The organism is Aeromonas sp. 2MA4, from assembly GCF_029237305.1.
GTDB classification, from domain to species: domain Bacteria; phylum Pseudomonadota; class Gammaproteobacteria; order Enterobacterales; family Aeromonadaceae; genus Aeromonas; species Aeromonas salmonicida.
Map to the genome: position 1 here is coordinate 1 of NZ_JAACFY010000018.1, position 55,172 is coordinate 55,172.

59 protein-coding genes, 2 rRNA genes, 1 other RNA gene and 1 pseudogene (1 of these 63 running past the window's edge) are annotated in these 55,172 nt (G+C 58.5%); 38 read left to right on the forward strand and 25 right to left on the reverse strand.

Translation table 11 applies throughout. The annotated features are described in order from the left end of the window. The 4 genes from GWQ31_RS16835 to GWQ31_RS16850 all read left to right on the forward strand — a co-directional run. Positions 1 to 192: ribosomal RNA gene (locus GWQ31_RS16835) — 23S ribosomal RNA — on the forward strand; the annotation flags it as partial. Positions 193 to 315: 123 nt separating this feature from the next. Next, a 5S ribosomal RNA gene (rrf, locus tag GWQ31_RS16840) occupies positions 316 to 430 on the forward strand. 359 nt (positions 431 to 789) lie between these two features. Continuing rightward, a complete protein-coding gene (gene tmaR, locus GWQ31_RS16845) occupies positions 790 to 1,107 on the forward strand; it encodes a PTS system regulator TmaR (protein WP_005314445.1) in 318 nt (105 codons plus the stop codon). Positions 1,108 to 1,324: 217 nt separating this feature from the next. Then, a complete protein-coding gene (locus tag GWQ31_RS16850) occupies positions 1,325 to 4,408 on the forward strand; it encodes a transglycosylase domain-containing protein (protein ID WP_265462640.1) in 3,084 nt (1,027 codons plus the stop codon). A gap of 89 nt (positions 4,409 to 4,497) precedes the next feature. On the opposite strand, the gene yjgA is transcribed toward GWQ31_RS16850, so the two are convergent. Further along, entirely contained in the window at positions 4,498 to 5,022 is a 525-nt protein-coding gene (gene yjgA / locus GWQ31_RS16855; RefSeq protein ID WP_021140203.1) for a ribosome biogenesis factor YjgA, read from the reverse strand. A gap of 112 nt (positions 5,023 to 5,134) precedes the next feature. Here yjgA and pmbA point away from each other — a divergent pair, with 112 nt between their 5' ends. After that, entirely contained in the window at positions 5,135 to 6,478 is a 1,344-nt protein-coding gene (gene pmbA, locus GWQ31_RS16860) for a metalloprotease PmbA (RefSeq protein WP_275909869.1), read from the forward strand. 91 nt (positions 6,479 to 6,569) lie between these two features. Here pmbA and murA read toward each other — a convergent pair whose 3' ends face one another. From murA to mlaF, 7 genes are read right to left on the reverse strand one after another with little or no spacing between them, the layout of a single operon-like run. Next, positions 6,570 to 7,826, reverse strand: coding sequence for a UDP-N-acetylglucosamine 1-carboxyvinyltransferase (murA, locus tag GWQ31_RS16865; protein ID WP_021140204.1), 1,257 nt, complete (start codon positions 7,824 to 7,826; stop codon positions 6,570 to 6,572). A gap of 15 nt (positions 7,827 to 7,841) precedes the next feature. Next, complete coding sequence (gene ibaG, locus GWQ31_RS16870) at positions 7,842 to 8,099, reverse strand: BolA family iron metabolism protein IbaG (RefSeq protein ID WP_005306001.1); 258 nt, start codon at positions 8,097 to 8,099, stop codon at positions 7,842 to 7,844. Then, a complete protein-coding gene (locus GWQ31_RS16875; protein WP_096119776.1) occupies positions 8,099 to 8,371 on the reverse strand; it encodes an STAS domain-containing protein in 273 nt (90 codons plus the stop codon). The genes ibaG and GWQ31_RS16875 overlap by 1 nt, the downstream gene beginning before the upstream one ends. Further along, positions 8,368 to 9,000 (reverse strand): phospholipid-binding protein MlaC, encoded by a 633-nt coding sequence (gene mlaC, locus GWQ31_RS16880; RefSeq protein WP_021140206.1) that lies wholly within the window; start codon positions 8,998 to 9,000, stop codon positions 8,368 to 8,370. The genes GWQ31_RS16875 and mlaC overlap by 4 nt, the downstream gene beginning before the upstream one ends. Before the next feature lie 9 nt (positions 9,001 to 9,009). Next, complete coding sequence (mlaD, locus tag GWQ31_RS16885; RefSeq protein WP_005314428.1) at positions 9,010 to 9,501, reverse strand: outer membrane lipid asymmetry maintenance protein MlaD; 492 nt, start codon at positions 9,499 to 9,501, stop codon at positions 9,010 to 9,012. A 7-nt stretch (positions 9,502 to 9,508) separates the two neighbouring features. Continuing rightward, on the reverse strand, positions 9,509 to 10,288 hold the full coding sequence (gene mlaE / locus GWQ31_RS16890) for a lipid asymmetry maintenance ABC transporter permease subunit MlaE (RefSeq protein ID WP_005314426.1): 780 nt from the start codon (positions 10,286 to 10,288) through the stop codon (positions 9,509 to 9,511). Further along, on the reverse strand, positions 10,288 to 11,088 hold the full coding sequence (mlaF, locus tag GWQ31_RS16895; RefSeq protein WP_011898278.1) for a phospholipid ABC transporter ATP-binding protein MlaF: 801 nt from the start codon (positions 11,086 to 11,088) through the stop codon (positions 10,288 to 10,290). Before mlaF ends, mlaE begins: the two co-directional genes overlap by 1 nt. Positions 11,089 to 11,295: 207 nt before the next feature. Here mlaF and GWQ31_RS16900 point away from each other — a divergent pair, with 207 nt between their 5' ends. The 10 genes from GWQ31_RS16900 to npr all read left to right on the forward strand — a co-directional run bounded on the left by GWQ31_RS16900 (position 11,296) and on the right by npr (position 18,110). Further along, positions 11,296 to 12,291 (forward strand): KpsF/GutQ family sugar-phosphate isomerase, encoded by a 996-nt coding sequence (locus GWQ31_RS16900; RefSeq protein WP_034524103.1) that lies wholly within the window; start codon positions 11,296 to 11,298, stop codon positions 12,289 to 12,291. Next, on the forward strand, positions 12,291 to 12,845 hold the full coding sequence (gene kdsC / locus GWQ31_RS16905; RefSeq protein WP_275909870.1) for a 3-deoxy-manno-octulosonate-8-phosphatase KdsC: 555 nt from the start codon (positions 12,291 to 12,293) through the stop codon (positions 12,843 to 12,845). The genes GWQ31_RS16900 and kdsC overlap by 1 nt, the downstream gene beginning before the upstream one ends. Beyond that, the gene (lptC, locus tag GWQ31_RS16910; protein WP_005314417.1) at positions 12,842 to 13,402 is read left to right on the forward strand and encodes an LPS export ABC transporter periplasmic protein LptC; all 561 of its coding nucleotides are present in this window, start codon (positions 12,842 to 12,844) and stop codon (positions 13,400 to 13,402) included. The genes kdsC and lptC overlap by 4 nt, the downstream gene beginning before the upstream one ends. Next, positions 13,389 to 13,916, forward strand: coding sequence for a lipopolysaccharide transport periplasmic protein LptA (gene lptA / locus GWQ31_RS16915; protein ID WP_005314414.1), 528 nt, complete (start codon positions 13,389 to 13,391; stop codon positions 13,914 to 13,916). Before lptC ends, lptA begins: the two co-directional genes overlap by 14 nt. A gap of 3 nt (positions 13,917 to 13,919) precedes the next feature. Continuing rightward, positions 13,920 to 14,645: an LPS export ABC transporter ATP-binding protein gene (gene lptB, locus GWQ31_RS16920; RefSeq protein WP_005314412.1), complete on the forward strand. Its 726-nt coding sequence runs from the start codon at positions 13,920 to 13,922 to the stop codon at positions 14,643 to 14,645. Positions 14,646 to 14,710: 65 nt separating this feature from the next. Continuing rightward, complete coding sequence (locus GWQ31_RS16925) at positions 14,711 to 16,150, forward strand: RNA polymerase factor sigma-54 (RefSeq protein ID WP_059112774.1); 1,440 nt, start codon at positions 14,711 to 14,713, stop codon at positions 16,148 to 16,150. Between the two features lie 21 nt (positions 16,151 to 16,171). Then, the gene (gene hpf, locus GWQ31_RS16930; RefSeq protein WP_005305957.1) at positions 16,172 to 16,459 is read left to right on the forward strand and encodes a ribosome hibernation promoting factor; all 288 of its coding nucleotides are present in this window, start codon (positions 16,172 to 16,174) and stop codon (positions 16,457 to 16,459) included. Positions 16,460 to 16,461: 2 nt separating this feature from the next. Continuing rightward, complete coding sequence (gene ptsN, locus GWQ31_RS16935; protein ID WP_005314406.1) at positions 16,462 to 16,908, forward strand: PTS IIA-like nitrogen regulatory protein PtsN; 447 nt, start codon at positions 16,462 to 16,464, stop codon at positions 16,906 to 16,908. Positions 16,909 to 16,950: 42 nt separating this feature from the next. Beyond that, positions 16,951 to 17,817: an RNase adapter RapZ gene (gene rapZ / locus GWQ31_RS16940; RefSeq protein ID WP_005314405.1), complete on the forward strand. Its 867-nt coding sequence runs from the start codon at positions 16,951 to 16,953 to the stop codon at positions 17,815 to 17,817. Positions 17,818 to 17,837: 20 nt separating this feature from the next. Further along, positions 17,838 to 18,110, forward strand: a complete 273-nt coding sequence (gene npr, locus GWQ31_RS16945) for a PTS phosphocarrier protein NPr (RefSeq protein WP_005314403.1) — start codon at positions 17,838 to 17,840, stop codon at positions 18,108 to 18,110. Between the two features lie 18 nt (positions 18,111 to 18,128). Here the strand turns inward: npr and GWQ31_RS16950 are convergent, their stop codons facing one another. The 13 genes and pseudogenes from GWQ31_RS16950 to GWQ31_RS17010 all read right to left on the reverse strand — a co-directional run bounded on the left by GWQ31_RS16950 (position 18,129) and on the right by GWQ31_RS17010 (position 29,288). Further along, positions 18,129 to 20,033: a PRD domain-containing protein gene (locus tag GWQ31_RS16950; RefSeq protein ID WP_275909871.1), complete on the reverse strand. Its 1,905-nt coding sequence runs from the start codon at positions 20,031 to 20,033 to the stop codon at positions 18,129 to 18,131. A gap of 103 nt (positions 20,034 to 20,136) precedes the next feature. Beyond that, positions 20,137 to 20,877 (reverse strand): KDGP aldolase family protein, encoded by a 741-nt coding sequence (locus GWQ31_RS16955; RefSeq protein ID WP_099994506.1) that lies wholly within the window; start codon positions 20,875 to 20,877, stop codon positions 20,137 to 20,139. 34 nt (positions 20,878 to 20,911) lie between these two features. Next, a pseudogene (locus GWQ31_RS16960) lies at positions 20,912 to 20,986 on the reverse strand (2-dehydro-3-deoxyphosphooctonate aldolase); the annotation flags it as partial. Beyond that, positions 20,986 to 22,101 (reverse strand): DgaE family pyridoxal phosphate-dependent ammonia lyase, encoded by a 1,116-nt coding sequence (locus GWQ31_RS16965; RefSeq protein ID WP_219597974.1) that lies wholly within the window; start codon positions 22,099 to 22,101, stop codon positions 20,986 to 20,988. The pseudogene GWQ31_RS16960 and the gene GWQ31_RS16965, both read right to left, overlap by 1 nt. Beyond that, a complete protein-coding gene (locus tag GWQ31_RS16970) occupies positions 22,085 to 23,224 on the reverse strand; it encodes an amidohydrolase/deacetylase family metallohydrolase (RefSeq protein ID WP_275909872.1) in 1,140 nt (379 codons plus the stop codon). The genes GWQ31_RS16965 and GWQ31_RS16970 overlap by 17 nt, the downstream gene beginning before the upstream one ends. A 186-nt stretch (positions 23,225 to 23,410) precedes the next feature. Beyond that, entirely contained in the window at positions 23,411 to 24,061 is a 651-nt protein-coding gene (locus GWQ31_RS16975; RefSeq protein WP_021140216.1) for a DUF4310 family protein, read from the reverse strand. Between the two features lie 11 nt (positions 24,062 to 24,072). Next, the gene (locus tag GWQ31_RS16980; protein WP_005314394.1) at positions 24,073 to 24,849 is read right to left on the reverse strand and encodes a DUF4311 domain-containing protein; all 777 of its coding nucleotides are present in this window, start codon (positions 24,847 to 24,849) and stop codon (positions 24,073 to 24,075) included. Positions 24,850 to 24,889: 40 nt separating this feature from the next. Continuing rightward, entirely contained in the window at positions 24,890 to 25,186 is a 297-nt protein-coding gene (locus GWQ31_RS16985; RefSeq protein ID WP_111588917.1) for a DUF4312 family protein, read from the reverse strand. Next, entirely contained in the window at positions 25,186 to 25,551 is a 366-nt protein-coding gene (locus GWQ31_RS16990; RefSeq protein ID WP_021140219.1) for an SFCGS family glycine-rich protein, read from the reverse strand. Before GWQ31_RS16990 ends, GWQ31_RS16985 begins: the two co-directional genes overlap by 1 nt. 17 nt (positions 25,552 to 25,568) lie before the next feature. After that, complete coding sequence (locus GWQ31_RS16995) at positions 25,569 to 25,928, reverse strand: transcriptional regulator (RefSeq protein ID WP_275909873.1); 360 nt, start codon at positions 25,926 to 25,928, stop codon at positions 25,569 to 25,571. Between the two features lie 316 nt (positions 25,929 to 26,244). Continuing rightward, positions 26,245 to 27,375 (reverse strand): outer membrane-stress sensor serine endopeptidase DegS, encoded by a 1,131-nt coding sequence (gene degS / locus GWQ31_RS17000; protein WP_234593320.1) that lies wholly within the window; start codon positions 27,373 to 27,375, stop codon positions 26,245 to 26,247. Positions 27,376 to 27,464: 89 nt separating this feature from the next. Next, positions 27,465 to 28,826, reverse strand: coding sequence for a Do family serine endopeptidase (locus GWQ31_RS17005; protein WP_005314377.1), 1,362 nt, complete (start codon positions 28,824 to 28,826; stop codon positions 27,465 to 27,467). A gap of 81 nt (positions 28,827 to 28,907) precedes the next feature. Beyond that, positions 28,908 to 29,288 (reverse strand): YhcB family protein, encoded by a 381-nt coding sequence (locus GWQ31_RS17010; RefSeq protein WP_021140223.1) that lies wholly within the window; start codon positions 29,286 to 29,288, stop codon positions 28,908 to 28,910. A 140-nt stretch (positions 29,289 to 29,428) separates the two neighbouring features. Between GWQ31_RS17010 and zapE the strand changes: the two genes are divergently transcribed. From zapE to GWQ31_RS17050, 8 genes are all read left to right on the forward strand, one after another. After that, positions 29,429 to 30,523: a cell division protein ZapE gene (gene zapE / locus GWQ31_RS17015; protein WP_265420975.1), complete on the forward strand. Its 1,095-nt coding sequence runs from the start codon at positions 29,429 to 29,431 to the stop codon at positions 30,521 to 30,523. 266 nt (positions 30,524 to 30,789) lie between these two features. Then, complete coding sequence (gene rplM / locus GWQ31_RS17020) at positions 30,790 to 31,218, forward strand: 50S ribosomal protein L13 (RefSeq protein ID WP_005314367.1); 429 nt, start codon at positions 30,790 to 30,792, stop codon at positions 31,216 to 31,218. A gap of 15 nt (positions 31,219 to 31,233) precedes the next feature. Next, a complete protein-coding gene (rpsI, locus tag GWQ31_RS17025) occupies positions 31,234 to 31,626 on the forward strand; it encodes a 30S ribosomal protein S9 (RefSeq protein WP_005314365.1) in 393 nt (130 codons plus the stop codon). Between the two features lie 295 nt (positions 31,627 to 31,921). Continuing rightward, on the forward strand, positions 31,922 to 32,515 hold the full coding sequence (petA, locus tag GWQ31_RS17030; protein WP_005314362.1) for a ubiquinol-cytochrome c reductase iron-sulfur subunit: 594 nt from the start codon (positions 31,922 to 31,924) through the stop codon (positions 32,513 to 32,515). 2 nt (positions 32,516 to 32,517) lie between these two features. Further along, positions 32,518 to 33,735: a cytochrome bc complex cytochrome b subunit gene (locus GWQ31_RS17035; protein WP_005314360.1), complete on the forward strand. Its 1,218-nt coding sequence runs from the start codon at positions 32,518 to 32,520 to the stop codon at positions 33,733 to 33,735. Next, complete coding sequence (locus tag GWQ31_RS17040) at positions 33,732 to 34,466, forward strand: cytochrome c1 (protein ID WP_265462647.1); 735 nt, start codon at positions 33,732 to 33,734, stop codon at positions 34,464 to 34,466. The genes GWQ31_RS17035 and GWQ31_RS17040 overlap by 4 nt, the downstream gene beginning before the upstream one ends. An 87-nt stretch (positions 34,467 to 34,553) precedes the next feature. Then, entirely contained in the window at positions 34,554 to 35,183 is a 630-nt protein-coding gene (gene sspA, locus GWQ31_RS17045) for a stringent starvation protein SspA (RefSeq protein ID WP_005314352.1), read from the forward strand. Then, the gene (locus tag GWQ31_RS17050) at positions 35,180 to 35,605 is read left to right on the forward strand and encodes a ClpXP protease specificity-enhancing factor (protein WP_017412546.1); all 426 of its coding nucleotides are present in this window, start codon (positions 35,180 to 35,182) and stop codon (positions 35,603 to 35,605) included. The genes sspA and GWQ31_RS17050 overlap by 4 nt, the downstream gene beginning before the upstream one ends. Positions 35,606 to 35,658: 53 nt before the next feature. Here GWQ31_RS17050 and dolP read toward each other — a convergent pair whose 3' ends face one another. Genes dolP through GWQ31_RS17070 form a run of 4 tightly spaced genes read right to left on the reverse strand, consistent with a single transcriptional unit; the run spans position 35,659 to position 38,942 of the window. After that, positions 35,659 to 36,237, reverse strand: coding sequence for a division/outer membrane stress-associated lipid-binding lipoprotein (gene dolP, locus GWQ31_RS17055; protein WP_265462648.1), 579 nt, complete (start codon positions 36,235 to 36,237; stop codon positions 35,659 to 35,661). A gap of 4 nt (positions 36,238 to 36,241) precedes the next feature. After that, entirely contained in the window at positions 36,242 to 36,832 is a 591-nt protein-coding gene (locus GWQ31_RS17060) for an SIS domain-containing protein (RefSeq protein WP_005314325.1), read from the reverse strand. A 9-nt stretch (positions 36,833 to 36,841) separates the two neighbouring features. Then, positions 36,842 to 37,234: a YraN family protein gene (locus GWQ31_RS17065; RefSeq protein WP_275909874.1), complete on the reverse strand. Its 393-nt coding sequence runs from the start codon at positions 37,232 to 37,234 to the stop codon at positions 36,842 to 36,844. Continuing rightward, positions 37,155 to 38,942 (reverse strand): penicillin-binding protein activator, encoded by a 1,788-nt coding sequence (locus GWQ31_RS17070; protein WP_275909875.1) that lies wholly within the window; start codon positions 38,940 to 38,942, stop codon positions 37,155 to 37,157. Before GWQ31_RS17070 ends, GWQ31_RS17065 begins: the two co-directional genes overlap by 80 nt. A gap of 199 nt (positions 38,943 to 39,141) precedes the next feature. Here GWQ31_RS17070 and rsmI point away from each other — a divergent pair, with 199 nt between their 5' ends. The 15 genes from rsmI to ftsA form a co-directional block, all read left to right on the forward strand. Then, entirely contained in the window at positions 39,142 to 39,975 is an 834-nt protein-coding gene (gene rsmI / locus GWQ31_RS17075) for a 16S rRNA (cytidine(1402)-2'-O)-methyltransferase (RefSeq protein ID WP_275909876.1), read from the forward strand. Between the two features lie 157 nt (positions 39,976 to 40,132). Then, an RNA gene (rnpB, locus tag GWQ31_RS17080) (RNase P RNA component class A) lies at positions 40,133 to 40,519 on the forward strand. Positions 40,520 to 40,967: 448 nt separating this feature from the next. After that, positions 40,968 to 41,426 carry a division/cell wall cluster transcriptional repressor MraZ gene (mraZ, locus tag GWQ31_RS17085; protein WP_021140324.1) on the forward strand — a complete coding sequence of 153 codons (459 nt, stop codon included), beginning with the start codon at positions 40,968 to 40,970 and terminating at the stop codon, positions 41,424 to 41,426. After that, positions 41,427 to 42,365, forward strand: a complete 939-nt coding sequence (gene rsmH / locus GWQ31_RS17090; protein ID WP_021140325.1) for a 16S rRNA (cytosine(1402)-N(4))-methyltransferase RsmH — start codon at positions 41,427 to 41,429, stop codon at positions 42,363 to 42,365. A 3-nt stretch (positions 42,366 to 42,368) separates the two neighbouring features. Beyond that, entirely contained in the window at positions 42,369 to 42,683 is a 315-nt protein-coding gene (gene ftsL, locus GWQ31_RS17095) for a cell division protein FtsL (RefSeq protein ID WP_005314205.1), read from the forward strand. After that, positions 42,680 to 44,434 carry a peptidoglycan glycosyltransferase FtsI gene (locus GWQ31_RS17100; RefSeq protein WP_005314203.1) on the forward strand — a complete coding sequence of 585 codons (1,755 nt, stop codon included), beginning with the start codon at positions 42,680 to 42,682 and terminating at the stop codon, positions 44,432 to 44,434. Before ftsL ends, GWQ31_RS17100 begins: the two co-directional genes overlap by 4 nt. A 98-nt stretch (positions 44,435 to 44,532) precedes the next feature. Continuing rightward, the gene (gene murE / locus GWQ31_RS17105; protein WP_265462652.1) at positions 44,533 to 46,017 is read left to right on the forward strand and encodes a UDP-N-acetylmuramoyl-L-alanyl-D-glutamate--2,6-diaminopimelate ligase; all 1,485 of its coding nucleotides are present in this window, start codon (positions 44,533 to 44,535) and stop codon (positions 46,015 to 46,017) included. After that, positions 46,014 to 47,369, forward strand: a complete 1,356-nt coding sequence (murF, locus tag GWQ31_RS17110) for a UDP-N-acetylmuramoyl-tripeptide--D-alanyl-D-alanine ligase (RefSeq protein ID WP_265462653.1) — start codon at positions 46,014 to 46,016, stop codon at positions 47,367 to 47,369. Before murE ends, murF begins: the two co-directional genes overlap by 4 nt. Then, positions 47,363 to 48,445: a phospho-N-acetylmuramoyl-pentapeptide-transferase gene (gene mraY, locus GWQ31_RS17115; protein ID WP_005314196.1), complete on the forward strand. Its 1,083-nt coding sequence runs from the start codon at positions 47,363 to 47,365 to the stop codon at positions 48,443 to 48,445. The genes murF and mraY overlap by 7 nt, the downstream gene beginning before the upstream one ends. Positions 48,446 to 48,448: 3 nt before the next feature. Beyond that, entirely contained in the window at positions 48,449 to 49,732 is a 1,284-nt protein-coding gene (gene murD, locus GWQ31_RS17120; protein ID WP_275909877.1) for a UDP-N-acetylmuramoyl-L-alanine--D-glutamate ligase, read from the forward strand. Beyond that, positions 49,729 to 50,913, forward strand: a complete 1,185-nt coding sequence (gene ftsW / locus GWQ31_RS17125) for a cell division protein FtsW (protein WP_005314192.1) — start codon at positions 49,729 to 49,731, stop codon at positions 50,911 to 50,913. Before murD ends, ftsW begins: the two co-directional genes overlap by 4 nt. Continuing rightward, positions 50,910 to 51,995: an undecaprenyldiphospho-muramoylpentapeptide beta-N-acetylglucosaminyltransferase gene (murG, locus tag GWQ31_RS17130; RefSeq protein ID WP_265462655.1), complete on the forward strand. Its 1,086-nt coding sequence runs from the start codon at positions 50,910 to 50,912 to the stop codon at positions 51,993 to 51,995. Before ftsW ends, murG begins: the two co-directional genes overlap by 4 nt. Continuing rightward, on the forward strand, positions 51,992 to 53,446 hold the full coding sequence (murC, locus tag GWQ31_RS17135; RefSeq protein ID WP_219614712.1) for a UDP-N-acetylmuramate--L-alanine ligase: 1,455 nt from the start codon (positions 51,992 to 51,994) through the stop codon (positions 53,444 to 53,446). The genes murG and murC overlap by 4 nt, the downstream gene beginning before the upstream one ends. Before the next feature lie 97 nt (positions 53,447 to 53,543). Then, positions 53,544 to 54,296 carry a cell division protein FtsQ/DivIB gene (locus GWQ31_RS17140; protein ID WP_166541517.1) on the forward strand — a complete coding sequence of 251 codons (753 nt, stop codon included), beginning with the start codon at positions 53,544 to 53,546 and terminating at the stop codon, positions 54,294 to 54,296. After that, positions 54,277 to 55,172, forward strand: the 5' portion of a protein-coding gene (gene ftsA / locus GWQ31_RS17145) for a cell division protein FtsA (RefSeq protein WP_005314183.1). Its footprint extends 364 nt past the window's final position; 896 of the gene's 1,260 nt are visible here — the first part of the coding sequence; the start codon lies at positions 54,277 to 54,279; its stop codon lies off the right edge, out of view. Before GWQ31_RS17140 ends, ftsA begins: the two co-directional genes overlap by 20 nt.

Here is a 55,172-nt window from a genome sequence, read left to right on the forward strand (position 1 = left end):
TGCCCGGTAGCTAAGTTCGGAATCGATAACCGCTGAAAGCATCTAAGCGGGAAGCGAGCCCTGAGATGAGTCATCCCTGACCCCTTGAGGGTCCTAAAGGGCCGTTGGAGACCACAACGTTGATAGGTGGGGTGTGTAAGCGCGGCGACGTGTTGAGCTAACCCATACTAATTACCCGTGAGGCTTAACCATACAACACCCAAGAAGTGTTCTAAGGCTTGTAGCAAATACCAAGCGAACTACTAATTCAGTGATAATGACCAGCAACTAGCGAAGTCGTTATTCACGTCAGCTTTCTCAGATTGAAGTAATTTGCCTGGCGGCCATAGCGCCGTGGAACCACCTGATCCCATGCCGAACTCAGAAGTGAAACGCGGTAGCGCCGATGGTAGTGTGGCATTCGCCATGCGAGAGTAGGACACTGCCAGGCACCCAACACGAAAAACCCCGCTCATCGAGCGGGGTTTTTTATTGCCTGAAATTCAAGTTTTGGTCGGCTATCACCTTATGACGGCACATTCTATATGGCCTTAGCTCAGACACCAAAGCACTACTGGCGTCTTGCCTCCTGACGTGACCGTTTTGTGCGCTATCATGGCTCTTGAGTTTTAGTGTTCCTATTGATGTTCTCCTGCCAAAACCCGCTGCCAAGCCTGCAATTAGGGTTGTATATGCCTCATAACTCGGTAGAGTAAGGGCATCTCGGGTTTACCTGTACACTCTCTTTTTTCTCTCTTGTACCGGTAATGCTTGGCCTGCTTTTATCAACCTTAAGTCAGTGGTATCGATATGGAACAAGTAAACAAGTCCACCTTCAGCGATGTACTGGAATATGTGCGTATGTCCCGTCGCCAGAACAAACTCAAGCGTGAAATCGCGGACAACGAGAAGAAGATCCGTGACAACCAGAAGCGTGTATTGCTGCTCGACAACCTGAGTGACTACATCAAGCCCGGCATGAGTATCGATGAGGTTCAGGCTATCATCGCCAACATGCGTACCGACTATGAAGAGCGCGTTGATGATCACATCATCAAGAATGCCGAGCTGTCCAAAGAGCGTAAAGACCTGAGTGCCAAGCTCAAAGCCATGAGCTCCAGCAAGTAAGCAAGCCTCTTTGCTACCTGAAAACACCGGCTTTAGGCCGGTGTTTTGTTCTCTGCCATCAGCTCGGATCTCTCATCAAGCTGCAACAATCGGCTCCCCTTTTTTTGATCGCCCTGTTACCATCGCTACAAAGCGGTCAACAGTTTTCAAGCCATTGACTTGAAAAGACTAAGCTTGAGTGAAACACAATAAATTGCGCAACCATAGCGGGGCTGATATGGGCGCATCAGAACAGACGGATTTGAACAAAGTGGCATCTCAAGATTCATCTGTCCCAAGTGCGGACGGCAAGTACAAGCGCAAGCGTCGTCCCTGGTGGCGTTGGTTGTTCTGCTTTCTCTTTTTGCTGTGCCTGGCGGCTGCGATTGCCCTGGTTGGCTATGAGATGCAGACCTCCCGACTGCAGTCGCAGGAGATCTCCCGTTATGCGGCCAAGCTGACCTATCAGGTCGAGGCTGGCCCCAGCAAGCAAATAATCTTTCCTGAGGATGGCCCCTTCGACAAGAGGCTCGGCTATGTGCTGCTGCCCATGATGCAGGAGCGTTTGCTGCAACGGGGTTATCAGGTCAGCGAGCAGACACATTTTTCCGATGCGCTCTATGACTATGCCAGCCGTGGTTTCTTTGTTCCCTATACCGAGAAAGTACAGGCCGGTCTGACCCTGCATGACTGCCGTGCCGAGCCCTTCTATCAATTCAAGTATCCGACTCACTATTACCCGGATTTTGCTTCCATTCCTCCCCTGGTCATCCAGTCGCTGTTGTTTATCGAGAACCGCGATCTGCTGAGCAACGAGCAGCCGTTGGCAAACCCGGCGGTAGATTGGCCCCGCTTTGCCAAGGCGGCCATGTCACAGGTGGGCAAGGCACTGGACATGCAGGATCAGTCCGCAGGGGGCAGTACACTGGCGACTCAGGTCGAGAAGTACCGCCACTCTCCCGATGGTCTGACGCTGTCACCGACCGAGAAGATCCGCCAGATGGCGTCAGCCAGTGTGCGGGCGTATCGATTGGGGCCGGAAACCCTGGAGGCGCGCAAGCTGGTTGCCTGGGCTTATCTCAACTCTGTGCCACTCTCGGCTGCCCCTGGTTATGGCGAGGTACATGGGCTGGGTGATGGCTTATGGGTCTGGTTTGGCGCCAATGTGAACGAGGTCAATCGGCTGCTGGATCCGGCTCGTAACCAGGATGCGGCACTTGAAGATCAAGGACTTGCCTTGCGGCAGGTTGTTTCGCTGATGATCGCACATCGTCGCCCTTCCTATTATCTGGCGCAGGGACGGGATGCACTGGCGACCCTGACGGACAGTTATCTGCGACTGTTCGTGCAGGAGGGCATGATCACGCCGCCACTGATGGAGGCTGCGCTCAAGGCCAAACTTGGTTTCCGCGACTTCCTCCAGTCCCCCGCTATGACCCGAGTCAACAACAACAAGGGTTTGCAGGTCGCTCGCACTCGCCTGAGCCGCCAGCTCGGGGTGCAGTTGTATGATCTGGACCGGATGGATATGAGCGCGGATACCAGCCTCAATATGCCGCTGCAAAACGAGATCTCCCGTTATCTGCAACAACTTGCCGATCCCGCGTTTGCCGCTCAGGTCGGCCTGTTTGGTGAGCGTCTGCTCTCGCCGGAGAAGACAGGGGATGTGCGTTACAGTTTCACTCTGTTCGAGAAATCACCGGAAGGTTTCAAGGTACGAGTGCAGACGGACAACACAGATCAGCCATTCGACATTAACGAAGGCAGCAAGCTGGAGCTGGGGTCCACCGCCAAGCTGCGGGTATTGACCACCTATCTGGAGATCATTGCAGAGCTGCACGACAACTATTCCGATATGCCAACAGAGAGCCTGCGCAAGATTGAGGTCTCGGGTCAGGATAACCTCAGTCGCTGGGCCGTATCCTATCTGATGACGGCCAAGGACAAGAGCCTGCCGCTGATGCTGGAGGCCGCACTGGATCGCCCATACTCCGCCAGTCCGAACGAAGGCTTCTTCACCGGGGGCGGTATGCACACCTTCAACAACTTCCGCCGTGAGGATAACGGACGCATTCCTGCAATACGAGATGCGCTGCGCGAGTCAATCAACTTGCCCTTCGTGCGTCTGATGCGGGACATAGTGCGCTACAGCCTATATCGGGAGGGCAACCGCGCCCAGCTGCTCAAGGATGACAAGGATCCCCGTCGTACCGAGTATCTGGCCAAGTTTGCCGATAAGGAGGGGCAAACCTATCTGCTGCGCTTCTGGCGCAAGTATCGCGGCAAGACGGCAGATGAGCAGCTCGACACCTTCCTGGATGGCCTCAAGCCCAGCGCCGTACGACTTGCCGCCGTGCATCGCTATCTGATGCCGGATGCCTCGCAGGAGACCTTTGCCGCCTTCCTGGCCAAACGGTTGCCGCGTGACAAGCTCAGCGACAGACGCATTGAGCAGCTTTACACCAGCTATGGCCCAGGCAAGTATTCCTTGCCGGATCAGGGTTACATCGCGCGGGTGCATCCGCTGGAGCTGTGGTTGCTTGCCTATCTCAAGGAGTTCGACAAGGCGACCTTTGCCGATGCGGTTGAAGCCAGCCGGGATGAACGACAAGAGGTATACAGCTGGTTGTTCAAAACTCGTCACCGCAGCGCCCGTGACAGCCGTATCCGTACCATGCTGGAGGTCGAAGCCTTCCTCGACATCCATCAGCGTTGGGCCAAGCTGGGCTATCCATTCGACCATTTGGTGCCATCGCTGGCGACGGCTCTGGGCAGCTCGGGGGATAGACCCGCCGCGCTGGCCGAGTTGATGGGGATCATTCAGAACGGTGGCATTCGCGCACCAACCCTGCGTATCGAGCACCTCTCGTTTGCCAAGGGCACACCATTTGAGACCAACTTTGAGCCCGTTCATACCGAGGGCACCCGGGTGCTGCCCGCAGAAGTAGCGACTGCTTTGCGCAATGCACTCTCCAAGGTGGTGGAAGGGGGAACTGCAAGGCGTATCGCCGGTGCCTTTGCTCTGCCTGATGGCACTGTGCTGCCGATGGGGGGCAAGACGGGGACAGGTGACAACCGGATCGAGACAGTGGGTCGTTATGGCAATGTCACCAGTTCGCTGGCGCGCAACCGGACTGCGACCTTTGTCTTCTTTCTGGGAGAGGACCACTTCGGTACCCTGACCGCCTATGTGCCGGGCAGCCAGTCTGACAAGTTCCGCTTCACCTCTGCCCTGCCAGTGCAGGTGCTCAAGGGGATGGCTCCACTGCTGATGCCTTATCTGCAACCCGGTACTCATACACAGTGTATGGCGCGCAATTAGCTCGCAAACCAGAATAAAAAACGGGGCCATATGTTGGCCCCGTTTTACGCTGTGTCGCTTGCTGCTCGCCATGAGGCGTGAGTCATCACTTACAGCAGGTCTTCGATTTCGCCACGCAGGTATTGGTACATTTCGCGATAGGCGACCGGCGGCTTGTTCAGTTCCCGTTCCTTGTTGGCGGAGCGGATCAGCTGGCGCAGCTTCTGGCGATCCAGCTCGTGGAACTGGGACATCAACTCGTTGAGTGCGCTGTCGCCTTCGTTGATCAGGCGCTCACGCCACTGTTCCAGGCGATGCAAGCGGGCATTCACGGTGGAGTGGCGGTTCTTGATGATGGAGAGCGCTTCTTCGATCGGCTCGATATCACGGCTGCGCATCAAGCGGCCGATGAACTGCAAATGGCGACGGAAGGACTCATCCTTCTTGGGCTTGAGTTTGCGGCCCAGCTCGACAGCATCGGCAAGCTCTTCATCCAACGGGATTTTTTCCAGCTCGCTGTGGCTTAGAGAGACTATCTCTGCGCCCAGCTTTTGTAGCACCTCTGCATCACGCTTGAGCTGAGTCTTGCTGGGGCCCCAGTCTTCCAACTCGTTGTCGTCTTGATATTGACTCATCGGTCTCTTGATTCCTGTCATTCACGTTGGTGGATATGTTACCAGCTTCTCCCGCTGGGCGCAGGGGTCTGATATGCTTAGCCCCTTTCCTTCCTTCATATAGATGTGAGTTATGGATCAGCAAGACCAAATTCGCCAGGATCAAGCCCATCTCGAGGCCGTCGTTGCCGAGGCACTGGAGATAGCCAAAGGACTGGGCGCCTCGCTGGCCGAAGTCTCCATCAGCAAACAGACCGGGTTGTCGGTGAACACCCGGGGTTGTGAACTGGAAAGTATCGAATTCAACAAGGATGGTGCTCTGGGCATCGCGGTTTATCGCGATGGTTGCAAGGGTTCATCTTCCACCACGGATCTGGGCAAGCCAGCTATCCGCGCCGCCGTCGAAGCGGCCATGGAAATCGCCCGCCATACCTCTGCCGATGATTGTGCCGGTCTGGCAAATGCCGAGCTGCTGGCTTGGGATGCCCCCGATCTGCAACTGTGCCACCAAATCGAACTGGATCCCCAGCGCGGGATCGAGCTGGCCATCGAGTGTGAGCGGCTGGCGCTGGGTCGCGATGCCCGCATCAAACACTCCGATGGGGCCGGTTTCTCCAGCCACCTCGGCATCAAGGTCTATGGCAACAGCCACGGCTTCGTCAAAGGCTATGCTGCGTCACGCAACTCCCTGAGCTGCGTGCTGATTGGCGAGCTGGATGGCGACATGCAACGGGACTACGGCTACTCCTCGAGTCGTGACCTGGGTGGGCTCTGGAGTCCGCAACGCATCGCCGATGAGGCGGTGGAACGCACCGTCTCCCGCCTGGGTGCCCGCAAGATCTCCACTCGCCATGCGCCCGTGCTGTTTCACCCGGATACAGCCGCCGGCCTGTGGGGCCATCTGGTGATGGGCATCAGCGGTGGCAACCTCTATCGCAAGTCGAGCTTCCTGCTCGACAAATTGGGCAAGCAGATCCTGCCCCAGTGGCTCACTATCCAAGAGTTTCCCCACCTGCTTGGTGGACTGGCCAGTACGCCGTTTGACGGGGAAGGGGTACTTACCCGGAATATGGACATAGTGCGCAACGGCGAGCTGATGAGCTGGCTGCTTACCTCCTACTCCGCCCGCAAGCTGGGACTGACCACCACGGGGCATGCCGGTGGGATCCATAACTGGCAGGTTTCCAACACGGGCCAGGATTTCCAGGGGATGCTCAAGGAGATGGGGACTGGCCTGCTGGTGACCGAGCTGATGGGGCAGGGGGTCAACATCGTCAATGGCGACTACTCCCGTGGCGCAGCCGGCTTCTGGGTTGAGAATGGCGAGATTGCCTACCCGGTGGAAGAGATCACCATAGCAGGCAACCTGAGCGAGATGTTTAGCCATATCGTGGCTGTGGGGTGTGATGAAGATGAACGCTCCAGCCTCAAGACCGGTTCCGTACTGGTGGAGAACATGAAGCTGGCGGGACATTAATACCCGCCCTCACGCTGAATCCATGATATGAAAAAGGCCCCCTCGCCAACGCGAGGGGGCCTTTTTAACAGACATGTTCAAGGGATGGCAATCAGCCCTTGATACGCTCGATGCGCCCGCCCAGACCTTGCAGCTTGTGCTCGATATCTTCGTAGCCACGGTCGATGTGATAGATACGGTCGACTATGGTGGAGCCTTCGGCGACGAAGCCGGCCAGCACCAGACTGGCGGAGGCGCGCAGATCTGTGGCCATCACCTGAGCACCCTTGAGTTGCTCGGTGTCACGGCAGATGGCGACATTGCCCTGCAGCTCTATGTCCGCACCCATTCGCACCAGTTCCGGTACGTGCATGAAGCGGTTCTCGAAGATGGTCTCTGTGACCATGCCGGTGCCCTTGGCGACGGCGTTCAGCACGGTGAACTGTGCCTGCATGTCGGTCGGGAAAGCCGGGTAGGGAGCTGTCTTGATGGTGACCGGCTTGAGAGTGCGGCCTGTCATGTCGAGGGTGATCCAGTCAGCCCCTTTCTCGATCAAGGCGCCAGCCTCTTCCAGCTTGACCAGTACCGCCTCCAGCAGGGAAGGATCTGTCTTGCGACAGGTGACCTTGCCACCGGTAACCGCTGCGCCAACCAGGAAGGTACCGGTTTCGATACGATCAGGCTGCACGCTGTAGCTGCCACCGTGCAGACGCTCGACACCGTCGATGGTCAGAGTGTCGGTGCCCGCGCCCTGAACCTTGGCGCCAAGCGCGTTGAGGAAGTTGGCCAGATCGACCACTTCCGGCTCACGGGCGGCGTTCTCGATCACGGTGCGACCGTCGGCCAGGGTAGCAGCCATCATCAGGTTCTCGGTACCTGTGACGGAAACCATGTCCATCAGGATATGAGCACCCTTGAGGCGACCATCAACACGGGCCTTGATGTAACCATCCTCGATGGCAATCTTGGCACCCATCAGCTCCAGGCCGTGGACGTGCAGGTTCACCGGACGGGCACCGATGGCGCAGCCACCGGGCAAGGAGACGTCGGCAGCCCCGAAACGGGCAGCCAGCGGGCCCAGCGCCAGTATGGATGCGCGCATGGTCTTCACCAGCTCGTAGGGGGCGACGTGGTTGTTCACCGCACCGGTCAGCACTGTCACGTTGCCGTTGACCTTGGTGGTGGCGCCCAGCATCTCCAGCAGCTTGAGGGTGGTACCCACGTCTTTCAGGCGCGGTACGTTGGAGAGGTGGATCTCCTCATCACACAGCAGGGTGGCGAACAGGATCGGCAGGGCGGCATTTTTGGCGCCAGAGATGGTCACTTCGCCGTTGAGAGTACAACGACCATCGATCTTGAATTTGTCCATTTACTTAGATACCAATCAGGAGGGCAGTAGGAATTTACGTTCGCGTTTCCACTCGGCATCGGTAAAGGCCTTGATGGAGAGTGCGTGGATGGCGTTGCTGGCGATCTTGTCCATCAGCGGGGCATAGATGGCCTGCTGCTTCTTGACCCGGCTCATGCCGTCAAACATGTCACCGACGGCGATAACTTGATAGTGACTGCCGTCTCCTTTGACATGGACTTCGGACAATGGCAGAGCCTCAAGGAGTATCGCTTCAATTTCAGAGACTTGCATTATGCGTCCTCAGTTGTGAGCGGAGTTGACTGAAACAGACTGGCCACCCCATACAGGTTGGCCAGGGTATAAAAATCAGTGGAGGCGCCCACCAGTTGCGGTGTGGCGCCTCGTACCAATACGGCTTTGGCCCATTTGACCAGCAGTGCCAGCCCGGCGGAGTCCAGGGTGGTGACGCCACTCAATTCGAGCTGATCTTCCTGCCACCACTCGGCGCGGCGTTGCCACAGGGCATTGACCTGGGGTGCCTGCAGATCGCCGCTAAATTTCATGACTTGATGACCAACGGCTTGGCGTTGTGAGCACGCAGCTGGGCGATCACTGCATCTATGCCATTCTGGCGGATGAGGCCGCCCAGCTCATTCTGCTTGGCGGAGAGCAGGCTGATCCCTTCGGCTACCATGTCGAAGGCCTTCCATTCGCCGGTCTTGTTGTTCTTGCGTAGCTTGAATTCGAGAAAAATATCCGGCTTGCCGGCCTCTTTCACGCTGACGTTGACAGCTGTGATATTGCTGTCACCCGGCGCCTTGCCCGGCTCGACTTTGACAGTTTGCTTGTCGAAATGGGCCAGCGCATCGGCATAGGAACTCACCATGTACTCGGTGAACACTTCGACGAAGGCGTCACGCTGAGCCGGGGTGGTCTGCTTGATCTGGTTGCCGAGCACCTTGTAGGCAGCGAAGCGGTTGTCCACGTAGGGCAGCAACTCTTCACGGATGATGACCCTCAGGTGATCCGGATTGCTCTTCACCTGGGACTTGTCCGCCTTCAGGCGGGCAAAGGTCTGCTTGGCCGCTTCGTCCACCAGGGCATAGGGGTCGGCGGCATTGGTGGCGTGAGCCCCCAGGGAAAACAGCATGCTGGTCATCAGACCCAGCAACAGGGCGATCTTCTTGAACATGGTTACTCCTTACTTGCTGTCGGATTTGGTGTCGGAAGACTGGCTATAGAGGAACTTGCCAATCAGGTCTTCCAGCACAATGGCTGATTTGGTGTCTTCAATCATGTCGCCATCCTTGAGCATGCTGGTACCCATCTCCTCATCGCTGAAGCCGGGCATCAGGCCGATGTACTGCTCGCCGAGCAGGCCTGAAGTCAGGATGGAGAGGGTGCTGGTTTCGGAAAACTCGCCGGCACTCTTTTGCATCAGCAGGGAGACGACAGGCACCTGGCTCTTGGCATCCAGTGTGATGTCGCTGACCCGACCGACGACGACGCCACCAACCTTGACCGGTGAGCGTACTTTCAGGCCGCCGATATTATCGAAATGGGCGCGCAGGGTATAGGTTTCTCCTTCCGGTTTGAAACTCAACCCTGCTACTTGCAGTGCCAACGCCAGAATGGCACCGATGCCGGCCAGCATGAAGGCGCCAACCAGGAATTCTACTTTGCTGAACTTCATCTTTACCTTATCCAAACATGACTGCTGTGAGTATAAAATCCAGGCCGAGCACGGCCAGGGAGGAGTGGACCACGGTACGGGTTGTGGCCTGACTGATCCCGGCCGAGGTCGGCTTGGCATCATAACCGTTAAAGAGCGCAATCCAGGTGACCACCAGGGCGAAGATAAGGCTCTTGATGGCACCTTGCATAATGTCATCCTGCCAGTCGACGGATGCCTGCATGGCGGACCAAAAGCTGCCTTCGTCCACCCCCAGCAGATCCACACCGACCAGCTTGCCACCGAAGATGCCGATCAGGCTGAACATGAAGGCCAGCAGCGGCATGCTGATGACGCCGGCCCAGAAGCGAGGGGCCACTACCCGGCGAAGCGGGTCGACCGCCATCATCTCCAGACTGGAGAGCTGTTCTGTGGCCTTCATCAGGCCGATCTCGGCGGTCAGTGCAGAGCCGGCGCGACCGGCAAACAGCAGGCCGGTCACCACGGGACCCAACTCCCGCAACAGGGAGAGGGAAACCAGCGGGCCCAGGCTCTGCTCGGCGCCGAAGTCTTTCAATACGTTGTAACCCTGCAACGAGAGCACCATGCCGATGAACAGGCCGGAGACCAGAATGATGGCAACGGACTGCACACCCACGACATACAACTGCTGAAGCAGCAGCGGGAAGTGCTTGCGTGGCTCGGGTTTGCCCGCCAGCGCATGAAACAGCATTATGGTGGCACGGCCGATGGAGCTGATGACGCGCACGCCAACCCGGCCCAGCTTGCTTACTTGGCTTATCAACATCACAGATCCTGTAGCAGGTCGCCTGCCGGAAAATGAAACGGGACAGGACCGTCGGGCAATCCAAGCAGGAATTGCTCGACTTCGGGATTATGCTCTTCGCGCAGCTGCGCCGGCGTGCCGTGCGCCACCACCTTGCGGTTGGCGATGATATAGGCGTAATCGGCGATGGTCAGCACCTCGTTCACGTCATGGGTCACGATGACGGAGGTGATGCCGAGGGCGCTGTTCAGCTCCTTGATCAGCTTGACCAGCACCGCCATCGTGATGGGGTCCTGGCCGACAAACGGTTCGTCATACATGATGAGGTCCGGATCCAGCGCTATGGATCTGGCCAGTGCGGCACGGCGTGCCATGCCACCGGAGAGCTCGGACGGCATCAGCTGAGCTGCCCCGCGCAGACCCACGGCCTGCAGCTTCATCATGACGATGGTGTGGATCAGCTCCTCCGGCAGACCGGAATGCTCCCGCAGCGGGAAGGCCACATTGTCGTAGACCGTCATGCCGGTAAACAGGGCGCCGCTCTGGAACAGCATGCTCATCCGCTTGCGCACTTCGTACAGGCGAGAGCGGGAGAGGGTGGGGATATCTTCCCCGTCAAACAGGATATGACCGGACTCCGGCTTGATCTGGCCACCGATCAGCCGCAGCAATGTGGTCTTGCCGATGCCGCTCGGGCCCATGACCGCAGTGACCTTGCCACGGGGAATGGTCAGGTTGATCCCGTCGTATAACAGCCGATCTCCGTGACTGAAGGTCAGATCGGAGATGGTGATAAGGTCATTGTTCAAACAATTGTCCATCCGGTGTAAATGAAGAGCGAATTTTATGGGCTAGTCTAGGTCTAAGCAACAGCAAGGAACAACTATTGAACAGCCTGCCTCCTCAAAAGCGCGACAGTTTTGCGTCACCGATTGTCTCTCTTTGGGGACTGAGAAGTATCCGATTCGCTTATCTCGACAGACTTTTTTATAATCCCGCAGCAAATTTCCGCCCGGAGCTGTGCCTTTATGTCTGTAAAGCCTGAGAAAGTGTCTGAACTGTTCGATTTTCGTCGCAGCGCCCGTACTGTGCTGGACATTGAAAAACAAGCGATTGATGGACTCTATCAGTACCTGAACGATGCCTTTGACAAGGCGTGCGAGCTGGTGCTGCGCTGCAGTGGCAAGATAGTAGTCACCGGCATGGGTAAGTCAGGTCACATCGGGAGCAAGATTGCTGCCACCCTTGCCAGCACTGGCACCCCTGCCTTCTTCCTCCACCCGGGTGAAGCCAGCCACGGGGATTTGGGGATGATCTCCAGCGGTGACCTCATCATTGCCATCTCCAACTCCGGTGAGAGCGACGAGATCCTGGCCCTGCTGCCTGTGCTCAAACGTCGCGGCATCCAGTTGATCTGCATGACAGGCAATCCGGCCTCCACCATGGCCAAAGAGGCCAACGTGCATCTGTGCATCAAGGTGGATAAAGAGGCCTGCCCGCTGGGCCTGGCGCCGACCTCCAGCACCACGGCTACCCTGGTGATGGGCGATGCACTGGCGGTTGCCCTGCTGGAAGCCCGCGGCTTCACCGCCGATGACTTCGCGCTCTCCCACCCTGGTGGCTCCCTTGGCAAGCGGTTGCTGCTGCGGGTCGGTGACCTGATGCATAGTGGCGATCTGTTGCCCCAGGTGGGGATAGATGCCACCATCAGCCAGGCGCTGCTGGAAGTGAGTCGCAAAGGTCTGGGCATGACGGCGGTCGTCAACGAAGAGGGTCTGCTGGCCGGACTGTTCACCGATGGTGACTTGCGCCGGATCCTGGATCTGCAGGTGGATATCCATCACACCTCGATCGCCAAGGTGATGACGACCAACTGTGTTACCGTTGGCCCCGAGATGATGGCGGCAGAAGCTGTCAAACTGATGGAAACCAGAAAGATCAACGGATTACTGGTGGTGGATGGTGACAAGCGCCCGCTGGGGGCCTTCAACATGCATGACCTGCTGAAAGCCGGGGTAATTTGATGCAAAACGTACCGACCCTTTATGGTCCGGTGACGCGCAGCCAATACGACAGGGCGGCGCAAATTCGCCTGCTGGTGTGCGATGTGGATGGGGTGCTCTCCAACGGCCTCATCTATATGGGCAATGACGGCGAAGAGCTGAAGACCTTCTGTACCCGCGATGGCGCCGGTATGCGGGCCCTGCTCAATGCCGGGATTGAAATAGCCATCATCACCGGGCGCAACTCCCGCATCGTCAGCGATCGGATGAAGAGCCTGGGAGTGCAGCATCTGGTACAGGGGGCGGATCAGAAGCGGCCCCACTTCGAGGCGCTGCTGACAAAGCTGGGTCTGGAAGCGTCACAAGCCGCCTATATGGGGGATGACACCATAGATCTGCCGGTGATGCAGGCCTGCGGGCTCGGCATTGCCGTGGCTGATGCTCATCCGCTGGTACTGGCCCGGGCCGACATGGTGACTCGACTGGCTGGCGGCGTCGGCGCTGTGCGTGAGGTGTGTGACCTCATACTGCAGGCGCAAGGGCATGGCGATTATCAGCCAGAGGCCTCGGTATGAGCAGACAGACGCTGTTGTTCGCCCTGCTGTTTCTGGTGGCGCTGGCCGCCTGGCAGATTGGTGATGTCGACCTGACGCCGGAGCCGACCACCAAGGCAGAAAACTACCAGCCGGACTTCACCGCCAGGAACCTGGTGACCACCCGTTTTGATGTCAACGGTCGACGCACAGAACGGCTGGAGTCCGAGTATGCGGAGTATTACCAAATCATCGAGCAGGCTACCTTCAACAAGCCGGTGGTCTACATGTTTGACAAGCAGGGTGAGGCCGAGTGGAAAGTCACGGCCGACACAGGTGTCCTCAATACAGATGACAACGTGATCCTGCGCGACAAGGTACATCTGGATGGCCTGCTGCCCACCTCCTTCATCTCCACACTGGATACCCCCTATCTGGAGCTGGATCTGGTGACTCAGAATGTGAGAAGCAATCAGCATGTCAGCATAGTGGGTAAGGAATTCCAGACCGAAGGCGTTGGCCTGAAGGGTCATCTGGAACGCAAATATTTTGAATTACTGGATCAGGGCCATGCCATCTATTTCAATGAAAAACGCTAATCTGGCCCTCGCGGCTTTGCTGCTGTGCGGCACCGTGAGTGCCAAAGAGTCCGACTTTGCCGAAAAGGTCTATGTGGATGCGGTCAGACAGGTGGCCGAGATGCAGGACAACCGCATCACCTTCAGTGACGATGTCATCATCACTCAGGGCACCATCAAGATTAAGGCTGACAAGGTGGTGGTGATCCGTTCCGGCGACAAAGGGGCCGAGGTCATGACGGCCTATGGCAAGCCTGCCACCTTCTTCCAGATCCTGGACAACGGCAAACCGGTCAACGCCCACGGCAACAGCATTCGCTACGAGCTGAAAAATCGCCTGGTGACCATTACCGGTAACGGTCAGCTCAAACAGGAAGACAGTCAGGTCAACGGTGACCTGATCCGCTACGACATCGTCAAACAGAAGATGATCGCCGAGAGCAAGGGGCCGACCCAGCGGGTCAAGACGGTGTTCCTGCCTGATCAGGTAGAGAACTTCGACAAGCCCGCCGACCAGAAGAAGCAGGGAAAATAAACCATGGCAGTGTTGAAAGCAGCCGGCCTGCAAAAAAGTTACAAGCGTCGCATGGTGGTCAGTGACGTGAGTCTGGAGGTGGGTACCGGCCAGATCGTCGGCCTGCTCGGCCCGAACGGTGCCGGCAAGACAACCTCCTTCTACATGATAGTGGGGCTGGTGCAGAGCGATGCCGGCCTCATCACCATCGACGATCAGGACATCAGCCAGCAGCCCATGCATATCCGTGCCCGTAACGGCATCGGCTATCTGCCGCAGGAGGCCTCCATCTTCCGTCGTCTGTCCGTGTTCGACAACCTGATGGGGGTCATGCAGACCCGCAAGGGGCTGAGCCGCGAAGAGCGTGAAGACAAGGTCGAACAACTGCTGGAAGAGTTCAACATCACCCATATCCGTGACAACCTGGGTCAGAGTCTGTCAGGGGGGGAGCGACGCAGGGTCGAGATCGCCCGCGCGCTGGCGGCCGAGCCGCGCTTTATTCTGCTGGATGAGCCGTTTGCCGGGGTCGACCCCATTTCTGTGATAGACATCAAGAAGATCATCCAGCATCTGAAAGATAGAGGCCTTGGTGTCTTGATCACTGACCACAACGTCAGGGAGACTCTGGACGTATGTGAGAAGGCTTATATCGTCAGCCACGGCAAGATGATCGCCGAAGGTGCACCGGCCGAGATCCTTGCCGATGAACAGGTCAAGCGCGTCTATTTGGGCGATCAATTCAGTCTATAGTAAGGGGGCATCTCTTCATTTCCTTTGACGACTGCCTCGCTGAACATAAGGATATCCCGACGTAGATGAAGCCGACATTACAGTTGCGTCTCGGTCAGTCCCTGACCATGACGCCGCAATTACAACAAGCGATTCGTCTGCTCCAGCTCTCCACCCTGGAACTCCAGCAGGAAATTCAGCAAGCGCTCGATAACAATCCTTTGCTTGAGCAAGAGGAGAATGACGTTCAGGAGACCAGCCCGGAAGAGCCCGTCGACGATAGTCAGCTCGATTCCAGCGATGCCATGGCCCAGGATCAGATGCCGGACGAACTGCCGGTAGATACCACTTGGGAAGATGTCTATTCAGCTGGCACAGCCCAGAGCGCAGGCCCCATCCACGATGGGGAGGACAGCGTCTATCAGGGGGAAACCACCGAGAACCTGCAGGACTATCTGCTGTGGCAGATGCGCCTCACCCCGTTCAGCGATCTGGATGCTGCCATTGCGCTGGCCATCATAGATGCCATTGATGACTCCGGTTATCTGACCGTCTCTCTCGAAGATATACAGGCGGCGGTGAGCAGCGAGGATGTCGAGGTGGAACTCGACGAGGTCGAGGCCGTGCTCAAGCGGGTGCAGCATTTCGATCCGGTCGGCATCGCAGCGCGCTCGGTGCAGGAGTGTCTGCTGATCCAGCTTGGCCAGTACGCTCCTGAACTGCCCTGGCTCAATGAGGCCAGGGAGGTGATCAAGGAGCACATGGACTTGCTCGGCAACCGTGATTACCGCACCCTGGCCCGCAAGACCAAGCTCAAGGAGAGTGACCTCAAGGAGGTGCTGGACCTTATCCAGCAGCTGGAGCCCAGGCCGGGTAACGGCATCATACAGAGTGACTCCCAGTACGTGATCCCGGATGTCACCGTCGTCAAGAAGGGCAACAAATGGGTCGTCGAGCTCAACCCTGATTCTGCACCGCGCATCCGGGTCAACGAGACCTATGCCGCCATGGCCCGTCAGGCGCGTACCAGCCAGGATACCCAGTTCATTCGCTCCCACTTGCAAGAAGCCAAGTGGTTCATCAAGAGTCTGGAGAGTCGCAACGACACCCTGCTCAAGGTGGCGACCTGTATTGTCGAGCAACAACAGGGCTTTTTCGAGTATGGTGAAGAAGCCATGAAGCCCATGGTGCTCAACGATATCGCCGAGGCGGTGGAGATGCATGAGTCGACCATTTCCAGGGTAACGACCCAGAAATACATGCATACCCCCCGCGGCATCTTCGAACTGAAGTTTTTTTTCTCCAGTCATGTGAACACAGAAGGAGGAGGAGAGTGCTCATCGACCGCAATTCGCGCGCTGATCAAGAAGCTGGTGACGGCGGAGAATCCCGCCAAGCCGCTAAGTGATAGCAAGATCGCGGATTTGCTGGCCGAACAGGGTATTATGGTGGCGAGACGCACGATCGCAAAGTACCGTGAATCCTTGTTGATCCCGCCATCCAATCAGCGCAAACGCCTGGTTTAGGCAAAACAAAAGGAAGACGTTATGCAAATTAACCTGACCGGACACCATGTCGAGATCACCGAAGCTCTGCGTGATTATGTGAACAACAAATTTGCCAAACTCGAGCGTCACTTTGACCACATCAACAATGTTCATGTGGTGTTGAGCGTAGAAAAACTGAACCAGATCGCCGAAGCCAAGCTGCATGTCAGCGGTGGTGAGGTGTTCGCCAATTCACAGCATGCTGATATGTATGCTGCGATTGATACCCTGCTGGACAAGCTGGATCGGCAGATCATCAAGCACAAAGATAAGTTAAATCAAAAATAACTATGCAACTTGAACACATACTGAGTCGGGACTGCACCAAAAGTGCGGTCCCTTGTACCAGCAAGAAACGCGCCCTCGAGATCATCAGTGAATTAGCCGCTGAGCGCTTGGGGACCTCTCGCCAGACACTGTTCGAGTGTTTGCTGGCACGAGAAAAAATGGGCAGTACCGGGATCGGTGCCGGTATCGCCATTCCCCACGGCCGGATCGGTGACGAGTTTCCGCCGACCGCCATCCTGATGACCTTCGCAGAGCCTATCCCCTTCGACTCCATCGACAATCAACCGGTTGACCTGCTCTTTGCCCTGCTGGTGCCGGAAAGCGAGTGCAAACAGCACCTCAAGACCCTTTCCCTGATGGCATCCAAACTGGGCGACAAGGCGGTTTGCCGCCAGTTGCGCCAGGCAACCAGCGATGAAGATCTCTATCAGATCATGACGTCGGCCTGATATTCGGGCCCTCGTGATGACCCCAAGCGGTGAGGCAACAAGATGCAATTAATAGTGGTAAGTGGGCGATCCGGCTCGGGCAAGACAGTGGCCCTTCGCGTGCTGGAGGATCTGGGTTATTACTGTGTGGATAACCTGCCGGTCAACCTGCTGCCCCAGTTGATCGTGTCGGTCGAGAGCCAGTATGACAAGCTGGCGGTCAGTATCGACGTGCGCAACCTGCCGGTGAGCGCAGACAAGTTGGAGACCCTGCTGGCCCAGGTTCGCAATGAAGGCCGGGTGGAATTTTCCAGTTTCTTCTTCGATGCGGAGAACTCCACCCTGCTCAAGCGCTACGGCGAGAGCCGCCGGCTGCACCCCTTGTCCCGCAAGCAGCTCTCACTGGATGAGGCGATCCGTGAAGAGACCAATCTGCTGGCGCCGCTCTCCTCGACTGCCGATTTGCGTATCGACACCACCAGCCTCAGCATTCATGACCTGAGCGAGCTCATCAAGACCCGGGTGCTCGGCAAGAAAGAGAATGAGCTGGTGCTGGTGTTCGAGTCATTCGGCTTCAAGTACGGCATCCCCAAGGACGCCGACTTCGTGTTCGACGCCCGCTTTCTGCCGAATCCACACTGGATCCCCGAGCTAAAACCCTTTACCGGCAAGGACGAGCCTGTGGCCCGCTACCTTTCCAGCCAGCCAGACGTGATGCAGTTCATCCTGCAGATTGAAAACATGCTGGCGACCTGGTTGCCTCATCTGGAGCGCAACAATCGTAGCTATGTCACTGTGGGAATTGGTTGCACTGGGGGCCAGCACAGGTCCGTGTTCATCGCAGAGCAGCTGGCTGGCGCGTTCCGCTTGCTCGGCAAGAACGTCCAGATCCGCCACCGCACCCTCGACAAAAGTACGCCGCAACATTGATGGACCAATAGGAAGATCAGATGACCGTCTCAGCCTCGGTGGAAGTGAAGAACAAACTGGGTATGCATGCCAGACCGGCCATGATGCTGTTCGAGCTGGTACAGGGCTTCGATGCCCACGTGCTGCTGCGCAATGAGGACGGCATCGAGGCCGATGCAGACAGCGTGATCGGCCTGTTGATGCTGGATTCAGCCCAGGGCAAGCAGGTGGAAGTGCAGGTGGAGGGCCCCGAAGAAGTGGAGGCGCTGGCCGCCGTGGTGGCGCTGTTCACCTCCGGCTTCAACGAGGAGTGACTCACTCCCCGCCCGGGTTCAGGAACCGGTGCGCGCCAGCCCCTTGAAGCTGGCAAAATCCCGACAAGCCAGCAGATTCTTGCTGGCTTTTTCGTTCATCAGCGCCAGAAACAGATCGTAGAGCCCCATCGCCTCTTCGTAGTCCGCCTTGCTGATGGCGAGCACGAAGATGAGGGTGGCGGTCTCGCCATTGCCCCAGTCGATCCCCTGAGGGGCCAGCACTGTATAGACCAGGGTGCGGCGGGCCAGCAGGCCGAGGGAGTGGGGCAGGGCTATGCCCTCTCCCAGCATGGTGGAGACGATACGCTCTCGCTCCTCCAGTGACCCCCTGAATCCCGGCTCCACCAGTTGCTCGGACTCCAGCTGGTCACAGATGCGGCCAAACAGCTGCGCCTGGTTGAGTGGCTCATTGACCACCATGAAGTGGTCGGCATCGAAGTATTTGTCGAGCAGGTAGGGGCGGGTGCGGTCGATCAGCACCAGTTTGCCGAGCTGCTCCAGCTGATACTGGGTCGGGAAAGGTGCCACCTGCACCACGGGTGCGTTCTTCTCGCTCACCTTGACAGTGCTGATGACAAAATCCTGCTCTATCCGCGTCAATCCCTCGTAATCTCGCACCGACTCCAGGCTGGCCAGTTGCAGCTGGGGATATTCCCGCTTGATGCGCGCCTCCAGCACCCGGAAGGTGGCGTTGCCGGCATCGCACAGCAGCAGTGCCTGGGGACGGCGGGTGTAGCCGATGTCGTAGTGGCGCTCCAGCCCTACCCCGATATGGATCACCAGGTAGCCAATTTCGTGATGGGTCAGCCGGTAAGGGGTCTGTTTTATCCACTCCGAAATGGCGGCCAGCGTGATGTCGTAGGCGAGGGGATAGTACTGCTTGATGTGATCCGCCAGTGGATTGTGGCTGCCGATCTGGTATTTGACCCGCAGCAGCATGGCGCTGATATGGGTCTGCAGATCCGCTCGCAACTGCAGGTCGCCGCGCAGATCATAGGGATAGTGCTGCTGGATATAGGCAAGCAGATGCTCGACCAGCTGCTCGCTCTCGGCGGCCATGGCCGGGCTGAGCCTGGGCGTGTCGGCGGTGAGGCGGGCCTGGATCTGGATGGCGAGGCAGGCGATCTCCTCCTCTCCCGGTGGCATCAGGGTCGGCAGCTCTGCATAAATGTCACTGGCTACGGCGGCCAGCGTCTCTGTGATGTCTTCGCTGGCAAACTGGCGCAGCTCGTGCCCCGCAGCCTGCCGCAGCAGGGCGACGGCGCAGTAGATGGTGAGCTGCTGCAGGCTCTCGTCGGCGAGGCGCAGCTGATGGCGGCTGAGCTGGGCATGGATGTGATTGCCCACTACCTCCAGCGTCTTGCTGGGGCAAAGGTTGGGCAGCAGGCTCTGCAACTGGTTGTTGTGGAGCAGCTCCTGATAGAGCAGCTGGGTGAGGCAGGCCCGGATCGCCATCTCGCCACCCTGGATGCGCATGCCCAGCCGTGGCTTGCTGTCGATAAGCAAGCCAAAGTGGGCGAGCCGCTCCCGCACTTCCGCCATGTCCCCCTGCAGCGCCGCCCGGCTCAGATACCAGGTATCCGCCAGCTCGTCGAGTTTGATCCCCTGTTCCGCCGTCAGCAGCAAGATCTGCAGGTGCAGCACCCGCTCGCGGCTGGTGCGCGGCAGGCAGCTCTCCTGCTCCTGGGCCGCCAGCAACTCATCAAACAGCCCCTGATTGTAAATCTTGAGCTGGTAGCCGCTGCTACGCTGGTGGATCAGGTGGGCGCCGTGGGTGGCAATCAGCTCGTTGAGGGTCGCCACGTCGGTGCGCACAGTGCGGGTGGAGACATTGAGGCGGCGAGCCAGCTCCTCCTGTGGCAGCGGTTCGGCATGGAGCTGGGTCAGCAGTTGATGGAGTCTGGGGTGGGGCAGCTTGGTCATGAGGGGGGACGGGACTCCTGTCGCGAAATAAAGGGTCGATGTTAACAAGCGGGTCATTAACAAGCCAGGCACCGGCCAGTGATCGGACCGGTGCCATCTTTCATCACGCCAGCAGCCGTTTCACCGTTGCGAGCAGGGTGCGTACATCCTGGGGGCGGGTCTGTCCGCTCTCGCTGTCGATGATGGAGCTGTAGACGTGGGGGATCACCTTTTCGACCCCGGCGTCCAGTGCGATCCGCACTATCTCTTCGAAGTTGTCTAGATCGATGCCACCTGTGGGCTCCAGCCAGAAGCCGTGGCGAGCACAGGCCTCGGCCACCGCCTGATACTCGTCACGACACTCCAGCCCTCCCATGGGGAAGAACTTGACCGAGCTGCCGCCCATGTCCTTGAGCAGGGCGATGGCAGTGTCGATGGGCACAATCCCGTCCGGTTGCTGGGCACTGAGGGGTCCGGTGGAGATCTTCACCATGCCGGGGGTGCCGGTGGGGGAAATGAGGCCATTGACCAGCGTCTCTGGCTGGCCCAACAGCGCCCGGCTGGCACCCACCCCGGTGAAGACCTGATTGACGTGTTGGGGCTGCAGCTGGCAGGCCAGCTCGGCCACCATAGCGGACTGGCGTGGATCGCCCGCCCCCAGCCCGATGGAGAGAGCATTGTCGATGAGTTTCGCGTAATCGCGCATGTCGGCGACGGCGGAGGGCACATCTGGATAATTCTTGGAAAGCACGCCGACCAGTACATGGCCTTCGGCCGCCTCATAAATGTCGACAGCATTCTGTTTGGAGCCTGCCAGTACGTTGAGGCAGACACGGTTGCGGTAGTAATTGGGAGTTAGGGACATCAGTGATCCTCCGAAATTAGATATGGCCTTCAATGACGGCATGCTGTTTGGAACCCGCTAATACATTGAGGCAGACACGGTTGTGGTAGTCGTTGGGAGTTAGGGATATCAGCGATTCTCCTGAACGAGGTTGGCAATGGCGGCATGGATCTGGTCGAGCTGGGGGGCGGTGACGCTGCGCACGTCGATCTCGATGTGGCCTTCGTTGGCCTTGTAGCCACGGCAGTAGATAGCGGGGTTGCCCTGTTGCAGTCGAGCCACCAGTTGGACTGTGGTCATGCCGATCTGCTGGTGGTCAAAAGCGATATTGGTGCGGGCTATGTCGCGCCCCGCACTGTCCCATACCACTTTTGCGCTGACGCCCGGAAGCTGGTTGAGGCGCTCGATGAAGGGGGCCATCTTGGCGACCATGGCGGCGCCGCTCTCCTTCTCTTTTTCCAGGTAGCGCTCGATGGCGCGGGTCAGGCCGAGGATCCCCTCCTTGCCCACCTTCATGGCCCGGCCTATGCCGTTGGCCTGCTGCTTGACCCACTCCACATACTGACGTTTGCCGAGCACCAATCCGCTGGTGGGCCCTTCGATGGCCTTGGCGCCACTGTAGATCACCAGATCCGCCCCCTGGTTGTAATAGAGACGCAGGTCCTCTTCCGCTGCCGCATCGACGATCAGTGGCAGCTGGCGAGACTTGGCCACTTCTGCCGCTTCTGCCACCGACAGAATGCTCTTCTGCACGCAGTGATGAGACTTGATGTAGAGGATGGCTGCGGTATTGGGATTGATGGCGGCGGCCAACTGGGCAGGGGAGCACTCGTTGGCATAACCGGCCTCCACCACCTTGCCGCCACCCAGGTTGACCATGGTGCCGACCGGCGCGCCGAAGTTGACGTTGTGCCCCTTGGGCAGCACGATTTCACTCGGCATCCCGTGGGCATGGGCGTGCAGCTGCTCCAGCCGGTAGGGGTCGCCACGCACTATCACGGCGGCCACCGACTGGGCTATGCCGGCGCTGGCGCAGGAGACCACCACAGCATCTTCCACATCCAGCAAGCCTGCCAGGTAGGCGCCTGTCTTGTTGACCAGATCCTTCACCTCGAAGTAGTGGCCCAGGCCGAAGTTGACCGCATCGACCACCTCCTGCTCTGGGGTGGAGACGCCGAGAATGGTCATGCGCCCGGAGGCGTTGATCACGGGTTTGAGCTGATATTTCTCATAAACAGAAAGCATGGTGTGATTTCCCATAGTGAGTCAGAACCAGGTCACCGCCCACCAGGGCGGCGAGGGGAAGCAGTTGCAGGTCGCCGCTGCGCGACTGTGCCTCGGTATCCATAAACAGGGTCGGGCCGCTGGCCAGTTCGAACAGGGTCAGATCGGCATCGGCGCCCACCTCGAGCCGCCCCTTGCCGGTCAGGCGCAAGGCATCGGCGGCCTGTTCGGTGACGCAGGCAATCACCTGCTCCAGCGTCATGCCGATGGTGAGAAACTTGGACATGACGTAGGCCAGGCTGTAGACGGGTCCCTTGATGCGGTTTTTGCAGTAGATATCCGAGCTGATGGTGTGGGGCAGTATCCCCTGACGGATGGCAAGCTCCGCCACCTCGAAGCTGAAGCTGGCGCCGCCGTGGCCTATGTCGAGCAACATGCCCCGTTTCATCGCCTCGCGCACAGCAACCCGTAGCTCGCCAGCCGGGGTCAGGATGCGGTTGGGTTTGCCGTTGAAGCAGTGGGTCAGCAGGTCGCCATCCCCCAGCAGGGCGACTATCTCGTCCAGATCCGGTGGCGTGTTGCCTACATGCACCATCAGCGGCAGCTGGCCGTGGGCCTGTTGCAGCGCCTTGGCCATGCGCAGTGGTTGCAGGCCATTTTTGCCCACCACGCTGCCGCTCATGCGCGCCTTGATGCCGACGATGAAGTGGGGGTGGCGGGCAATGGCGGCGGACGCGAGTGCGGCATCCAGATCTCGGCTGTCCGCCAGCTCGTTCTGGCGCAGCAGGCCGATGCGAGAGATGTTGAGCAGGGCGTGCACCCGGGTCTTGCAGCCCGAGGCCAGCCGCTGGAAGTCATCCACGTCGTCGGCGCCTGTGCTGCCCGCGTCAATGACTGTGGTGACGCCGGATTCCACCCCTACCTTGTCCGGCTCATCATGATAGATGGGGGAGGCGGGGTAGCAGTGGGTGTGGCCGTCGATCCAGCCTGCGCTCACATGAATACGACCGGCGAGGTCCAGGGTCCGCCTCGTTTCTGCTTGGGCTGGCAGCTGGCCGATGGCCGCTATCTTGCCGCTTTGTATGGCGATATCGATGAGCTCGCCATTTCCCAGGCGTCCCGCTCTGATGATCATGTCGTACATGCTTATATCCCTCTTGGAACCTGCTTGCGCTCTTACTGCGAGGCCGTGATCAAGGCTCATGTGCTGCTCGGAATCCTCACGTATATCTATACGCTCCGGTTCCTGCGTTGCTCTTCACCTTGCTGACGACCTCTCGCGACAGATCGCAAACAGGTTCTTAAATGCCGCCCGAGAGACGGCCTGTGATTAAGCTAGGGCGACCGGGAAGAAGGTACCGAGCAGCATGGCGCCCAGGATGGCGCCCCCTGTGATGGGTTTGCTCCATACATAGAACAGCAGTGCCCCCAGCAGGGAACCCAGTCCTATGGGGATGGAGGCACCCATGGCAGAGAGGATGATCAGGGGGCCCAGGAAGCGGCCCGAGCTGTTGCCAGCCCCCATCATGACGTCCGCACCGTAGGTGGAGTTGCTCTGGTTGATGGTGAACTTGCGCGCCAGGATGATGATGTAGCCAATCGCCAGACCAATCACCATGCCGGTCACCAGGGAGGCGCCGAAGTTCTCCACTGGATAGAGAATGCCGGCCCCCAGCAGCAGTGCGGGCACGCCCAGGCCGACGCCGGTCTGGATGGCGCCGCCTATGTCCAGGATCCCCACCAGGGAGCCCTCTATGATGCGGGCAAACAGGAAGCTGGCGCCAAAGGCCGCCACAGCGCCGTAGGCACCCGTGTCCATGCCGGCTTTCAGCATGGCGACGAAGGCCACCTCGTTGAAGGCGCCGACACCGTACAGGTAGTACATGTGGGTTCCGGCAAAGACCCCGGCCGACAGCAGGCCGACGAAGATGGGGAAGGACCAGTCTGCGTACCAGAAGTTGTTTCTCAGTTTCTCATCCATGGTGTGGCCCCTTATTTATTGGCAAGCAGGTTATGGACGTTTTCCAGCCACAGGGGAATACCCATGTGGAAGGATTCAATCAGCTTGAGGTCAAAGCCGCGGAAGAAGCCGCTCAGCACGAACAGCAGGACGATGGCACTCATCATCACCTTGGTGACATGGTTCCAGCCGCTCTCTTCGACCCCCTTGCCGATCAGGATGCCGAGCACCAGGCCCGGTACTGCGTTGCCCATGATGAGCTGCGCCAGACCGCCGAAGATGGTGGCCCAGAAACCGGACTTCTTGCCCGCTTCGATGGCGGCCAGCCAGAAGATCACCGGCATGACGGTGTTGACCAGCAGGTTGGCGGCAGGCACCAGCACCTTGACCGCTGTCACCTGCAGGGCGGCGGGTACAGCGGCAGCCGTGCTGTTGAGGAAGGCCACCACTATGGCGCCAATGATGCCGCAGGCAATGGCCATCTTTTTCGGGTCGTGCAGAGTGCTGGCGAGATCCCGGTTGCGGATCATCAGGGCCGCCGCCCCCCAGTTCGGCAGGATGCGGTGATCCACGTCCTGGGTGAAGGCACCCGCTGCCACGGTCGAGGCCCAGGCGTTGAAGAAGAAGCCCAGACCGAAAGAGAAGTGGGAGGCGGGATCCCCTTCGCATGAGTTGAGCTCACCCAGAGTACGGAAGGCGCCCATGCCCTGCACGGTCGGGGCGTGAAACATCCGCGCCGCGCCGGCCCCCACACCGACGCCCACCAGGCCGCCGATGATGAGTGACTTGATAAATATGATTAGAAACATCCAATGTATCCCTCTTGTGGGGTTGTCGCTGCGGGTGGTGTCACACCAGGGTGAACGTCACCTTGTCGGCGTCCAGGCTGGTGACCTTGACCGTGATCTCCAGCTGGACGCGGAATTCACGGCGCTGGCGCGGCAGGAAGAAGAACAGGAACTTCTCCACCCGGACCGACTCCTCGGCCTTGAGCACCTGCACCTCGACCGGTTCGATCCGCAGCATGACGCGCGGGTTGTCCTTGAGCAGAGTGTGCTGCACCTGGCTGAGGGCGGCGGCGAACGCCTGCTGACGGGTCGCCCCCTTGCCGCTGACGATGACCTGGGTGGTAAAGTCCTCTTTCATCAGGCGCGTCCGTGTTTCTTGACGAAGGCTTCTACCAGCTTCTGGCCAAGCTCTTCCTTGTCCATGAAACCAAAACCCAGCACCACGCAGCCGTCATTGATGGCAGTGACACCCTCCTCGACGGAGCGCATGCCGTAGCGGCACTTGTAGCCGTACTTGGTCTGGGCCGTGATGGCACCGGCGCCACCGCTGCCACAGAAGGAGATGCCGAGATCCGCCTGCTCCTTGTTCATCACATCACCGAGCTTCATATCGGCGGCCATGCCGGGTATCACGGTCACGCTGGCGCCGGCGGCTTCTGCCCCTGCCCCCACTTTCTGACCCTTGCCGAGACGATCTCCAATCACGAGTTTGATGGCTGACATCTGGATATCTCCTTTTGTTATTGATTCAGCACTGAGCTGAGTTCATTTGCTTTGGCGACTTCGAAATGGACGGACAAGAGGTGAGCCTCTTTATAGGCCAGCTTGTCCAGCCAGGCGACGACCTGTTCGGCCAGTCGCAGGGAAAGGGGGGAGATCTCGTCAAACAGGCTGAGATCGACCTCCGGCAGGGATTCCCCGCTATGAGAACGCCACACCATGGCTTTGACATGGGAGGCCAGCATCTGCTTTTGCACCTCGTTGGGACGTATGCCCTGATCGCCTAGCAGGGTGTGGATGCGAGCCAGGATCAGGTCGGTCTGGTGCTGCAACGCCGGGCTATCCGGGGTCAGGTTCTGGTCATGAGTCTCTGTGTGCAATGTCTGCTCTCCAAGGCTGGCAGAAGGTATGGGATTACCCTAAGCCCGCAGGGGCGTGCAGAGGAGGCAGCGTTTTTCCGATTCGAAGCGGAAATTCCCGTGCGAAGCGGCTTAAAAGGCCCATTTTTGTGTACCAGCAGGGGAAAGGGAGCTTATCGGGGCTGGATTAGTGTGATCGATGGCGCACTTCTCTGGCAGATAGCCCCAGAGCCGCACAGGCTGAAACTGTGAGTCGTCTCACGTATGAGGGGAACGAGGATCCGCAGAAATGACAAAGGGCGGTTACCCGCCCTTGTGATATGAAGAGACAAGAGGGTCAGCTGGCGGTAGCGCCACTGACATTCGTATTGACCTTGCCCTGCTGGTAGCGCAGGTCTTCCTCTATGGTGACCTCCACTTCCAGCGGCTTGCCATCACGAAACACCGATATGGTGAGTTTGGTGCCGGGACGACTCTCGACAATCTTGTCCATGGCGGAGCGCACGCCGCTGAGCGCTTCCCCATTGATCTTGAGCAGCACATCCCCCCGCTTCAGACCGCCCTTGGTAGCTGGGCCGTCAGGATCCAGACTCTCGATCACCAGTCCGCGCAAATCACCAAGGTTCATCATGCGCGCCACTATGGGGTTGAGTTCAACGCTGGAGATGCCGAGGTAGCCGCGAATGACACGACCGTTGGTGATCAGCTCATCCATGATCCGTTTTGCCAACCGGTAAGGGATGGCGAAGCTGATGCCGTAGCTCTCCTGATTGCCGTTGAGGTGATAGGCGGCCGTGTTGATGCCCACCAGATCGCCGCGGCCATTGACCAGGGCGCCCCCCGAGTTGCCTTCGTTGATGGCCGCATCGGTTTGAAGCAGGTCCTGCCGCCCGTTGCCGTCCGGTCCCATGCTGGAGAGACCAAGGCGACCGGTCGCACTGATGATGCCCTGGGTGATGGTCTGGCCGACGTTGTAAGGGTTGCCGATGGCGAGCACAACGTCCCCCACATCCGGCTGCCTGTCGGGATCCTGGGGGATCACTGGCAGGTTGTCCGATTCTATGTAGAGCACCGCCAGATCGGTTAACTGATCGGTGCCGACCAGCTCGGCACTGAACACCCGCCCATCCTGCAGTGCGACTATGATTTGGTCCGCATCGGCGATGACGTGATAGTTGGTCAGCACATGGCCGCGCTGGTTCATGATGACTCCCGAGCCCAGCCCCTGGGGTCTGAGTTCAGCCTGGTTGCCCTGATTGCGGGAGAAACTGCGGGTGTAGATATTGACGACGGCAGGGCCGGCTCTATGAGCAGCGTAAGAGAAGCTCAGTTCACGGGCATTGGTGATGATGCCGGGGAGTTGGGCACCGCCACGGAAATCGGGAAACAGCAGCAACAGGAGAGCCGCCACGGTGAGACCGAAGCCGACAGACTTGCCCAAGTAACTGATCAAAGGTGGGATTTTCATGTCATTCTCATCCGTACATGCAGCGGGCAGAGAATAACACTATCGGTGGATAAAAATCACCCGCGGCGAGGGCCGCGGGTGTGAGGTTATTAACGGATCACCAGATAGAGAGAAGACTCTCCGCGCTGTATGTTCAGCGCCAGCACATCCGGCTTGTTTTTCAATGCCTTGGTCAGCTCGGCCAGCGAGTTTACTCGCAGGCGGTTGACGCCAATGATGATGTCGCCTTTCTGCAGACCGGAGGCCGCAGCAGGGGAGCGAGCCGCTATATCGGAGACAGCTACGCCTGTCACCGGCTCCGAGGTGGTGCTGAGCTTGGCCCCTTCCAGCGCAGGGTGCAGGACGCTGGCCAGGATCTCGCTGTCATCGGCCTTCTTCAGCATGACCTTGACGGTTTCTTCTTTGCCGTCGCGGATGAGGCCCAGCGCGACCTGCTTGTCGGCACCCATGGTCGCTATCTTGGCTCGCAGTTCGCCAAACGAGCGGATTGCCTTGCCATCTATGCTGACGATGATGTCGCCAGGCTTGATACCGGCCTTGGCAGCGGCGGAGTCAGGCATGACCTGGTTGACGAAGGCGCCATCCTTCTTGTTGTAACCGAAGGTTTTGGCGATATCCGAGGTCAGTTCAGAGCCCGTGATCCCCAGCTGGCCACGGCGAACTTCACCGTACTTGACGATCTGCTCAGACAGGTCACGCACCATGTTTGACGGAATGGCAAAGCCGATACCTATGTTGCCACCGTTGGGGCCCAAAATGGCGGTATTGATGCCGATCAGCTCACCACGCAGGTTGAGCAGGGCGCCGCCCGAGTTGCCGGAGTTGATGGCCGCATCGGTCTGGATGAAGTTTTCCAGATTTTCGATGTTGAGGCCACTGCGTCCCAGGGCGCTGACGATGCCGGAGGTGACTGTCTGGCCCAGGCCAAACGGGTTGCCGATGGCCAGTGCATAGTCGCCGACCCTCAGTTCGTCTGAATCGGCAAATTTGATCTGCACCAGATCCTCGGCCTTGATTTGCAGCAGGGCGATATCGGACTGTTTGTCTTCGCCTATCTTCTTGGCCGCATATTCACGACCATCTTTCAGGTTGACCTTGATCTCGTCCGCCTCGTGTACGACGTGGGCGTTGGTGATCACGTAGCCCTTCTTGGCATCTATGATGACGCCGGAGCCCAGCGCCTGGAAGGGCTGCTCGCTCACCTGCTCATCAGGCATGTTGGGGCCGAAGAAGAAGCGGAATTGTTCCGGTAGACGCTGGCGAGTGATTTTCTTGCCAGAGACGGAGATATTGACCACGGCAGGCGTGACCTGTTCGAGAACCGGCGCCAGGCTCGGCATCTCCTGATTGTTCGCCAGCAAAGAGGGCAGTGCAGCCTGCACAGGGGCCGCAGACATGGCGATACCGACACTGAGGGCTAGCACACTGAGCACAGAAAGAGGTTTACGCATATGAAAAACAGCTCCCAGAAAAAGTTGCAATGCAATCGTCAAGGTCTGACCACAACACAGCGCAATTAGTTCCGCGGGGAACTAACTGGACTGCTTGAGCAGACCGGAGGCGCCGGCATAGTCACGGGGCGGAATGCCCGGTTCTTCGTTGGCCGGAGTATCGGCACTTTCTTCAAGCAGTGCTTCACGGAACAGCGGTTCCTGTGCCTTGGCCAGGAATTTGCTCTGCTCAGCCATGTGGCGATAGAGGGTTTGATACTGCTCGGCCAACTGCTCCATCAGGGCGGCGCTGTCGGCAAAGTGGGTATTGATCTGGCCCTGGTAGCTTTCCAGCTCCGTGTGCGCTTTTTTCAGCTCTTGTTCCAGACGTCCGGCATCCCGGCTGCGCACCGTGAAGCGACCGATGATGATACCGATAATCAAGGCGGCGACAGCCAGCAGGATCCCGTTTAACAGACTCATAGATGCTCCTTGTTACAGCTAAATCAATGTGTGTTGAGGCGGCCTGGATGGCCGCTACGCCTTGATGGCACTATACCGTGCACCCCGAGAGCGTGATACCATTTTGTCCTTCATTCAGGGACTTGGAGGCGGTTGACAGGATGACCCCGCAGCAAAAATATCAGCAGGATTTGCAGCGCCCCGGCTTTGTGGCCGACCCGGCTCAGGCGATGGCCGTGACCCGCCTGGAGCGACTCTATCAGGATTTGTGCCAAAGCCCGACTCCGACCAGATCCCGCGGCCTGTTGGGCTGGTTGCAAAAGCCCAAGGCCAAGGAGCCTGTCCTCGGACTATATATGTGGGGCGGAGTGGGCAGAGGCAAGACCTGGCTGATGGATACTTTTTTCGAGAGCCTGCCGAGGACGCGAAAACTGCGTATCCACTTCCACCGTTTCATGCACAGGGTGCACGACGAACTCAGGGGGCTGACCGGCCAGGCCGATCCGCTCAAGCTCATCGCCAGCAAGCTCGCCAGCGAGACAGATGTCATCTGTTTCGATGAGTTTTTTGTCTCCGACATCACGGATGCCATGCTGCTTGGCACTCTGTTCCAGGAGCTGTTTGGTCATGGCGTTGTGCTGGTGGCGACCTCCAACATCCCGCCACAGGATCTTTATCGCAATGGTCTGCAACGAGCCCGTTTTCTGCCAGCAATCGAGCTCATCGAGCGTCATTGCGAGGTACTTAACGTGGATGGTGGCATCGACTATCGCTTGCGTACCCTGGAGCAGGCAGAGATATATCATTTTCCGCTGGATCAGCAGGCAAAATCCAATCTGGACCGATATTTCCAACAGTTAACGGGTCTGGAGCAGGTCAACGCTGGCAGTGTCGAGATCAATCATCGTCAATTGACGTCGCTGGGAATGGGGGAAGGTGTGCTGTACATGGAGTTCGAGCAACTTTGCTGTACTCCTCGCTCACAGGGCGACTATATAGAGCTGGCCCGCCTGTTTCATACTGTGCTGCTTGCCAATGTTCAACCCATGGGGGCTGGCACGGATGACGCGGCTCGCCGCTTCATCGCCATGGTGGACGAGTTCTATGAACGGCACGTCAAACTCATCATGTCGGCGGCTCTCCCCATGACAGAACTCTACGGGAACGGGCTGTTGAATTTCGAATTCAAACGTTGTCTTTCACGGCTTCAGGAAATGCAATCGCACGAATACCTTGCCAGAGTGCACCTTCCTTAGTCACAATACCGCGCCTGCCAGTCGGATGGGCATCTGCGGCAGGTAGGGCCGGGCGACATTTGCTAGCTTCATGGCAGTGAAATTAGCAGGTGATATTCAAGGCAACTTCACTTATAATCGCCCGGCCCACGTTACAGCTGTCGATAAGACAGCGACACTTTAAGCTTTACTTGTATTCGAAGGGGTACAGGTAGGCCATCGTTTGTTGTTTGTGGGAGAGCCCCCATAAGCAATTGGGTCTGTAACAGGTAATTGGGTTTAACTTAATGAAAACTTTCGTTGCCAAGCCAGAAACCGTAAAACGTGACTGGTACATTGTGGACGCAGAGGGTAAAACTCTGGGTCGTATCGCAACCGAGATCGCTTCTCGTCTGCGTGGTAAGCACAAAGCTGAATATACTCCGCACGTTGACACCGGTGATTACATCATCGTTGTAAACGCTGAGAAGGTACATGTAACCGGTAAGAAATTTACCGATAAAATCTACCATTCTCACTCCGGTTTCCCGGGTGGTATCAAGTCAATCAGCTTCGACAAGCTGATCAAGCGTAAGCCGGAAATGGTAATCGAAGCTGCTGTCAAAGGTATGCTGCCGAAGGGGCCTCTGGGCCGTGCCATGTTCCGTAAACTGAAAGTTTACGCAGGCGCCGAGCATGCTCATGCTGCTCAGCAACCTCAAGTACTGGATATCTAATCGGGAACTGGCAACATGGCAGAAAATCAATACTACGGTACCGGCCGTCGCAAAAGCTCCACTGCTCGCGTGTTTATCAAAGCGGGTAGCGGTAAAATCGTAATCAACCAGCGCTCCCTGGAGCAGTACTTTGGCCGTCCGACTGCCCGCATGGTAGTTCGTCAGCCGCTGGAACTGGTTGAGATGACCGAGAAACTGGATCTGTACATCACCGTTAATGGTGGTGGCATCTCCGGTCAAGCTGGTGCGATCCGTCACGGTATCACTCGTGCTCTGATGCAGTACGATGAAACCCTGCGCGCCGAACTGCGTAAAGCAGGCTTTGTTACTCGCGATGCCCGTAAGGTTGAGCGTAAGAAAGTCGGTCTGCACAAAGCTCGTAAGCGTCCGCAGTACTCCAAGCGTTAATTCGCTTTTTGTACTCACTCTCACGAGTGTCAAAAAAGCCTGGCCATGTGCCAGGCTTTTTTTATTGGTAATATTACCTACGCCAATGCTAACACCACGTCACAAAAGACAAAAAAATGTATATTTATTGTTTTTGCCCTTCGCTGGTCTTTCTTGTCAAGTTGTTATCTTTTCTTTAAAATTCCCTCGGTTTTTCTGTGACAATTGTAACTCCGCTTCCGCCGCTGTTGTCATGGAAGAAAGGGGAACAGGGACACAATAAGAATGTGCGGAGTCCACATGGGAGAGTTTTTGGATGAGCAATGCGCCAGTTGATACCGGTCGCCGCAGATTTCTTACCTGGTCAACGGTTGCCGTTGGTGGGGTAGGAGCTGCTTTTACCGCAGTGCCGTTTATAAAGTCATGGAACCCGAGTGCCAAGGCCAAAGCGGCGGGCGCTCCGGTAGAAGTGGATATCAGTAAGTTGGAACCAGGCCAGCTCATCCGTGTTGAGTGGCGAGGCAAACCGGTCTGGGTGGTGAAACGCACCAAGCAGACGCTGGATGCACTGGCGGCTCACGATGGCCAGCTGCGGGATCCCGCATCTGACGAACCACAGCAGCCGGATTATGCCCATAACGGCTATAGATCCATCAAACCCGAAATCTTTGTTGCGGTCGGCATTTGTACCCATCTGGGATGCTCTCCTTCCTACCTGCCGGATAACTTCGGTGAGCAGGTTCAAGGCGTGACCTCCGGATTCTTCTGCCCGTGCCATGGCTCCAAGTTCGACATGGCTGGTCGAGTGTTCCAGGGGGTGCCTGCACCCTTGAACCTGGTCATTCCGCCGTACCAATATCTTAGCGACACCACCATTCTGGTCGGTGCCGATGATGGCAAGGAGGCCTGACCATGTTTTCCAAACTGATGGGCTGGATTGACTATCGCTTTCCGCTCACTGCCATGTACAACGACCATATGGCCAAGTACCCGGCACCAAAGAACCTGAATTTCTGGTACTTCTTTGGCTCGCTGGCCATGTTGGTACTGGTCAATCAGATCATCACCGGCATCTGGCTGACCATGAACTACAACCCCTCCGCTGAGGGTGCCTTTGCTTCAGTCGAATACATAATGCGGGATGTGGACTACGGCTGGCTGCTGCGCTACATGCACTCCACCGGGGCCTCAGCGTTCTTTGTCGTTGTGTATCTGCACATGTTCCGCGGCATGATCTATGGCTCTTATCAGAAGCCGCGTGAGTTGCTGTGGATCTTCGGCATGCTGATCTTCCTGGTGCTGATGGCGGAAGCCTTCATGGGATATCTGCTGCCCTGGGGCCAGATGTCATTCTGGGGGGCTCAGGTCATCATTTCGCTGTTTGGTGCCATTCCGGTGATCGGAGAGGATCTGACCCTGTGGATCCGTGGTGACTACGTCATCTCGGGGGCGACCCTGAACCGCTTCTTCGCACTGCATGTCATAGCGTTGCCGCTGGTGCTGGTGATGCTGGTGGCCATGCATATACTGGCGCTGCACGAAGTGGGCTCCAACAACCCTGACGGCATCGACATCAAGAAGCACAAGGATGCTAACGGCTGGCCGCTGGATGCGGTGGCTTTCCACCCTTACTTCACCGTCAAGGACATGATCGGCGTGGCCGGTTTCCTGTTCTTCTTCTGCGCCATCATCTTCTTCAAGCCGGATATGTGGGGCTACTTCCTCGAGAAGCCGAACTTTGAAGTGGCCAATGGTCTGAAGACGCCGGCGCATATCGCTCCTGTGTGGTACTTCACTCCTTTCTACGCCATCCTGCGGGCTGTGCCGGACAAGTTGCTCGGCGTCATCATGATGGGTCTCTCCATCGTAGTGCTGTTCCTGCTGCCTTGGCTGGATCGTTGCAAGGTGCGCTCCGTTCGCTATCGCAGTACGCTGCACAAGCTGAATATTGCCCAGTTCGTGGTCTGCTTCGTCATTCTCGGTATCCTCGGCGTCTTGCCATCGACCCCGACCTTGACCCTGGTTGCCCAGTTCTGCTCGCTGGGGTATTTCGGGTTCTTTGTCCTGCTGTTCTTCTACAGCAAGAATGAGCGTACCAAGCCGCTGCCGGAGAGGGTGACATTCAAATGAAAAGAATAATATTTGCAGTGCTGGCCTTGCTGCCCAGCCTGGCGCTTGCTGCTGGCGGTACTTTCCCACTGGACCAGGCCGACTATGACTTGAGTGACAAGACGTCTCTGCAGCGTGGTGCCACGACCTTCATGAACTACTGTGCCGGTTGTCACTCTACCCAGTACCAGCGCTACAACCGCGTTGCGCAAGACCTGGGGATTCCTGATGAGCTGATGAGGGAAAATCTTATCTTCACGGGAGCCCAAATCGGTGATCTGATGAAAATCTCAATGTCGGAGAAGGATGCTGCCAAGTGGTTTGGTGCTCCACCTCCCGACCTGACGCTGGTAGCGAGGGTGCGCGGGGCTGACTGGGTTTATACCTATTTGCGCTCTTTCTATGTGGATGAGACTCGTCCGTTTGGCGTGAACAACGCTGTTTTCCCGTCCGTGGGCATGCCTCACGTGCTGGAGCCGCTGCAAGGCACGCCCCGTGCCGAGTTTGCGACTCACACTGTGGATGGGGTGGACGTACAGCAGGTTGTCAGTGTCAAATCTGACGGCAACGGTGAAATGAATAACGAAGAGTATGATCAGACGGTACTGGATCTGGTAAACTTCTTGGTCTACTCGGCTGAACCGGTACAACAGGAGCGCGAACGCATGGGCTTCTGGGTACTTGGATTCATCGTAATCTTCTTCATCTTCACTGTGCTGTTGAAGAAGGAATTCTGGCGCGACGTTCACTAAGCGACCAGATCCGGGTAATATAATGCACGGCAATGAAGACCAAGATGCTTCATTGCCGTTTCTGCTTTTTAATGACGGGAGGGTTCAATGGCTGTAGCTGCCAATAAGCGTTCGGTAATGACGCTGTTTTCCGGTGCCAACGATATGTTCAGCCATCAGGTGCGTATTGTCCTGGCGGAGAAGGGTGTTAGCGTAGATATTTGCCAGGTTGACCCAAGCAACTTGCCGGATGAGCTGGCCGAGCTGAACCCGTACAACACTGTACCGACTCTGGTCGATCGTGAGCTGGCACTGTACACCTCACGCATCATCATGGAGTATCTGGACGAGCGCTTCCCGCACCCGCCCCTGATGCCGGTTTACCCGGTTGCCCGTGGTAACAGCCGTCTGATGATGCATCGCATCGAGCTGGACTGGTACTCCCTGGCCGACAAGATCATGGCAGGTACCGATGTCGATGCGGCGCGTGCCGAATTGCGTGACAACCTGCTGGCCATCGCGCCGATCTTCGGTGAAATGCCGTATTTCATGAGCGAAGAGTTCGGTCTGGTCGATTGCTACATGGCACCGCTGTTGTGGCGTCTGCCCAGTCTGGGGATCGATTTCGCCGGTCGTGGTGCCAAAGAGCTGAAAGCCTACATGGTTCGTCTGTTCGAGCGTGAATCTTTCCAGGCTTCATTGACTGAAGCTGAACGTGAGATCCGCGCTGGCGTATGAGCATGGAACCAACAATGACACCCAGTCGCCCGTATCTGTTACGGGCGTTCTTTGACTGGTTGCTGGATAACGAGCTGACACCGCATCTGGTGGTCAACGTCAATATCCCCCATGTGATGGTGCCGATGCAGTTTGTTCAGGATGGGCAGATAGTGCTGAACATAGCGCCGCGGGCGGTAGGACAGTTCCACATGGACAATGAAGCGGTCAGCTTCAGTGCCCGTTTTGGCGGTGTCTCCCAGCAGGTTTATATCCCTATGGCTGCCATATTGGCAATTCATGCCAGGGAGAACGGAGTGGGCACCCTGTTCCCGCCCGAGCCAGGTTACGACCTCTGGCTGGAGCAGGCTGAAGCACCGGTGGAGCCTGAGCCGGAACCACCGCGTCCGACCGGTCGGCCGACGCTGAAAGTCATCAAATAAAAAAACGCAGCCAACTGGCTGCGTTTTTTTATATCAGTTTGCTACCTGCGTGCTCAGTTCTGGGCGAACTCGAACGCTTTGATCACGCGCTTCACGCCACTGACGTGACGAGCTATCTCAACGGCGTGGTCCCCTTCCTTGCGAGTCACCAGGCCAATCAGGAACACCTCGCCGTTCTCGGTGACCACCTTGACCTTGGCGCTGTCGAAGTTCTTGGCCCCCAGCATGTCTGCACGGACCTTGGAGGTGATCCAGGAGTCATTGCTGCGTACCCCTATGCTGACTGGCTGGCCGAGTCGCAGCTCATTGTAGACGTGCCGTACGCCATCGATGCGGGCAACTATTTTGCCAGCCTCGAGCTTGTAAGCGTCAGAAGGTGTCTGACCCACCAACAGTACGCGGCCGTTGTTGCTGTAGACGCTGATCTTGCTGGCTGCACTCAACGGTTTGTTGTCGGCCAACAGATTGGCAGCTTTCAGTTCGATGGCCTGATCATCCCACTGGGCACCCAGAGTGCGGCGATCGCCGGAAGCCTTGGCAGTGCCTGCGGCACCGCCTACCACCACGGCTGCGCAGCCTTGCAGCAGCAGGGTGCCAGCCAGCAGGCCAAGCAGGAGAGTTTGCTTCTTCATGGTTTCAATCTTCCTGTTGCGGGAAAAGTGTCTGGTCGATGAGATCACACAGGCAGTGCAGGGTCAATAGGTTAACCTCCAGAATACGGGGGCGTCGGGCGGATGGTACCCGTATCTCCACATCGTTGGGACCGAGCAGTCCGGCGATTTCCCCACCGTCTCCCCCGCCGAGTACCACTATGGTCATATCCCGTGAAAGAGCGGCCTCTGCGGCCTTGATCAGGCTGCGGCTGTTGCCTGTCGTGGTGATGACCACCAGGATGTCACCGGCTTGCCCCAGGGCTCTGATCTGTTTGGCATAGACCTCTTCGAAGCCGTGATCAGTGGCGATGGCGCTGATGGTTGCCATGTCTGGGGTCAGTGCCATGCCCGGCAGGGAAGGGCGTTCGGTCTCGTAACAGTTGACCAGCTCGGAGATGAACAGCTGGGCCAGTGCCGCAGAGGGACCATTACCGCATGCCATCACCTTGTGGCCATTGAGCAGACAGATGGTCAGCATCTGGGCCGCAGTATGGATAGCGTCCGGCAGCGCCTCGGCGGCGGCAATTTTGGTCTGGATGCTTTCGGTGTAGTTTTCTTTGATGCGGTCAGTCATAGGGTCCTCTTAAAATGCGTTCTGGATCCAGTTTGGCTGGTCATCCTCAAACGCGATCACATCGAATCGGCAGGCCTGACTGGCCTCGTTGATGGCATGTTGCGTTAAATAGTGGCGCGCTGCCAGCACGATCTTGTGCTGTTTGCGCCGGGTGACAGAGCTGGCTGCCCCGCCATGGCTGGCATGAGCGCGGTATCTGACCTCAACAAACACCAGGGTATTCCCCTGGCGCATGATGAGATCGATTTCGCCGCCGCGGCAGCGGTAGTTGCGAGTCACGGGTTGCAGGCCGCGAGCCTGCAACCAGCGTTCCGCTACTTGCTCAAAGTGTTGTCCCTTGCTCGTCGGTGACGGAAACAGGTTCTGCCACTGCTGGCTCATCCGTGCCAATAGACCCTTCATTGGGGGCTCCCTCAATCTGAGGTGCTGCACTGTCGCTGACCAGTTCACCATTCTGATAGGTGGCCCAATCCAGTACCCGCACAATGTTGCCATTGGCATCCACGCTCAGCTGTCCGCTCATGCCTGGTTGCTGCATGGCATTGACCTTGCGCATCTGCTGCAGGTTTTCTGCCAGGCTGACGGCATCGTAGCCCAGTGCGAACAGGCGCATCAGGTCACCCTGGGTCTGCGGCCAGAGCAGTGCGATCTGCTCCCGTTGCTGCTCGTAGCCACCCAGCAGCAGCGGCATGTCTGAGATGTGCATACCATTGAGCTCGGAAGCGACCTCTGTGGTGGCGCTGTCGTAGCTGCGTGAGCTGCTGTAGATGGGCAGGCTGCCCATGGGATTGACCGAGATATCCACGTAGGGCTTGATCATCCGGGTCTCCAGGCTATTGGCGACCACGTAGACCACATCTATGCTGCGTGGCGCGGCTGCGGATAGTTGTACCACCTCCCCGGCCCGTGCGGTCGAGCGACCACTCAGAGCATTCTTGACCATGCCCTGCACTTCGTTACGAGCACCAAAGGTGGCCACGACCGGCTTGTCCTGACTCACTGTGGCCCATGCCTGCTCGAATGCCTTGATACTGCTGTAGCCAATTCGGCCCTGGGCCGCGATCAGCAGCGGTTTTCGGTAACCCTGACCGTAGAGATATTGCGCAGCCTGGGCTGCATCGGCAGCGGCAGAGAGCGAGAAGTAGAAGGTGCTGTCGTTGACGATAGGTTTGTCCAACTCGTTCAGCGCCAGCACGGGCACGGTCGGATTGGCCTTGAGCAGCTCCTCGACTCTGTCCTTGAGCAGCGGGCCAATGATCATGTTGGCCCCTTCCTGGATGGCTTGCTTGTAGAGTTCGCCCATCGCCTTGGTCTGGGTGTCGTAGAAGTTCAGGGTAAATTGGCTCTGATTCTCCTTGTAAGACATCAACATACCGTTGCGAATGGCGGCGCCCTGCGGCTCGAGATTGCCCGAGAGCGGCAGGAACACGGCGATCTGCTGCAGCGCATTGATGTGGCTGGTGGCGAGATCCCCCAGACCGGCCGGCATGTCTTTCTGGGCCGGATGGTCAGGGAAAGCCTGTTTCCATCCTGCCAGCTGACGGGCCAGTTGACTGGGCTGGGCACCGAACTCGTTAACCAGTGCCGCCAGTCGCAGCCAACCTGTTGTCACGTCAGGGGCTGGCGCCTCTTCCAGTGCCTGCAAGGTGGAGGGTGTCATGCTTTTGAGCAGAGACCAGATTTGCTGATGGTTGGTCGCCAGCTCATTCTGGGCCAGATAGGGCTCCATCAAGATCAGCGACTTGGCTGCACCAAACTTGTTGTTGATATCCAGCTGCAGCACTACCCGCTGGCGATACCAATTTTTCTGCGTATCGGCATCCAGCGGCACGTCGGGTTTGCCCTCCAGCAGGATCAGCGCCTGGTTGGCGTTGCCCTGGGCGAGCAACAGATGTGCCTGCAACAGTTGCAGCTGCGCTTTCTGCTCCGCGCTCTGGGCCTGCTTCTGTAGTTGCTGGTATAGCGCCGATGCCGGCTTGGCCTGGCCGAGTGCCAAGTAGCTACGTGCCGCCATCACCTGCCAAGTAAAGGCTTCGGCAGGTTTGACAGGATCCACCTGCTCCAGATACCACTGGGCATTTTTGGTCAGATCCGAGAAGGCCGACGGCATACCTGGCTGCCCGGAAGGTTGATTGGGCCCCGACGCACAGGCGGCGAGCAGTGCTGCCGCGAGTATGATGCCGAAGAGTCGTGATACACTTAGCTGCTTTGTAACCCGGTTCAAGTTCATTCCCCGACCAGTGTTGAAGTTCCCCATAGTGTAAACGGGCCAATATGGCGACACAATTGTCGGGACACTCGGAGATCCCATGAGTGACATCCCAACCCTGTATATAGTCCCCACTCCGATCGGTAATCTGGCGGACATTACCCAGCGTGCATTGGACATTTTACGTAGTGTCGATCTGGTGGCTGCCGAGGATACGCGTCATACCGGTATCCTGCTGAGCCACTACCAAATCTCGGTACCCACCTTCGCGATTCACGATCATAACGAGCAGCAGAAAGCCGATGTGCTGATCGGCCGGATCAAGGAAGGCAAGACCGTCGCTCTGGTCTCCGATGCGGGGACTCCGCTCATCAGCGACCCAGGCTACCACTTGGTCACCCGCTGTCGCGAAGCCGGCGTCAAGGTGGTACCACTGCCTGGTCCTTGTGCCGCCATCACGGCCCTGAGCGCAGCCGGTTTGCCGACCGACCGCTTCGCATTCGAAGGTTTTTTGCCCGCCAAAAGCAAAGGGCGTGATGACAGATTGCAGGCCGTGATCGAAGACACCCGCTCACTGGTATTTTATGAGTCCCCACGTCGGGTGCAGGATACGGTAGAAGCGATCGCTCGCATTCTGGGGGAGCGTCAGGTAGTGGTGTGCCGCGAATTGACCAAGACCTTCGAATCCATCCATGGTCTGCCCGCCTCCGAGATGCTGACCTGGCTTGGTCAGGATGATAACCGCTGCCGTGGCGAGATAGTGCTGGTGGTCGCGGGAGCCAGCAAAACGGATGAAGAGCTGCCTGCCGAGGCGATCCGTACCCTGGGGTTGCTGGTGACCGAGTTGCCACTGAAAAAAGCGGCGGCGCTCACCGCAGAAATCCATGGTGTGAAGAAAAATGCCCTCTACAAGTACGGATTAGAGCACTATTAAGCCGGCGAAATAGGCCGGCAGACTGTTTTCTGACCAGCGCGTTCACCCGTACCGACAAGCATTCAGCCTGTCAACGGAGGCCAAAGCGCGATAAATGGCTGTAAACGGGAATTGCCGGTTTACCCCGTGCGTATCGCAAGGCTATAATCCGCGCCTCGGAGTCGGCTGGGCAATCGCTGCTTCGTCGTTGTGTCTCTCGGGACAGACGGGCGGAGGGGAGGAAAGTCCGGGCTTCATAGGGCAGGGTGCCAGGTAACGCCTGGGGGGCGTGAGCCCACGACCAGTGCAACAGAGAGCAAACCGCCGATGGCCCGCAAGGGATCAGGTAAGGGTGAAAGGGTGCGGTAAGAGCGCACCGCGCGTCTGGTAACAGTTCGTGGCACGGTAAACTCCACCCGAAGCAAGACCAAATAGGCCCCTATTGGCGCGGCCCGCGTTGGGGGCGGGTAGGTTGCTTGAGCCAGCGAGCGATTGCTGGCCTAGAGGAATGATTGCTACCCGGGGCAACCCGGTACAGAACCCGGCTTACAGGCCGACTCCGACCTCTTTCTGAAGAGCCTTGCGATTTATCGCGAGGCTCTTTTTTATTTTTGGAGAAATATTGCCCTGTTTGAGCCGTGATATTTGTTGATAAATGATTTTTAACCACAATAGTTCTTTATAAAACATATGGTTATGGTTCATCTGTGTGCAGTATCAGTGTTGTTTGTCGTTGGGCCAACGAGAGATGACACTGGTGTGTCTTATTTGTTCAACTTGTTTATTTTTTAATTGATTTCAATTAATCGTATCGCGGTTAACACAAATAACCTGTGGAAAATCAACTCATTTAATCCTTAGTGACCAAACGCTGCGTCAATATGTTCCCCATGCCCGATATCCTCGCTTGAAAAGCCCTCAGCACGTCCTTAAACTTCAAGGTGGGGAAAAGTGGATCAAAGTGGTTTTTATCGGGCGATTTGCCCCCTTAACTCATTTTCAGGGACTGCAATTTGTTGCGTGGTGCACATGCCATCAGCCTGGACAGTAAAGGGCGACTGGCGATTCCGACCAAGTACCGTGATTGGCTGCGCGACGAAAGCGACGGCCAGCTGGTCTGCACCATAGATATTGCCCATCCTTGTCTGCTGCTTTACCCCCTGAACGAATGGGAAGAGATCGAGCGCAAGCTCAAGATGCTCTCCAGCATGAATCCCGTAGAACGCCGCTTGCAGCGGTTGTTGCTCGGCCATGCGACCGAATGCGAGCTGGACGGCAATGGCCGTCTGCTGCTGAGCCAGCCACTGCGCAGCCACGCAGGGCTGGACAAGAAGATCATGCTGGTGGGCCAGCTCAACAAGTTTGAGCTGTGGGATGAAGCCCGCTGGCAACAACAGGTCAATGATGACATTCAGGGCTTGCCTGAGGATGACTGGGCAAGCTCGCCACGACTACAGGATTTTTCTTTATAAATGACCCAAGCCGCTGAACACATCACAGTGCTGTTGCACGAAGCCGTTGAAGGGCTGGCCATCAAGCCGGACGGCATCTACGTGGACGGTACTTTTGGCCGTGGTGGTCACTCTCGTCTCATTCTCCAGCACCTTGGCCCCAATGGCCGGCTAATCGCTATCGATCGGGATCCCCAGGCCATTGCCGAGGCGGCCAAGATCCAGGATCCCCGTTTTGAAATCGTGCATGGTCCCTTCTCCGGTATCGTTTCCTATCTGGATGAGCGCGGTTTGCTGGGCAAAGTGGATGGCTTCCTGCTGGATCTCGGTGTCTCTTCACCCCAGTTGGATGATGCCGAACGTGGTTTCAGTTTCATGAAAGACGGCCCGCTCGACATGCGCATGGATCCCACCTCCGGCCAGAGTGCCGCGCAGTGGCTGGCCCGTGCCGATGTGGATGATATCGCCTGGGTCTTGAAGACCTTCGGCGAGGAGCGCTTTGCCAAGAAGATAGCCCGTGCCATTGTCCACGATCGGGTCACCGAGCCCTACGTACGGACCCGCCAGCTGGCCGAGATGATTGCCCGGGTCAATCCGAGCAAGGAGAAGGGCAAGCACGCCGCCACACGCAGCTTCCAGGCGATCCGTATCTATATCAACAGCGAACTGGACGAGATAGAGACAGCGCTGGACGGTGCCCTGCAGGCGTTGGCGCCAGAAGGGCGCCTCTCCGTCATCAGCTTCCACTCGCTGGAAGACCGGCTGGTGAAACACTTCATCCGCAAGCACGAGAAAGGCCCCGAAGTGCCGCGCGGTATCCCCTTGACCGAGGCCCAACTGGCCGGTGGTCGCAAATTGAAGTCGGTCGGCAAGGCGCTCAAGCCTTCCGAGCATGAAGTCACCGAAAACAGCCGATCCCGCAGCTCTGTGCTGCGGGTCGCCCAGCGTCTGGCGGAGTAAGCCATGAGCGAGGTGCGTGTTCATCTGGCCAAAGAGATCCTCGCTGATCTCTGGCGGCACAAGTTGCCGGTTGTACTGGCCTTTGCCGTGCTGATCACCGCCTTTGGCGTGATCCTGGTGACCAACATGACTCGCGGTCTGACAGCCAAGCAGAACGATCTGATGGCCGAGGAGGATCGACTCAACATCGAATGGCGCCACCTGCTGCTGGAACAGGGCACCTTGGCTGAGCATTCCCGGGTGGCGAGTCTGGCCATGGACAAGTTGCAGATGGCTCGCCCGCTGGTGACCACCGAGAAGGTAATTACACAACCATGAAACGCAAGGCATCTGCCAAGACTCCACCCAAAGCCAAAGCGCCGTCACTCTATCCGTGGCGCTTTCGCACGCTGGTGTTCTTTATCGGCATTGCGTTTGCCGGCCTGATCCTGCGGCTGGCCTGGATCCAGGTAATTGACCCGGATCGACTGCGTCAGGAAGGGGATATGCGTTCCCTGCGAACCACCTCCACCCAGGCTGTGCGTGGCATGATCACGGATCGCAACGGCGAACAGCTGGCGGTGTCAGTACCGGTAGAAGCGGTCTGGGCCGACCCCAAAACCGTGCACGAATCTGGCGCCATCCATAATGAGCGCGCCTGGCTCGCGCTCTCTGCCGTGCTCAAGCTCGACATCAATACCCTCAAGCACCGCATCTCCAACCCGAGCAAGCGCTTCGTCTACCTGCAGCGGCAGGTGACACCGGCAGTGGCGGAATACATCAAGGGCCTCAAGCTGGGCGGCATTTATCTGCGTCCCGAGGCACGTCGCTTCTATCCGACCGGCGAGATCAGCGCCCATCTGGTGGGGGTAACCAACATAGATGGCAGTGGCATCGAGGGGATCGAGCGCAGCTACAACGAGTGGTTGACGGCGACGCCGGGCGAGATGCGGGTGCGCAAAGACCGCCAGGGCAGAGTCATAGAGCGACTCGGGCTGGTCAAAGAGGGCAAGAACGCCAACGATCTGCAGCTGAGCATCGATCAACGGGTACAGGCGCTCGCCTATCGTGCCCTCAAGCATGCTACCGACGAGAACAAGGCGACGTCCGGCTCCATGGTGATGCTGGATATCAAGACCGGCGAGGTGCTCGCCATGGTCAACACCCCCTCCTACAACCCGAACAACCGCGGTCAGTACCAGAGTTTTCGGGTGCGCAATCGGGTAGTGACAGATACCTATGAGCCGGGTTCGACCATCAAGCCCCTGATCTTGTTGAGCGCCCTGCAGGCGGGAGTCACCAGCTGGAAGGACATTATCCCGGGTGGGCCCCTGTTTATCGGGGCCAAGCAGATCCGCGACGTGAGTATCCACAAAGCGACCAACCTGTATGACATATTGCGCTACTCCTCCAACATCGGCATGTCGCGCATCGCGCTGCGGATGCCGGCGCAGGAGATGATCAATACCCTCAGCATGGTCGGCTTCGGCATGGATACCGGCAGCGGTCTGATGGGCGAGAGCAGTGGCATGCTGCCCCAGCGCCGCCGCTGGTCCGATATCGAGCGGGCAACCCTCTCTTTTGGCTATGGTCTGCGGGTCACCCCGCTGCAACTTGCGTCTGCCTATGCCACTCTGGCCAACAAGGGCAAGCGGGTGCCGCTTTCCATCGTCAAGGTAACCACGCCGCCCAAGGGTGAACAGGTCATCGACCACAACAATGCCACCGCCATGCTGCAGGCGCTGGAGTATGTGGTCAGCAATGCCATCCCGAAAGCACAGATCCCTGGCTATCGGGTTGGCGGCAAGAGTGGTACCGCCAAAGTCGCCGTCGCCGGCGGTTACGGCAAGGACTACATGGCCTGGTTTGCCGGTTTCGCCCCGGCCAGCAATCCCCGTTTCGTCATGGTGGTGGTGATCAACGAGCCAAAGGGCAGCGCTTACTATGGCGGTGCCGTGGCGACGCCACCGTTTGCCGAAGCCATGGGTGGAGTGCTGCAACTTTTCAATATTCGTCCCGATGCGATACCGCCTTCGGTACCCCCCAAGCTTGCCCGTACGGAGGCCACCCATGCTGCGCCACGTACTTGATCTGCTGCATTCCTTGTTTGTTCCTGTTGTTTTCGGGGCCTTTTCCATGTCGCTTTACCGTTTGAGCACCCGCCTTCTCGCCTGTACGGAGGCTTCCCATGTTGCACCGCGCACTTGATTCACTGCTGCGCCCCTTCGGCATCAGTGCTCCGGCGCTCAGCCTCACCGATATCCAGCTGGACAGTCGGCGGGTCGGGCCAGGCTGTCTCTTTATCGCTATCCGCGGGCATCAGATGGATGGCAGACGGTTTATCGAACAGGCGGTGGCTCAGGGAGCGACCGCCATCGTGTTTGAGGAGGACGGAGAATTTGTCGCGCCGCCTCTGACCATTCCTTGCATCGGGATCCGTGATCTGCCAGCCAGGCTCTCCGAGCTGGCTGGCTATTTTTACGGGCAACCAGCCAACAAGCTGGATCTGGTGGGCATCACTGGTACCAACGGCAAGAGCACCACTGCGCTGCTGGTTGCCAACTGGCGTACCCTGCTGGGTGGCAAGGCCGGGGTGATGGGCACCATAGGCAATGGCCTGTTCGGTGAGCTGGTTGAAGCAGAAAACACCACCGGCAGTGCCGTGCAGGTGCAGGCCAATCTTGCGAGCCTGCAACAGCAGGGGGGGGATCTGGTGGCGATGGAGGTGTCCAGCCATGGTCTGGTACAGCATCGCGTTGCGGCGCTGCCGTTTGCTGCCGCCGTTTTCACCAACCTGAGCCGGGATCATCTGGACTACCACGGCACCATGGAAGCCTATGGCGCCGCCAAGGAAGAGCTGCTCAAACTGGTCGATGAACCCTGCGCCGTCATCAATGCCGATGACCGGCTGGGGCGCCAGTGGCTGGCGGCCTATCCCGCTGCGGTGGCATTCAGCGTAAACGGCCCGATTGCAGACCATCCGGGTCGACAGCTGACGGCGCAGGATCCCCACTTCCACCAACAAGGTTTTCGCACACAGATTAACTCCAGTTGGGGGAATGGTGTATTATCCGCCCCCTTGCTCGGACGCTTCAACGTCAGCAATGTGCTGGCCGCCATGGGCGCCATGCTGGTGCTCGGTTATGACTTCAACGCGCTGCTGGCAACCGCGCCTCAATTGCAACCGGTGACCGGTCGCATGGAGTGCTTCGGTGGCGGCAATGCACCGCTCGCCGTGGTCGATTATGCCCATACCCCGGACGCGCTGGAGAAGGCGTTGCAGGCCCTGCGGGTACACTGCGAAGGTCAGCTCTGGTGTCTGGTAGGGTGCGGTGGCGACCGGGATCGCGGCAAGCGCCCCATGATGGCCGCCATGGCAGAGCAGCATGCGGATCGCGTGATCCTCACCGACGACAACCCCCGTACCGAGGAGCCGGCCCAGATCATGGCGGACATGGTGGCGGGCCTTCGCGATCCTGCTGCTGTGCAGGTCGAGCACGACAGGGTCAAGGCGATTGCACTGGCCCTCGGTCAGGCGAGCAAACAGGACATCATCCTAGTGGCCGGTAAGGGCCACGAGGATTATCAGATCATTGGAACCGACAAGCGGCACTACAGCGACCGGGAAACCGTCGCCGCCGCCTTGCACACATTATTGGAGTCATTCACATGATGACCCTCAGGCTTGCCGACCTGGCGCAGGTGATTGATGCCCGTCTGATTGGTGAAGACGGCGAGATCACGACTGTCAGTACCGACACCCGCACCTTGGGGAAGGGCGCCCTGTTTGTTGCGCTGCGCGGTGAGCGTTTCGATGCCCACGATTTTTGCGAGCAGGCCGTTGCCGCAGGGGCTTCTGCCCTGCTGGTGGAGCGCGAGCTGCCATTGGCCATTCCACAGCTTGTCGTGACCGACAGTCTCAAGGGGCTGGGGCATATCGGCAAGTTGGTGCGCGAGCGCATCAACCCGAAAGTGCTGGCCATTACCGGTAGCTGTGGCAAGACAACGGTGAAAGAGATGGCGACCGCCATCCTGCGGCACGAAGGGGAAGTGCTGGCCACCGCCGGCAACTTCAACAATGAAGTGGGCGTGCCGCTGACCCTGTTGCGGCTCGAACCGCAGCACCGGTTTGCGGTGATGGAGCTGGGTGCCAACCACCCGGGCGAGATCGCCTGGACCACGTCGCTGGCCCGACCCGATGCCGCCCTCATCAATAACGTGGCGGCGGCCCATCTGGAGGGCTTCGGCTCCCTTGAGGGTGTCTTTCACGCCAAGAGCGAGATTTTTGAAGGTCTGAGCGAGGGCGGTAGCGCCATCGTCAACGCTGACAACGAATTCTGGCCGAAGTGGCGGGAACGCGGCATCCATAACGCCTTCTCCATCGAAGACCAGAGCCAACCATACCACGCTCGAAACGTGGTGCTTAACAATGAAGGCTGCGCCGAATTTGTGATGGTGACGCCGAACGGGGAATTGAGCCTGACTCTGGCCATTCCAGGTCGCCACAACGTGGCCAATGCCCTGGCTGCTGCCGCAGGCTGTCTGGCGCTTGGAGCTTCGCTTGCCTCCGTCAAGGCGGGGCTGGAGCAGATGGCGCCGGTCAAGGGACGCTTTTGCGTACAGCGCTGGGGTGGGCTCACACTGGTGGATGACACCTATAACGCCAGTGTGGAGTCCGTGCTGGCGGGCATCGATGCCCTGACTGCCATGGGTGGCTACAAGGTGCTGGTATTCGGTGACATGAAGGAGTTGGGTGAGGAGTCTGCCGAGCAACACGCCCGGGTCGGACGCCATGCCAGTGAGTGCGGTCTGGACGCCGTGCTGACAGTAGGGGAACAGAGTCGCCACACCGCAGATGCCGCGGCTGGTCGACATTTCGATAACAAGGCGTCGTTGTTTGAAGTGCTTGCGCAAATGATAAATACACATCAAGAAATTTCGATTCTGGTCAAAGGTGCCCGCGGCTCCCGCATGGAAGATATCGTCAAGATGGTCGTTGACCGTCAGGAGTCAGCCACATGCTAGTCTGGCTGGCGGAACTGCTCACCCCGCACTTCACCTTCTTCAACGTCTTCTCCTACCTGACGTTTCGCGCCATTTTGTCGATCATCACGGGTCTGGTGGTGGCGCTCTGGATGGGGCCTCACCTCATCCGTCGTCTGCAGATCCTGAAATTCGGCCAGGTGATCCGCAACGACGGCCCCGAATCCCATCTGAGCAAACGGGGTACCCCGACCATGGGGGGGCTGATGATCATCGCAGCCATCTTCATCTCTGTGCTGCTCTGGAGCCGTCTCGACAACCCCTATGTCTGGCTGGTGCTGTTCGTGCTCGGTGCCTACGGTGCCATCGGCTTTGCCGATGACTACCTCAAGGTGGTGCGCAAGAATACCGACGGCCTGATCGCCCGCTGGAAGTACTTCTGGCAATCCGCCGTTGCGCTGTTGGTGGCTGTGTTCCTCTATACCACGGCCACCCACGACGGCCAGACCCAGCTGGTGGTGCCCTTCCTCAAGGATGTGATGCCGCAGCTGGGACTGATGTTCATAGTGCTGACCTATTTTGTCATCGTCGGCACCTCCAACGCGGTTAACCTGACCGACGGTCTGGATGGGCTGGCCATCATGCCGACCGTGATGGTGGCAGGGGGCTTTGCCCTGATCGCCTGGGCGACCGGCAACGTCAACTTCGCCAACTACCTGCATATTCCCTACGTGCCCTATACCTCCGAGCTGGTGATCGTCTGCACCGCCATCGTCGGTGCGGGCCTGGGCTTTCTCTGGTTCAATACCTATCCGGCCCAGGTCTTCATGGGGGACGTCGGTTCCCTGGCCCTCGGCGGCGCGCTTGGCACCATAGCCGTGCTGGTGCGCCAGGAGTTTCTGCTGGTGATCATGGGGGGGGTCTTCGTGATGGAGACCGTCTCCGTGATCCTGCAGGTGGGATCCTACAAGCTGCGCGGCGTGCGCATCTTCCGCATGGCGCCAATCCATCACCATTATGAGAAAAAAGGCTGGCCGGAGCCGCGCGTTATCGTGCGTTTCTGGATCATCACTCTCATGCTGGTGCTGCTTGGCCTCGCCACACTGAAGGTGAGGTAAGCCATGGTCATCATCATCGGACTCGGTAAAACCGGACTCTCCTGCGTCGACTACTTCCTCGGCCGTGGCGTCACGCCTCTGGTGATGGATACCCGCGCCAATCCACCTGGCAAGGATCAACTGCCCGACGAGGTAGAACTGATCCATGGGCTGGATGGCGATCTGCTCAAGCAGGCGCACATGATAGTGGCGAGCCCGGGCATTGCCCTGACCACTCCCGAACTGAAAGCTGCGGCCGAGTTCGGGGTGAGTATCGTTGGCGATATCGAGCTGTTCGTGCGCGAGACCCAGGTGCCGGTGATCGCCATCACGGGTTCCAACGGCAAGAGCACAGTCACCACCCTGGTCGGCGAGATGATTGCCGAGGCCGGCCTCAAGGTTGGCGTCGGTGGCAACATAGGCACGCCAGCGCTGGAGCTGCTCAAGCAGCCGATGGACCTCTGCGTGCTGGAGCTTTCCAGCTTCCAGCTGGAGACCACCCACAGCCTGCGTGCCGCCGCCTCCGTGGTGCTGAACCTGTCTGAAGACCATATGGATCGTTATCAGGGGATGGCCGATTACCGCGCCGCCAAGATGGAGATCCACCAGCATTCCAAACACATTCTGGTCAACCGGGACGATGCCCAGACCCAGCCCGACGTGGGTCAGGTATGGCAGAGCTTCGGTCTCGACTGCAACGGCTATGGCCGCTGCCTGCTGGATGGCCGCCACTGGTTGACCCTGCATGGTGAGCCGCTGCTCCCCGTGGACGAAATGAAGATCGTCGGTGCCCACAATCAGGCGAATGCCCTGGCCGCCATGGCCCTGTGCGATGCGGTAGGCATTCCCCGCGAGCCGCAACTCGCCGTGCTGCGCCGTTTTGAAGGCCTGCCCCACCGAGCCCGCTTCGTGCGGGAGGTGAACGGAGTGCGCTGGATCAACGATTCCAAGGCCACCAATGTGGGCGCCACTCTGGCTGCCGTGGCCGGTGTGCGGGAAGCTGTCAAGGGACGCCTGTTGCTGCTGGCCGGTGGTCAGGGCAAGGGACAGGATTTTGGTCCGCTGCAGGCACTGCTTGGCCACCAGATCGATCACATGTATTGCTTCGGTCAGGATGCCGACATACTGCTCGCTCTCGGTGAGCAGACCGAGCGGGTATCCGACCTCGATGCCGCCGTGGCCAAGGCCGCAGCCGATGCCAGACCGGGTGACTGGGTGTTGCTGGCGCCGGCCTGCGCCAGTCTGGATCAATTCAAGTCGTTCGAAGCCCGTGGCGATCACTTCACCAAAATGGTGCTGGCACTATGAGCGCCCTTCGCTCCGTCGCAGGATTGCTGCAACGCTGGTTGTTACCGGCGCGCCCTGCGGGTCTCTACGATCGGCAGCTGGTGGTGCTGGCGCTGGCGTTGATGGCGGTGGGGCTGGTGATAGTGGCCTCGGCCTCGATCCCGGAGGGGATCGCCATCAACAACGATCCCTTCATGTTCGTGAAGCGTCACGGCCTGTTTCTGGTGATGGCTCTTGGCATCTCCTGGTTTGTGCTGCAGGTGCCCATGGCACGCTGGCAGCATTACAACGGCCCCATGCTGGTACTCGCCATCCTGATGCTGGTGCTGGTGTTGCTGGTGGGGCGTAGCGTCAACGGTTCTATCCGCTGGCTGCCCCTTGGCCCGTTCAACCTGCAACCGGCGGAGTTTGGCAAGCTGGCGCTGTTTGTCTATCTGGCGGGCTACCTGGTGCGCCGCCAGAGCGAGGTGCGCGAGCGCTTCATCGGTTTCATGAAGCCGATGGCAGTGCTGTTCGTGGTGGCTATTCTGCTGCTGGCCCAGCCTGATCTGGGTTCTGTGGTCGTGATGTTTGTCACCTCTCTGGGCATGTTGTTCCTCGCAGGGGCGCGCCTGGGCCAATTCATCGGTCTTATCCTGGTGGGGGTGAGCGCCGTAGTGACTCTGGTTATCGCCGAGCCGTACCGGATGCGGCGGGTGACTTCCTTCCTTGACCCCTGGGCCGATCCGTTTGGCAGCGGTTACCAGCTGACCCAGTCGTTGATGGCGTTTGGTCGTGGCAGCTGGTTTGGTGAGGGGCTTGGCAACTCCATCCAGAAGATGGAGTACCTGCCGGAAGCCCACACCGACTTCGTGTTTGCGATCCTGGGTGAAGAGCTGGGTTATGCCGGCGTGCTGGGCGCGCTGTTTCTCATTTTTGCGCTCTCGTTCAAGGCGCTCAAGCTGGGTCACCAGGCTCTGGTTGCCGAGCGCTTGTATGAAGGCTATCTGGCCATTGGCATCGGCATCTGGTTCAGCTTCCAGACCTTCGTCAACGTCGGCGCCGCCAGCGGCATGATGCCCACCAAGGGGCTGACCCTGCCGCTGGTCAGTTATGGCGGTTCCAGTCTCATCATCATGATGGTGGCGGTGAGCATGCTGGTTCGTATCGATTTCGAGTTGCGTCAGGCCAGTGCCCAGGCGCGTGTGCGGGAGGTTTCGTGAGCAAGACACTGCTGGTGATGGCAGGCGGTACCGGGGGCCATGTGTTCCCTGGCCTGGCCGTGGCCGATCGCCTCAAGGCCCAGGGCTGGACCATTCACTGGCTCGGCACCGCCGACCGTATGGAGGCCGAGCTGGTGCCCGCCCACGGTTATCCCATCTCCTTCATCGACATTCAGGGAGTGCGTGGCAACGGCATCAAGCGTCTGCTGGCTGCACCCTATCGCATCGTCAAGTCGGTGCTGCAGGCTCGCCGCGTGCTCAAGACCATACGGCCCGACGTTGTGCTCGGCATGGGCGGCTTTGCCTCAGGCCCTGGCGGCGTGGCGGCCTGGCTGTCCGGCATTCCCCTGCTGCTGCACGAGCAGAATGCGGCGGCCGGCCTCACCAACAAACTGCTGGCACGCCTCGCCAAGCGGGTGCTGATGGCCTTCCCGGGGGCATTTGCACCGAGTCGTCGCACCGCTGTGGTGGGCAACCCGGTTCGACCCGAAGTGGTCGCCTTGCCGGATCCGCAGCGAAGCAGCAGCACAGAGCCGCTGCATCTGCTGATCGTCGGTGGCAGCCTGGGAGCCCGGGTGCTCAACGAACAGGTGCCAGCGGCGGTTGCGGCTGCCGGCGTGCAGATTGAAGTGCGTCACCAGTGTGGCAAGGGCAATGGCGAGTCTGTCTCCGCTGCCTATGCCCAGCACGGCATCAATGCCGAGGTGAGCGAGTTTATCAAGGACATGGCCGATGCCTATGCCTGGGCCGATCTGGTGGTGTGTCGCGCGGGGGCCCTGACCGTCTCCGAAGTTGCCGCTGCCGGCGTCGCCGCCATTTTTGTGCCACTGCCCCATGCGGTGGATGATCACCAGACCCGCAACGCCTTGACTCTGGTCGATGGTGGCGCTGCTGAATTCCTGCCCCAATCCGAGCTGACCACGGCCTCTCTGGCTGCGCGTCTCTCCTGGCTTGCCGGGCGCAGGGAAACCCTATTGAACATGGCCCAGGCCGCCCGTCGTGTTGCCATTACCGATGCCGCCGAGCGGGTTGCCGATGAATGCAAGCGACTTGCAGCCGGGCAGAATGAGAGAGAACTATGACCAAGGTTGAACTGGCAAAACTGCGTACCATGATCCCTGAAATGCGTCGGGTGCGTCGCATCCACTTTATCGGCATAGGTGGCGCCGGTATGGGCGGGATCGCCGAGGTGCTTGCCAACGAAGGGTATCAGGTGACCGGTTCTGATCTGGCCCGAAATGCGGTGACTGAGCGACTGGCGTCGCTGGGTGCCCATATCTTCGTGGGGCACAGTGCCGACCACGTGAGCGAGGCGAGCGTGGTGGTGGTTTCTACCGCCATCAAGCAGGATAACCCCGAGTTGCTGGCTGCCCGCGAGTTGCGCATACCCGTGGTGCGCCGCGCCGAGATGCTGGCCGAGCTGATGCGTTTTCGTCATGGTATCGCCATAGCGGGGACGCATGGCAAGACCACCACCACCAGTCTGGTGGCGAGCATCTATGCCGAAGCGGACAGGGATCCGACCTTCGTCATTGGCGGTCTGCTCAACAGCGCCGGTACCAATGCGCGTCTGGGCAGCAGCCGTTACCTGATTGCAGAAGCGGACGAGAGCGATGCCTCCTTCCTGCATCTGCAGCCCATGGTTTCCATAGTGACCAACATCGAAGCGGATCACATGGAAACCTACGGTGGCGACTTTTCCAAGCTGAAGGCCACCTTCATCGACTTTTTGCACAACCTGCCGTTTTACGGTCTGGCCGTGGTGTGTGTGGATGACCCCGTGATCCGTGGCATGTTGCCCGAGATCGCTCGCCCGACCATTACCTACGGTCTGAGCGACGACGCAGATGTGCAGGTACTGGACTTCGTGCAGACCAGCAATCGCAGCTGTTTCCGGGTGCGTCGCAAGGATGCAGGCGAGCTGGCAGTGACCTTGAACCTGCCTGGCATCCACAATGCGCTCAATGCTGCCGCAGCGATTGCTGTCGCTACCGAAGACGGGATCGGCGATGATGCCATCATATGTGCGCTGGCCAAGTTTGAAGGGGTAGGACGCCGCTTCCAGCAATATGGTGAATTCGAGACAGGTCGTGGCAAGGCCATGCTGGTGGATGACTACGGTCACCACCCGAGCGAAGTCAAGGTGACCATCAATGCCGCACGCGCCGGTTGGCCGGACAAGCGCCTGGTCATGGTGTTCCAGCCACACCGCTACACCCGTACCCGCGATCTCTATGAAGACTTCTCGGACGTGCTCTCCAAGGTGGATGTGCTGGTGATGCTGGAAGTCTATGCCGCCGGCGAAGAGCCAATCCCCGGGGCAGATGGTCGAGCGTTGTGCCGCTCCATCCGTTCCCGTGGCAGCCTGGAACCCATCTTTGCCGCTACTCCGGACGATGTCCCTGCGATACTGGCGGACCTGATTGGCGAGGGGGATCTGGTGCTGACCCAGGGGGCCGGGAACGTAGGTGCCTTGTCCCGTCGTCTTGGTGAGATGAAATTGAGCATCGACAGCATGAAATCCGGCGCCTGAGGGCCCAATGAGTATTTTGACCGCCAAGCCGGCGCCTATATAATGGCGAGCCGGTCTGCAAAGGGCCAAAGTGGCGCGTTAAACGGGGAAAGATCGGGTGGAGGCAAGTGCACAAGGGCGCACCAAGGGTGGCTTCATTGCAGGGGTGGCATTTTTCATCCTGGTCATGTGGGGTCTCTACCAGACTGCGCTGGATGTTAAAGGTTGGCTGACGGATGCCAACCGGTTGCCCATGAGCGAGCTCTTGCTGCAGGGGCAACACCAGTATTTGCAAACCGACGAGTTGCGTAGCGCCGTGCTGGATGGTGCCGAGCTGCGTAACTTCTTCGAGTTGGACGTTAACGAATTACAGGCGCGGTTGAACGCCTTGCCTTGGGTGGCCCAGGTCTCTGTACGCAAGAAGTGGCCAAACAAGATCAAGGTCTATCTCACCGAACAGGCGGTAGCGGCACGCTGGAATGGCAACCGCTTCGTCAACACCAAGGGTGAGGTGTTCAGTGCGCCGGACAGGGTGAAGACCCCCTTGATGCAGCTATCCGGGCCTGAAGACCAGGCCGCCAAGGTGCTGGAAGCCAGCCGTCAGTACGAGGCGCAGCTGGCGGCCAGAGGATACAAGTTGCTGGGGGTGAATCTGACTCCCCGCCATGCCTGGGAATTGACCCTGGATGGCAACATTCAGCTGTTTTTGGGGCGCGCGGATATTGCGCTCCGACTGCAGCGGTTTATCGATGCTTTTCCGGTCATCGAACCCCGTGAGCGGGTTGCTTATGTGGATCTTCGATATGACACCGGAATGGCAGTTGGCTGGAAGAAGAACGAAGAGAAAGTGAATGACCAAAACCGCAGATAGAAATCTGATTGTCGGACTGGATATCGGCACAACCAAGGTGGCGGTTCTGGTCGGCGAAGTGCTGCCAGACGGTGAGCTCAATGTCATCGGCATGGGCAGTCACGCCTCGCGTGGCATGGATAAGGGCGGGGTCAACGATCTCGATTCCGTGGTCAAGTCCCTGCGTCGTGCGGTGGAAGAGGCAGAGATGATGGCCGACTGCCAGATCAGCTCTGTGTATCTGGGGCTGTCCGGCAAGCATATCGATTGCCGCAACGAAACCGGCATGGTGCCCATCTCCGATGAGGAGGTGACCCAGGAGGACGTGGACAACGTCATCCACACCGCCAAGTCGGTACGGTTGTCCGATGAGCTGCGGGTGCTGCATGTGCTGCCCCAGGAGTTTGCCATCGACTACCAGGAAGGGATCAAGAACCCGGTTGGTTTGTCCGGTGTGCGGATGGCGGCCAAGGTGCACCTGATCACCTGCCACAACGACATGGCCCGCAACATTGAAAAATGTGTGGAGAAGGTCGGCTTGCGAGTGGATCAGCTGATCTTCTCCGCGCTGGCTTCCAGCTATGCCGTGCTGACCGAAGACGAGAAAGAGCTGGGTGTCTGCGTGGTGGACATAGGTGGCGGTACCATGGACATGTCGCTGTTTACCGGCGGTGCCCTGCGCCACACCAAGGTGATCCCGTACGCCGGCAGCACAGTGACCAGCGATATCGCCTACGCCTTCGGCACACCGCCGCTTGACGCAGAAGCGATCAAGGTGCGCTATGGCTGTGCCCTCGGCCGTCTGGTCAGCAAGGAAGACAATATTGAAGTACCCAGTGTCGGCGGTCGTCCGGCGCGTAGCCTGCAACGGCAGACACTGGCTGAAGTGATTGAACC

Coding starts and splice junctions, on each gene's coding strand:
- tmaR (WP_005314445.1), top strand. CDS start 790: ATGGAACAAGTAAACAAGTCCACCTTCAGCGATGTACTGGAATATGTG.
- GWQ31_RS16850 (WP_265462640.1), top strand. CDS start 1,325: ATGGGCGCATCAGAACAGACGGATTTGAACAAAGTGGCATCTCAAGAT.
- yjgA (WP_021140203.1), bottom strand. CDS start 5,022: ATGAGTCAATATCAAGACGACAACGAGTTGGAAGACTGGGGCCCCAGC.
- pmbA (WP_275909869.1), top strand. CDS start 5,135: ATGGATCAGCAAGACCAAATTCGCCAGGATCAAGCCCATCTCGAGGCC.
- murA (WP_021140204.1), bottom strand. CDS start 7,826: ATGGACAAATTCAAGATCGATGGTCGTTGTACTCTCAACGGCGAAGTG.
- ibaG (WP_005306001.1), bottom strand. CDS start 8,099: ATGCAAGTCTCTGAAATTGAAGCGATACTCCTTGAGGCTCTGCCATTG.
- GWQ31_RS16875 (WP_096119776.1), bottom strand. CDS start 8,371: ATGAAATTTAGCGGCGATCTGCAGGCACCCCAGGTCAATGCCCTGTGG.
- mlaC (WP_021140206.1), bottom strand. CDS start 9,000: ATGTTCAAGAAGATCGCCCTGTTGCTGGGTCTGATGACCAGCATGCTG.
- mlaD (WP_005314428.1), bottom strand. CDS start 9,501: ATGAAGTTCAGCAAAGTAGAATTCCTGGTTGGCGCCTTCATGCTGGCC.
- mlaE (WP_005314426.1), bottom strand. CDS start 10,288: ATGTTGATAAGCCAAGTAAGCAAGCTGGGCCGGGTTGGCGTGCGCGTC.
- mlaF (WP_011898278.1), bottom strand. CDS start 11,088: ATGGACAATTGTTTGAACAATGACCTTATCACCATCTCCGATCTGACC.
- GWQ31_RS16900 (WP_034524103.1), top strand. CDS start 11,296: ATGTCTGTAAAGCCTGAGAAAGTGTCTGAACTGTTCGATTTTCGTCGC.
- kdsC (WP_275909870.1), top strand. CDS start 12,291: ATGCAAAACGTACCGACCCTTTATGGTCCGGTGACGCGCAGCCAATAC.
- lptC (WP_005314417.1), top strand. CDS start 12,842: ATGAGCAGACAGACGCTGTTGTTCGCCCTGCTGTTTCTGGTGGCGCTG.
- lptA (WP_005314414.1), top strand. CDS start 13,389: ATGAAAAACGCTAATCTGGCCCTCGCGGCTTTGCTGCTGTGCGGCACC.
- lptB (WP_005314412.1), top strand. CDS start 13,920: ATGGCAGTGTTGAAAGCAGCCGGCCTGCAAAAAAGTTACAAGCGTCGC.
- GWQ31_RS16925 (WP_059112774.1), top strand. CDS start 14,711: ATGAAGCCGACATTACAGTTGCGTCTCGGTCAGTCCCTGACCATGACG.
- hpf (WP_005305957.1), top strand. CDS start 16,172: ATGCAAATTAACCTGACCGGACACCATGTCGAGATCACCGAAGCTCTG.
- ptsN (WP_005314406.1), top strand. CDS start 16,462: ATGCAACTTGAACACATACTGAGTCGGGACTGCACCAAAAGTGCGGTC.
- rapZ (WP_005314405.1), top strand. CDS start 16,951: ATGCAATTAATAGTGGTAAGTGGGCGATCCGGCTCGGGCAAGACAGTG.
- npr (WP_005314403.1), top strand. CDS start 17,838: ATGACCGTCTCAGCCTCGGTGGAAGTGAAGAACAAACTGGGTATGCAT.
- GWQ31_RS16950 (WP_275909871.1), bottom strand. CDS start 20,033: ATGACCAAGCTGCCCCACCCCAGACTCCATCAACTGCTGACCCAGCTC.
- GWQ31_RS16955 (WP_099994506.1), bottom strand. CDS start 20,877: ATGTCCCTAACTCCCAATTACTACCGCAACCGTGTCTGCCTCAACGTA.
- GWQ31_RS16965 (WP_219597974.1), bottom strand. CDS start 22,101: ATGCTTTCTGTTTATGAGAAATATCAGCTCAAACCCGTGATCAACGCC.
- GWQ31_RS16970 (WP_275909872.1), bottom strand. CDS start 23,224: ATGTACGACATGATCATCAGAGCGGGACGCCTGGGAAATGGCGAGCTC.
- GWQ31_RS16975 (WP_021140216.1), bottom strand. CDS start 24,061: ATGGATGAGAAACTGAGAAACAACTTCTGGTACGCAGACTGGTCCTTC.
- GWQ31_RS16980 (WP_005314394.1), bottom strand. CDS start 24,849: ATGTTTCTAATCATATTTATCAAGTCACTCATCATCGGCGGCCTGGTG.
- GWQ31_RS16985 (WP_111588917.1), bottom strand. CDS start 25,186: ATGAAAGAGGACTTTACCACCCAGGTCATCGTCAGCGGCAAGGGGGCG.
- GWQ31_RS16990 (WP_021140219.1), bottom strand. CDS start 25,551: ATGTCAGCCATCAAACTCGTGATTGGAGATCGTCTCGGCAAGGGTCAG.
- degS (WP_234593320.1), bottom strand. CDS start 27,375: ATGAAAATCCCACCTTTGATCAGTTACTTGGGCAAGTCTGTCGGCTTC.
- GWQ31_RS17005 (WP_005314377.1), bottom strand. CDS start 28,826: ATGCGTAAACCTCTTTCTGTGCTCAGTGTGCTAGCCCTCAGTGTCGGT.
- GWQ31_RS17010 (WP_021140223.1), bottom strand. CDS start 29,288: ATGAGTCTGTTAAACGGGATCCTGCTGGCTGTCGCCGCCTTGATTATC.
- zapE (WP_265420975.1), top strand. CDS start 29,429: ATGACCCCGCAGCAAAAATATCAGCAGGATTTGCAGCGCCCCGGCTTT.
- rplM (WP_005314367.1), top strand. CDS start 30,790: ATGAAAACTTTCGTTGCCAAGCCAGAAACCGTAAAACGTGACTGGTAC.
- rpsI (WP_005314365.1), top strand. CDS start 31,234: ATGGCAGAAAATCAATACTACGGTACCGGCCGTCGCAAAAGCTCCACT.
- petA (WP_005314362.1), top strand. CDS start 31,922: ATGAGCAATGCGCCAGTTGATACCGGTCGCCGCAGATTTCTTACCTGG.
- GWQ31_RS17035 (WP_005314360.1), top strand. CDS start 32,518: ATGTTTTCCAAACTGATGGGCTGGATTGACTATCGCTTTCCGCTCACT.
- GWQ31_RS17040 (WP_265462647.1), top strand. CDS start 33,732: ATGAAAAGAATAATATTTGCAGTGCTGGCCTTGCTGCCCAGCCTGGCG.
- sspA (WP_005314352.1), top strand. CDS start 34,554: ATGGCTGTAGCTGCCAATAAGCGTTCGGTAATGACGCTGTTTTCCGGT.
- GWQ31_RS17050 (WP_017412546.1), top strand. CDS start 35,180: ATGAGCATGGAACCAACAATGACACCCAGTCGCCCGTATCTGTTACGG.
- dolP (WP_265462648.1), bottom strand. CDS start 36,237: ATGAAGAAGCAAACTCTCCTGCTTGGCCTGCTGGCTGGCACCCTGCTG.
- GWQ31_RS17060 (WP_005314325.1), bottom strand. CDS start 36,832: ATGACTGACCGCATCAAAGAAAACTACACCGAAAGCATCCAGACCAAA.
- GWQ31_RS17065 (WP_275909874.1), bottom strand. CDS start 37,234: ATGAAGGGTCTATTGGCACGGATGAGCCAGCAGTGGCAGAACCTGTTT.
- GWQ31_RS17070 (WP_275909875.1), bottom strand. CDS start 38,942: ATGCCGTCGGCCTTCTCGGATCTGACCAAAAATGCCCAGTGGTATCTG.
- rsmI (WP_275909876.1), top strand. CDS start 39,142: ATGAGTGACATCCCAACCCTGTATATAGTCCCCACTCCGATCGGTAAT.
- rsmH (WP_021140325.1), top strand. CDS start 41,427: ATGACCCAAGCCGCTGAACACATCACAGTGCTGTTGCACGAAGCCGTT.
- ftsL (WP_005314205.1), top strand. CDS start 42,369: ATGAGCGAGGTGCGTGTTCATCTGGCCAAAGAGATCCTCGCTGATCTC.
- GWQ31_RS17100 (WP_005314203.1), top strand. CDS start 42,680: ATGAAACGCAAGGCATCTGCCAAGACTCCACCCAAAGCCAAAGCGCCG.
- murE (WP_265462652.1), top strand. CDS start 44,533: ATGTTGCACCGCGCACTTGATTCACTGCTGCGCCCCTTCGGCATCAGT.
- murF (WP_265462653.1), top strand. CDS start 46,014: ATGATGACCCTCAGGCTTGCCGACCTGGCGCAGGTGATTGATGCCCGT.
- mraY (WP_005314196.1), top strand. CDS start 47,363: ATGCTAGTCTGGCTGGCGGAACTGCTCACCCCGCACTTCACCTTCTTC.
- murD (WP_275909877.1), top strand. CDS start 48,449: ATGGTCATCATCATCGGACTCGGTAAAACCGGACTCTCCTGCGTCGAC.
- ftsW (WP_005314192.1), top strand. CDS start 49,729: ATGAGCGCCCTTCGCTCCGTCGCAGGATTGCTGCAACGCTGGTTGTTA.
- murC (WP_219614712.1), top strand. CDS start 51,992: ATGACCAAGGTTGAACTGGCAAAACTGCGTACCATGATCCCTGAAATG.